The 56,704-nt window shown below is 67.0% G+C and carries 49 protein-coding genes, 1 tRNA gene and 1 pseudogene (1 of these 51 cut by a window edge); 25 read left to right on the forward strand and 26 right to left on the reverse strand.

Going from position 1 to position 56,704, the window contains the following annotated elements:
* Nucleotides 1-198 (reverse strand): hypothetical protein (locus ACFTSA_RS00005; RefSeq protein ID WP_377948428.1); only part of this gene is annotated, 198 nt, incomplete at its 3' end.
* Nucleotides 199-526: 328 nt separating this feature from the next.
* Here ACFTSA_RS00005 and ACFTSA_RS00010 point away from each other — a divergent pair.
* The 5 genes from ACFTSA_RS00010 to dctA all read left to right on the forward strand — a co-directional run bounded on the left by ACFTSA_RS00010 (nt 527) and on the right by dctA (nt 6,494).
* Nucleotides 527-2,092 (forward strand): NCS1 family nucleobase:cation symporter-1, encoded by a 1,566-nt coding sequence (locus ACFTSA_RS00010; RefSeq protein ID WP_377948429.1) that lies wholly within the window; start codon nt 527-529, stop codon nt 2,090-2,092.
* Between the two features lie 25 nt (nt 2,093-2,117).
* A complete protein-coding gene (locus ACFTSA_RS00015; RefSeq protein WP_377948432.1) occupies nt 2,118-2,861 on the forward strand; it encodes an aspartate/glutamate racemase family protein in 744 nt (247 codons plus the stop codon).
* 26 nt (nt 2,862-2,887) lie between these two features.
* Nucleotides 2,888-3,649, forward strand: a complete 762-nt coding sequence (locus tag ACFTSA_RS00020; protein ID WP_377948435.1) for an SDR family oxidoreductase — start codon at nt 2,888-2,890, stop codon at nt 3,647-3,649.
* Nucleotides 3,650-3,811: 162 nt separating this feature from the next.
* On the forward strand, nt 3,812-4,825 hold the full coding sequence (locus ACFTSA_RS00025; RefSeq protein ID WP_377948437.1) for a hypothetical protein: 1,014 nt from the start codon (nt 3,812-3,814) through the stop codon (nt 4,823-4,825).
* Between the two features lie 190 nt (nt 4,826-5,015).
* Entirely contained in the window at nt 5,016-6,494 is a 1,479-nt protein-coding gene (gene dctA / locus ACFTSA_RS00030) for a C4-dicarboxylate transporter DctA (RefSeq protein WP_377948439.1), read from the forward strand.
* A 139-nt stretch (nt 6,495-6,633) separates the two neighbouring features.
* On the opposite strand, the gene ACFTSA_RS00035 is transcribed toward dctA, so the two are convergent.
* From ACFTSA_RS00035 to ACFTSA_RS00045, 3 genes are read right to left on the reverse strand one after another with little or no spacing between them, the layout of a single operon-like run.
* On the reverse strand, nt 6,634-7,035 hold the full coding sequence (locus tag ACFTSA_RS00035) for a sterol carrier family protein (RefSeq protein WP_377948441.1): 402 nt from the start codon (nt 7,033-7,035) through the stop codon (nt 6,634-6,636).
* Between the two features lie 28 nt (nt 7,036-7,063).
* Nucleotides 7,064-8,080 carry an asparaginase gene (locus ACFTSA_RS00040; RefSeq protein ID WP_377948444.1) on the reverse strand — a complete coding sequence of 339 codons (1,017 nt, stop codon included), beginning with the start codon at nt 8,078-8,080 and terminating at the stop codon, nt 7,064-7,066.
* A 24-nt stretch (nt 8,081-8,104) separates the two neighbouring features.
* On the reverse strand, nt 8,105-9,682 hold the full coding sequence (locus ACFTSA_RS00045) for a molybdopterin-dependent oxidoreductase (RefSeq protein WP_377948447.1): 1,578 nt from the start codon (nt 9,680-9,682) through the stop codon (nt 8,105-8,107).
* A gap of 121 nt (nt 9,683-9,803) precedes the next feature.
* Between ACFTSA_RS00045 and purD the strand changes: the two genes are divergently transcribed.
* Both purD and ACFTSA_RS00055 read left to right on the forward strand, forming a co-directional pair.
* Nucleotides 9,804-11,135, forward strand: coding sequence for a phosphoribosylamine--glycine ligase (purD, locus tag ACFTSA_RS00050; protein ID WP_377949789.1), 1,332 nt, complete (start codon nt 9,804-9,806; stop codon nt 11,133-11,135).
* Nucleotides 11,136-11,137: 2 nt separating this feature from the next.
* Nucleotides 11,138-12,076, forward strand: coding sequence for a phosphoribosylaminoimidazolesuccinocarboxamide synthase (locus ACFTSA_RS00055; RefSeq protein ID WP_377948450.1), 939 nt, complete (start codon nt 11,138-11,140; stop codon nt 12,074-12,076).
* A gap of 130 nt (nt 12,077-12,206) precedes the next feature.
* On the opposite strand, the gene ACFTSA_RS00060 is transcribed toward ACFTSA_RS00055, so the two are convergent.
* Nucleotides 12,207-13,469 carry a helix-turn-helix domain-containing protein gene (locus tag ACFTSA_RS00060; RefSeq protein ID WP_377948453.1) on the reverse strand — a complete coding sequence of 421 codons (1,263 nt, stop codon included), beginning with the start codon at nt 13,467-13,469 and terminating at the stop codon, nt 12,207-12,209.
* Nucleotides 13,470-13,602: 133 nt separating this feature from the next.
* On the opposite strand from ACFTSA_RS00060, the gene ACFTSA_RS00065 reads away from it, so the two are divergent.
* A complete protein-coding gene (locus ACFTSA_RS00065; protein ID WP_331572037.1) occupies nt 13,603-13,836 on the forward strand; it encodes a hypothetical protein in 234 nt (77 codons plus the stop codon).
* Nucleotides 13,837-13,936: 100 nt separating this feature from the next.
* The gene (locus ACFTSA_RS00070) at nt 13,937-14,296 is read left to right on the forward strand and encodes a hypothetical protein (protein ID WP_377948456.1); all 360 of its coding nucleotides are present in this window, start codon (nt 13,937-13,939) and stop codon (nt 14,294-14,296) included.
* A gap of 125 nt (nt 14,297-14,421) precedes the next feature.
* Here ACFTSA_RS00070 and ACFTSA_RS00075 read toward each other — a convergent pair.
* From ACFTSA_RS00075 to ACFTSA_RS00095, 5 genes are all read right to left on the reverse strand, one after another.
* A tRNA-Pro gene (locus ACFTSA_RS00075) sits at nt 14,422-14,498 on the reverse strand.
* Nucleotides 14,499-14,579: 81 nt separating this feature from the next.
* Nucleotides 14,580-16,448: an ABC transporter ATP-binding protein gene (locus ACFTSA_RS00080; protein ID WP_377948457.1), complete on the reverse strand. Its 1,869-nt coding sequence runs from the start codon at nt 16,446-16,448 to the stop codon at nt 14,580-14,582.
* Nucleotides 16,445-18,262 carry an ABC transporter ATP-binding protein gene (locus ACFTSA_RS00085; protein ID WP_377948460.1) on the reverse strand — a complete coding sequence of 606 codons (1,818 nt, stop codon included), beginning with the start codon at nt 18,260-18,262 and terminating at the stop codon, nt 16,445-16,447. The genes ACFTSA_RS00080 and ACFTSA_RS00085 overlap by 4 nt, the downstream gene beginning before the upstream one ends.
* A 123-nt stretch (nt 18,263-18,385) precedes the next feature.
* Nucleotides 18,386-19,333, reverse strand: a complete 948-nt coding sequence (locus tag ACFTSA_RS00090; RefSeq protein WP_377948461.1) for a metallophosphoesterase — start codon at nt 19,331-19,333, stop codon at nt 18,386-18,388.
* Nucleotides 19,334-19,335: 2 nt separating this feature from the next.
* The gene (locus ACFTSA_RS00095) at nt 19,336-21,708 is read right to left on the reverse strand and encodes a transglycosylase domain-containing protein (RefSeq protein WP_377948462.1); all 2,373 of its coding nucleotides are present in this window, start codon (nt 21,706-21,708) and stop codon (nt 19,336-19,338) included.
* Between the two features lie 37 nt (nt 21,709-21,745).
* On the opposite strand from ACFTSA_RS00095, the gene ACFTSA_RS00100 reads away from it, so the two are divergent.
* The 3 genes from ACFTSA_RS00100 to ACFTSA_RS00110 are packed head-to-tail and all read left to right on the forward strand — an operon-like array spanning nt 21,746 to nt 23,364.
* Nucleotides 21,746-21,901 carry a DUF4177 domain-containing protein gene (locus ACFTSA_RS00100; RefSeq protein WP_003797879.1) on the forward strand — a complete coding sequence of 52 codons (156 nt, stop codon included), beginning with the start codon at nt 21,746-21,748 and terminating at the stop codon, nt 21,899-21,901.
* A gap of 1 nt (nt 21,902) precedes the next feature.
* The gene (locus ACFTSA_RS00105) at nt 21,903-22,436 is read left to right on the forward strand and encodes a RidA family protein (RefSeq protein ID WP_377948464.1); all 534 of its coding nucleotides are present in this window, start codon (nt 21,903-21,905) and stop codon (nt 22,434-22,436) included.
* Nucleotides 22,437-22,452: 16 nt separating this feature from the next.
* Nucleotides 22,453-23,364, forward strand: a complete 912-nt coding sequence (locus ACFTSA_RS00110) for an NUDIX hydrolase (protein ID WP_377948466.1) — start codon at nt 22,453-22,455, stop codon at nt 23,362-23,364.
* A 238-nt stretch (nt 23,365-23,602) separates the two neighbouring features.
* Here ACFTSA_RS00110 and ACFTSA_RS00115 read toward each other — a convergent pair whose 3' ends face one another.
* Complete coding sequence (locus tag ACFTSA_RS00115; RefSeq protein ID WP_003797871.1) at nt 23,603-24,280, reverse strand: Crp/Fnr family transcriptional regulator; 678 nt, start codon at nt 24,278-24,280, stop codon at nt 23,603-23,605.
* A 192-nt stretch (nt 24,281-24,472) separates the two neighbouring features.
* Here ACFTSA_RS00115 and ACFTSA_RS00120 point away from each other — a divergent pair, with 192 nt between their 5' ends.
* The gene (locus ACFTSA_RS00120) at nt 24,473-25,657 is read left to right on the forward strand and encodes a MarP family serine protease (protein ID WP_377948468.1); all 1,185 of its coding nucleotides are present in this window, start codon (nt 24,473-24,475) and stop codon (nt 25,655-25,657) included.
* Nucleotides 25,658-25,789: 132 nt separating this feature from the next.
* Here ACFTSA_RS00120 and ACFTSA_RS00125 read toward each other — a convergent pair whose 3' ends face one another.
* From ACFTSA_RS00125 to ACFTSA_RS00150, 6 genes are all read right to left on the reverse strand, one after another.
* Complete coding sequence (locus tag ACFTSA_RS00125; RefSeq protein WP_377948470.1) at nt 25,790-26,869, reverse strand: DUF2332 domain-containing protein; 1,080 nt, start codon at nt 26,867-26,869, stop codon at nt 25,790-25,792.
* A gap of 2 nt (nt 26,870-26,871) precedes the next feature.
* Entirely contained in the window at nt 26,872-27,348 is a 477-nt protein-coding gene (gene aroQ, locus ACFTSA_RS00130; RefSeq protein ID WP_377948473.1) for a type II 3-dehydroquinate dehydratase, read from the reverse strand.
* A gap of 134 nt (nt 27,349-27,482) precedes the next feature.
* A complete protein-coding gene (locus tag ACFTSA_RS00135) occupies nt 27,483-29,675 on the reverse strand; it encodes an alpha-galactosidase (RefSeq protein WP_377948475.1) in 2,193 nt (730 codons plus the stop codon).
* A gap of 134 nt (nt 29,676-29,809) precedes the next feature.
* The gene (locus ACFTSA_RS00140) at nt 29,810-31,156 is read right to left on the reverse strand and encodes an ABC transporter substrate-binding protein (RefSeq protein WP_377948477.1); all 1,347 of its coding nucleotides are present in this window, start codon (nt 31,154-31,156) and stop codon (nt 29,810-29,812) included.
* Nucleotides 31,157-31,230: 74 nt separating this feature from the next.
* On the reverse strand, nt 31,231-32,157 hold the full coding sequence (locus tag ACFTSA_RS00145) for a carbohydrate ABC transporter permease (protein WP_377948479.1): 927 nt from the start codon (nt 32,155-32,157) through the stop codon (nt 31,231-31,233).
* A 9-nt stretch (nt 32,158-32,166) separates the two neighbouring features.
* Nucleotides 32,167-33,123, reverse strand: a complete 957-nt coding sequence (locus tag ACFTSA_RS00150; RefSeq protein ID WP_377948481.1) for a carbohydrate ABC transporter permease — start codon at nt 33,121-33,123, stop codon at nt 32,167-32,169.
* Nucleotides 33,124-33,340: 217 nt separating this feature from the next.
* Between ACFTSA_RS00150 and ACFTSA_RS00155 the strand changes: the two genes are divergently transcribed.
* Both ACFTSA_RS00155 and ACFTSA_RS00160 read left to right on the forward strand, forming a co-directional pair.
* Entirely contained in the window at nt 33,341-34,543 is a 1,203-nt protein-coding gene (locus tag ACFTSA_RS00155) for a Gfo/Idh/MocA family protein (RefSeq protein WP_377948483.1), read from the forward strand.
* A gap of 14 nt (nt 34,544-34,557) precedes the next feature.
* Nucleotides 34,558-35,577, forward strand: coding sequence for a LacI family DNA-binding transcriptional regulator (locus ACFTSA_RS00160; RefSeq protein ID WP_377948485.1), 1,020 nt, complete (start codon nt 34,558-34,560; stop codon nt 35,575-35,577).
* Between the two features lie 12 nt (nt 35,578-35,589).
* Here the strand turns inward: ACFTSA_RS00160 and ACFTSA_RS00165 are convergent, their stop codons facing one another.
* The 5 genes from ACFTSA_RS00165 to acs all read right to left on the reverse strand — a co-directional run bounded on the left by ACFTSA_RS00165 (nt 35,590) and on the right by acs (nt 41,818).
* A complete protein-coding gene (locus ACFTSA_RS00165) occupies nt 35,590-36,372 on the reverse strand; it encodes a DeoR/GlpR family DNA-binding transcription regulator (protein WP_377948487.1) in 783 nt (260 codons plus the stop codon).
* A 44-nt stretch (nt 36,373-36,416) separates the two neighbouring features.
* Nucleotides 36,417-37,328 carry a carbohydrate ABC transporter permease gene (locus ACFTSA_RS00170; RefSeq protein WP_377948489.1) on the reverse strand — a complete coding sequence of 304 codons (912 nt, stop codon included), beginning with the start codon at nt 37,326-37,328 and terminating at the stop codon, nt 36,417-36,419.
* Complete coding sequence (locus ACFTSA_RS00175) at nt 37,325-38,296, reverse strand: carbohydrate ABC transporter permease (protein ID WP_377948491.1); 972 nt, start codon at nt 38,294-38,296, stop codon at nt 37,325-37,327. The genes ACFTSA_RS00170 and ACFTSA_RS00175 overlap by 4 nt, the downstream gene beginning before the upstream one ends.
* 16 nt (nt 38,297-38,312) lie before the next feature.
* Entirely contained in the window at nt 38,313-39,623 is a 1,311-nt protein-coding gene (locus ACFTSA_RS00180; protein WP_377948494.1) for an extracellular solute-binding protein, read from the reverse strand.
* A 182-nt stretch (nt 39,624-39,805) separates the two neighbouring features.
* Nucleotides 39,806-41,818: an acetate--CoA ligase gene (gene acs, locus ACFTSA_RS00185; protein WP_377949791.1), complete on the reverse strand. Its 2,013-nt coding sequence runs from the start codon at nt 41,816-41,818 to the stop codon at nt 39,806-39,808.
* Nucleotides 41,819-42,220: 402 nt separating this feature from the next.
* Between acs and ACFTSA_RS00190 the strand changes: the two genes are divergently transcribed.
* The 3 genes from ACFTSA_RS00190 (at nt 42,221) to ACFTSA_RS00200 (ending at nt 45,453) form a co-directional block, all read left to right on the forward strand.
* On the forward strand, nt 42,221-43,822 hold the full coding sequence (locus tag ACFTSA_RS00190) for a hypothetical protein (RefSeq protein ID WP_377948495.1): 1,602 nt from the start codon (nt 42,221-42,223) through the stop codon (nt 43,820-43,822).
* A 132-nt stretch (nt 43,823-43,954) separates the two neighbouring features.
* On the forward strand, nt 43,955-44,779 hold the full coding sequence (gene nth, locus ACFTSA_RS00195; RefSeq protein ID WP_377949792.1) for an endonuclease III: 825 nt from the start codon (nt 43,955-43,957) through the stop codon (nt 44,777-44,779).
* Nucleotides 44,776-45,453, forward strand: a complete 678-nt coding sequence (locus ACFTSA_RS00200; protein ID WP_377948498.1) for an NUDIX hydrolase — start codon at nt 44,776-44,778, stop codon at nt 45,451-45,453. Before nth ends, ACFTSA_RS00200 begins: the two co-directional genes overlap by 4 nt.
* 16 nt (nt 45,454-45,469) lie before the next feature.
* On the opposite strand, the gene ACFTSA_RS00205 is transcribed toward ACFTSA_RS00200, so the two are convergent.
* Nucleotides 45,470-45,661, reverse strand: a complete 192-nt coding sequence (locus tag ACFTSA_RS00205; protein ID WP_043417572.1) for a DUF1508 domain-containing protein — start codon at nt 45,659-45,661, stop codon at nt 45,470-45,472.
* A 334-nt stretch (nt 45,662-45,995) separates the two neighbouring features.
* Complete coding sequence (locus ACFTSA_RS00210; RefSeq protein WP_377948500.1) at nt 45,996-47,789, reverse strand: bifunctional 3'-5' exonuclease/DNA polymerase; 1,794 nt, start codon at nt 47,787-47,789, stop codon at nt 45,996-45,998.
* Between the two features lie 125 nt (nt 47,790-47,914).
* On the opposite strand from ACFTSA_RS00210, the gene ssd reads away from it, so the two are divergent.
* The 7 genes and pseudogenes from ssd to ACFTSA_RS00245 all read left to right on the forward strand — a co-directional run bounded on the left by ssd (nt 47,915) and on the right by ACFTSA_RS00245 (nt 53,959).
* A complete protein-coding gene (gene ssd, locus ACFTSA_RS00215; protein WP_377948501.1) occupies nt 47,915-49,111 on the forward strand; it encodes a septum site-determining protein Ssd in 1,197 nt (398 codons plus the stop codon).
* 128 nt (nt 49,112-49,239) lie between these two features.
* Nucleotides 49,240-50,379: pseudogene (locus tag ACFTSA_RS00220) on the forward strand (TadA family conjugal transfer-associated ATPase); the annotation flags it as partial.
* A 596-nt stretch (nt 50,380-50,975) separates the two neighbouring features.
* The gene (locus ACFTSA_RS00225) at nt 50,976-51,566 is read left to right on the forward strand and encodes a hypothetical protein (RefSeq protein ID WP_377948502.1); all 591 of its coding nucleotides are present in this window, start codon (nt 50,976-50,978) and stop codon (nt 51,564-51,566) included.
* A 42-nt stretch (nt 51,567-51,608) separates the two neighbouring features.
* A complete protein-coding gene (locus ACFTSA_RS00230) occupies nt 51,609-52,223 on the forward strand; it encodes a type II secretion system F family protein (protein ID WP_377948504.1) in 615 nt (204 codons plus the stop codon).
* A gap of 472 nt (nt 52,224-52,695) precedes the next feature.
* Nucleotides 52,696-52,983 (forward strand): DUF4244 domain-containing protein, encoded by a 288-nt coding sequence (locus ACFTSA_RS00235; RefSeq protein WP_377948507.1) that lies wholly within the window; start codon nt 52,696-52,698, stop codon nt 52,981-52,983.
* Nucleotides 52,984-53,123: 140 nt separating this feature from the next.
* On the forward strand, nt 53,124-53,567 hold the full coding sequence (locus ACFTSA_RS00240) for a TadE family type IV pilus minor pilin (protein WP_377948510.1): 444 nt from the start codon (nt 53,124-53,126) through the stop codon (nt 53,565-53,567).
* On the forward strand, nt 53,564-53,959 hold the full coding sequence (locus ACFTSA_RS00245; RefSeq protein ID WP_377948512.1) for an Rv3654c family TadE-like protein: 396 nt from the start codon (nt 53,564-53,566) through the stop codon (nt 53,957-53,959). Before ACFTSA_RS00240 ends, ACFTSA_RS00245 begins: the two co-directional genes overlap by 4 nt.
* Nucleotides 53,960-53,987: 28 nt before the next feature.
* Here the strand turns inward: ACFTSA_RS00245 and ACFTSA_RS00250 are convergent, their stop codons facing one another.
* Together ACFTSA_RS00250 and ACFTSA_RS00255 are read right to left on the reverse strand one after the other, a co-directional pair.
* Entirely contained in the window at nt 53,988-56,372 is a 2,385-nt protein-coding gene (locus ACFTSA_RS00250) for a DEAD/DEAH box helicase (RefSeq protein WP_377948515.1), read from the reverse strand.
* 69 nt (nt 56,373-56,441) lie between these two features.
* Nucleotides 56,442-56,704, reverse strand: the 3' portion of a protein-coding gene (locus ACFTSA_RS00255) for a GNAT family N-acetyltransferase (RefSeq protein WP_377948517.1). The gene runs 430 nt beyond the window's last position; the window shows 263 of its 693 coding nt (coding positions 431-693); the start codon falls outside the window, past its right edge — the gene reads right to left on this strand; it ends in the stop codon at nt 56,442-56,444.

Genomic DNA, 56,704 nt, shown 5'->3' on the forward strand with positions numbered 1-56,704 from the left:
CACCATCGGAACCCCGACGCTCTGCGCGCCGGCACGCTGCAGGAGACTGCGCATGATGTATTGGGCACGCTCCGTGCCCTGTTCCCTGATCAGCGTATCCAGGGACTCAACCCACTCGGCGGTCTCTTCCGGATCACGATCAGGCAGCTGGTTAGTCAACCCGCTGAGGATATGGGAGGTATCTTCTCCTGCAGCCACGGCAGCCTCGTTTCATCTTTGAATGTTGGGCTCATGTTTTCATATTGTGAGAAAACATTCTTGCTATTCGAGATTATCGGCAGCACTGGATCCCGGTCAAACGCTCCCGCCTATTCCGGGCGGCGCGGACCTCGCGCAGGCCGAAGGTGCGGTTTGTGACCACTGAAGGCCGGCGCCGCATCTTGACCTGGAGGTGACGCAGGTCATACGATGTTTTCACTATTCAACAAGTTTATTTCGCGATGTGGAATAACAGCGACAATTCGGCGACGTTAACCGTCCGATCGAGGGCTCACCACCGCGAAAATCCCAGAAACCGGAGAAGCAGATGCAGACGACCCCATCAGTCGGCGTCGAAACGGACGGGCCGACGCCGTTGTCGGGCCAGCCGGTCCAAGCCGCCATAACCACCGACGACCTGTGCGAAGCGGCCAGTGCCGCGGCCGGTCGGGACATCAGTCCCAGCCTCTACAACACCGACCTCGCACCCACCAAGCGGCAAGGGCGCCGCTGGACGGCGTACAGCATCTTCACCCTCTGGGCGAACGACGTGCACAGTCTCGGAAACTATGCGTTCGCCGTCGGACTTTTTTCCCTCGGCCTGGGTGGCTGGCAGATCCTGATGGCCCTGGGCATCGGGGCGGCACTCCTCTTTGTGCTGCTTAGCTTCTCCGGTTTCATGGGTCAGAAAACCGGAGTCCCGTTCCCTGTCATGAGCCGCATCAGCTTCGGCATCCGCGGCGCCCAGCTCGCCAGCCTGATCCGCGGCGCGGTAGCCGTGGCGTGGTTCGGGATCCAGACGTTCCTTGCCTCGGTGGTGCTCCGGGTCATGCTGGTGGCCATGGTTCCGTCCCTCCACGAACTGGACACCAACTCCATCCTCGGCCTGTCCACGCTGGGCTGGATCTCCTTCGTGGCGCTGTGGATCGTGCAGCTCGTCATCGTCAGCTTCGGCATGGAGATGATCCGCAAATACGAGGCCTTCGCCGGTCCGATCATCCTGCTGACCATGGTCCTGCTTGCCATTTGGGTATTCACGGAGGCGCACGGTTCCATCCAGTGGACCGGCATCCGGGGTCTTGAAGGCGGCGAGATGTGGCGGACAATTTTCGCCGGCGGTGCCCTCTGGGTGTCCATCTACGGAACGTTTGTCCTGAATTTCTGCGACTTCACCCGCTCCGCCGTCTCCAAGAAATCGATCGTGCGGGGCAACTTCTGGGGGATTCCGATCAACATGCTTCTGTTCGGCGCCATCGTGGTGGTCCTGGCCGGCGGGCAGTACAAGATCAACGGCACCATCATCGAAACGCCGTCGGACATCGTTCAGAGCATCCCCAACACGCTGTTCCTGGTGCTGGCCTGCCTCGCGATCCTCATCCTGACCATCGCCGTCAACCTCATGGCCAACTTCGTGGCCCCCGTCTATGCCCTCACCAACCTCTTTCCCAAGCGGCTCAACTTCCGCCGGGCGGCCTGGGTGAGCGGCACCATCGGTCTGGTCATCCTGCCGTGGAACCTCTACAACAACCCGCTCGTCATCGTGTACTTCCTGGGCGGCCTCGGCGCATTGCTCGGGCCCCTGTTCGGCGTGGTCATGGCCGACTACTGGCTGCTCCGCCGCGGCAAGGTCAATGTTCCCGAGCTGTACAGCGAGGACCCGGCCGGCGCCTACTTCTACAAGCGGGGCGTCAACCCGCGGGCCATCATCGCGCTGGTGCCGGCGGCCATCCTGGCCATCATCGTCGCCTTCGTCCCTGCCTTTGAGCCGGCCGCACCGTTTGCCTGGTTCTTCGGTGCCGGCGTCGGAGCGCTCAGCTACTACGTGATCGCCAACCGCAGGCAGCGCTTTGAGGACGCCGACGGCGAGGCCATCGCCGTCGCCAGCACGCACTAAGAGCCAGCCACTCCAGGAGGACACCATGCGCATACTCGTTGCGAACGTCAACACCACCCAGTCCATGACCGACTCCATCGCCGCCCAGGCGCGCAGCATCGCCGCGCCCGGCACCGAAATTGTCGGGGTCACGCCGCGCTTCGGCGCCGACTCCTGCGAAGGCAACTTCGAGAGCTACCTGGCCGCGATCGCCGTGATGGACCGCGTGGTCAATTACGCCGAACCGTTCGACGCCGTCATCCAGGCCGGCTACGGCGAGCACGGCAGGGAGGGGCTGCAGGAGCTGCTGGACGTGCCCGTCGTCGACATCACCGAGGCGGCGGCCAGCACGGCCATGTTCCTGGGCCACAAGTATTCCGTGGTCACCACCCTGGACCGGGCCGTGCCGCTGATCGAGGACCGGCTGAAGCTGGCCGGCCTCGACGCCCGCTGCGCTTCGGTGCGCGCCAGCGGGATGGCCGTGCTGGAACTCGAAGAGGAGCCGGAGCGAGCGGTCGAGGCCATCATCGGCCAGGCGCTGCTCGCCGTCCGGGAGGACAAGGCCGAGGTGATCGTCCTGGGCTGCGGCGGCATGGCGGGGCTGGACGAACAGATCCGGCAGCGTGCGGGGGTGCCCGTCGTCGACGGCGTTGCGTCCGCCGTGACCATCGCCGAGTCCCTCGTCCGGATGCAGCTCTCCACGTCCAAGGTGCGGACGTACGCCACACCGCGTCCCAAGACCGTCATAGGCTGGCCGCTGGCAGCAAAAAGCGTTCCGGCCTCCGTGTAGGTTTCAACGATTTCAGGAGAACCAGTATGACCGTTCCAGCCACTCCCGGCCGCGTCGCCGTCGTCACCGGCGCCGGATCCGGCATCGGGCGGGCGGTTGCCCGGCAAATGCTGGCGGACGGATACCGGGTGGCCCTGGCCGGGCGCCGTGAGCCGCAGCTCCTGGAAACGGCGGACGGCCACCCGGAGGCGCTTGCGGTGCCCTGCGATGTCACCGCGCCCGACGACGTCGAGCGGCTTTTCGCCGCCGTCCTCCGGCGCTGGGGCCGGGTGGACGTCCTGTTCAACAACGCAGGCATCTTTGGCCCGGCGGCGTCGGTGGACGAGATCAGCCTGGCGGACTGGGAGGCCACCGTCGCCGTGAACCTGACCGGCTCCGTGCTGTGCGCCGGGGCGGCCGTCCGGGCGATGAAGGCGCAGTCACCGCAGGGCGGGCGGATCATCAACAACGGCTCCATCTCGGCGCATTCACCCCGGCCGCGGACCGTGGCCTACGCCGTCACCAAGCACGCCATGACGGGCCTGACCAAGAGCATCGAGCTGGACGGCCGGGAGTTCGGCATCGCCTGCGGGCAGATCGACATCGGCAACACCGCCACGGAAATCATGGACACCATCGGGGTCGGCTCCGGTGCGCTCCAGGCCGACGGCAGCCGCAAGGTGGAACCCATGTTCCCGGTGGAGGACGCGGCCCGGGCGGTGCTGATGATGGCGGGCATGCCGCCGTCGGCCAGCGTGGGCTCGGTGGTGATCACGGCCGCGGGCATGCCCTTCATCGGCCGCGGCTAAGGCTGCTCACCTACCCTCCGGCCGCCTTTCCTTCCGAGTTTTTGTCCACATATCGCGACTTAAGCGCCCCTCAGCGGCGAATATATGGACAAAAACTCCCGGCCTCGAAGTGCCGCCTGTGGATAACGTCCCGCAGGCGTCCTTGAGGTGCCTCAATGGAGCATGACCAGATTGTCACCGCTGCCCGAGGAAATCAGTGGCCGGCCCTTCGTCGTGCCCGAAGCGGCCGGCGCCGGCGTCCCCGCGGGCAGGCTCTTTGCCCGCGACATGCACCGGCCAAGCAGGAGCATCCGCGTGCCAAGATCGTGCAGCCCGGACCTTCCCGCCCTGGTCCGCTCGCACACCGCACTTGATGCGGAGGTCTTCGCGAGCCTGGTCACGGCAGCGGAAGTCCACGGCGTTCCGCTGCCGCCGTGGGCGGAGTTCAGGCCCGACGACGGCGGCCCGGTGTCCGCGGTCGTCGAACCTGCGCCAGGGGGCAAGAAAAGCGGTCCGCACTTCCGGGAGCCGGGGCGGTTCCTTCACCTCTCCAGGGAGAGCGGCGGCACGCTTCCGCGCCGCCGCGGCATCGCCGGGCACCGGCTCAAGATCCGCGAGGGCGATCTCGTGGAGATTGACGGGCTCAGGCTGACGTCTCTGGCCCGGACCTGGGTGGACCTCGGCTCCGTTCTGCCCATCGATGACCTTGTAGTGGCCGGCGATGCCATCATCAGCGAGCACGCCAGGCATTTCGGGCCACCGAAGGTCGCCATGGTGCCGTTGGCGGAGCTGCGGAAGTTTGTGGACGGCGCCAACGGCATCCACGGGGTGCGTAAGGCCCGGCTTGCCCTCGACCTGCTGCGCGTCGGCGTCGATTCCCCGCCGGAAAGCAAGCTCCGGCTGCTGCTGGACGACGCCGGGTTGCCGGAGTTCACGCCCAACTGCCGCGTGGACGACGTGCTGAACAGGCCGGTCTGGACGGATCTGGGCTGCCCGCGGTTCCGGACGTGCATCGAGTACGAGGGGCTGCATCACCTGACTCCCGAGCAGCAGGCGCTGGACGCGTACCGTGACCAACGGGTATTGGACGCGGGGTGGCGCCAGGTCAAAGTCAACAGCGTCGATATGGGCCATGGACGGGAGTGGATCGTCTCGCGGGTGAAGCAGGCGCTGCGCAAGCAGGGCTGGCAGCGGTAGGAGTTTTTGTCCGGATATCGGCCGCTGGAGGGCTCCGAAGTCCCGACAAGTGGACAAAAACTCAATTGTGACCGGCCTGATCAATTCCGCATCGTGAAAACTAGATTTCCTCTTGCGGAATAGTGTGACCAGGGTTACGTTGGAAGCAGACCCCGATCCGGGGCTGTTCCCAATTGATAGGTACAGATCAATGAAGATCCCAGATTCCTCGGCGCTGAAGGCGAGTTCGGCGCCGTCGAAGAAGAAGCCCCTGTACAGGTCGCTCTTCTTCCAAATTCTGATCGCCGTCGTGGCAGGTGTTCTCATCGGGCATTTCTGGCCGGACCTAGGCGCTCAACTGAGGCCGCTCGGTGACGGCTTCATCCAGCTCATCAAAATGATCATTGCGCCGCTGATCTTCCTCGTGATCGTCACGGGAATCTCAGCCGTTGGCGACGTCAAGGCGGTCGGAAGGGTAGGAGTCAAGGCTCTTCTCTACTTCACAGCGGCCACACTCTTCGCCCTGGTCTTCGGCCTGATTGTCGGCAACATCGTTCAGCCCGGAGCCGGCCTGAACATAGATCCGAGCACCCTGTCGCAGGAGGCCGTGGATGCCAAGACCGGCCACGCCGTGCCGAAGGACGCAGCAGCCTTCATCCTGGACGTCATCCCCACCAGCGTCATCGGCGCCTTTGCCAACAACAGCCTGCTGCAGGTCCTCTTCTTCTCGGTGTTCTTCGGCGCCGCAATCGTCGTCATCGGCCGCGAGCGGTGCCAGCCGGTGGTCAGCCTCATGGAGACGGTCCTGGAACTGATTTTCAAGATCATGTCCTGGATCATGAAGGTGGCACCGATCGGCGCTTTCGGTGCCATGGCCTTCATCATCGGCCAGTACGGGCTGGACACCCTCGGCACCTACGCAATGCTGATCGTCGCCTGCTACGGCGCCGCCGTGGTGTTCATCGGACTCCTGTTCGTCGTTGCCTGGAGCTTCGCCCGGGTTCCGCTGTGGCAGTTCCTCAAGTACACCCGCGAGGAATTCCTGCTGGCCCTGGGCACCGCGTCCACGGAAGCCGTGATGCCGCGCATCATGACCAAGCTGACCAACGCAGGATGCTCCCGGGCCACTACCGGCCTGGTGGTTCCCACGGGCTACTCGTTCAACCTGGACGGCGCGGCCATCTACCTGTCCATCTCCCTGCTGTTCCTCGCCCAGGCCTTCGGCCACCACCTGGACCTCGGCCAGCAGCTTGCCGCCCTCGGCGTCCTGCTGCTGACCTCCAAGGGCATGGCCGGCGTCCCCGGCTCATCCTTCCTGGCACTGTCCGCCACGGCGGCCGCGCTCGGCATCTTCCCGGTGGCAGGCGTTGCCCTGCTCCTCGGGGCCGACAGGCTCATGGACTCCATGCGCGTGGTGGTCAACCTGCTGGGCAACTGCGTGGCAACCTTCGTGGTCTCCAAATGGGAGGGCCAGTTCGACCGCAGCGTCATGGTCCGGGCATTCCGCGGCGAGATCACCAACCACGACTCCGCCGTCATGCTCGGAGTGGAGGAAGACTTCCAGGAGCAGGAGCTGGAACGGATCAGCGGGGGCGGCCAGGCTTCGCCCAAGTTCCGCGGCGGCCCGACCCCCGGTGAGATGCCCGACTTCGAGATGAGCAGGCCGTCGGCAGCCATCAACCACGAATAACGAGGAGTTTTTGTCCAGATAATGGCCGTTGAAGGCCCTTGAAGTCGCGGTATCTGGACAAAAACTCCAAAGGATTGAGGCAGGATCCCGTCCTTGGCTGGAGCAGTTCAGCCTTCGGCGGGGTCCTGCCACTTGGTGTTCAGAGGGGGAGCAGCGCCGACAGGTCTGCCCGCAGGCCCGACGCCGCCACGCGTCCGGCACCCACTGCGTCCGCCCAGCTCAGCCGGCCGGTGACCATCGCCAGCCAGGTGGCGGCGTCGCACTCAATCACGTTCGGGGGAGTGCCGCGGGTGTGCCGCGGGCCCTCCACACACTGGGTCACGCCGAACGGCGGCACCCGCACCTCCACCGAATTCCCCGGCGCGCGGGCGGTGACCTCTTCCAGGGAGTAGCGGACCGCCGTCGCAATCACCGAACGGGGGACGGCCGGAACGGCCGGGACTGATGGAGCAGCGCCCGACGGCGGGACGGCACCTGCCGCCCACTGGTTCAGGGCCGCCAGGCCCTCAGCCGGGTCAATTCTGCGGCGCGCAACAGCCACCGGTTCCTCCTTGAAAGAGATAAGTACGTTAGTCCAGCAGGGCCGAGACGGCATGGCCAAGGCGGATCTTGCCGACAGGACGGCCGCCGCCAAGGACCGGCTCCACCACCTTCTCGAGCACGCTGGACACACCCGGGATGTCGACGGCCCCGCAGGCCGCCAGCAGTGTCAGTCCGACCAGCGAGGTGGCCCGCAGGTTGCCGTCGAGCATCTTGAGGGCCACGGAGACACCCTGCGACGTGGCCATGACCAGGATGCCCTCGGCCCCGATCTTGGCAATGACGTCCAGCTCCTCCATCACGATCGTGTTGGCCTCACCCCTGCCCTGGACCGCCCACGGGTAGTCCAGCATGGAGGTGGCGATGGTGGCGGCGCGGGCGTTGGCGGATTTATCGGAGGGGGCCTTCGCAAGCAGGGAGTAGGCGCGGGCCAGGCCTGTCAGCGAGATGGCCGCAACCGGTGCGCCGCAGCCGTCGATGCCCAGGTGCGCGATCTGCTCGCCGGAGTACTCCTCGATCACGGTGCGGATGCGCTGTTGCAGCGGGTGGTTGGGCTCGAGATAGCTGTGGGTGTCCCAGCCATTTTCGGTGCAGGCCCACAGGAATGCCGCGTGCTTGCCCGAGCAGTTGAATGCCAGCCGGGACCTGCCGCGCTCGGACCGGGTCAGCCAGGTCCGTGCCGTCTCATCCTGGGGCCACGCGGCGGGGCACTGCAGCTGGTCTTCCTTGACGCCTGCGGCCTTCAGCATGCCTTCGACGACGTCCATGTGGTCGAGCGACCCGGTGTGGCTGGCGCAGGCGAGGGCCACCTGGGCGCCGCGCAGAGGAACGCCGGACTGCATCGCCGCCAGCGCCTGCAGCGGCTTGAGCGTGGACCGGGCCAGAATGGGGGTGGAGATGTCGCCAAGCTGGGTGACCACGTGGCCGTCCGCGGCGAGGACCACTGCCGCCCCGATGTGGCGGGACTCCACGAATCCGCTCCGTTCAACCACGGCGAGTTCGACGGCGGAATCCACAGTGAACGTGGCGTGCGAATTTAGGGCCATGGCCCAAGTCTATGGTGCGGGCCCCTACTCAACCGTGACCATGACCGACTGCCAGCCGGACGCGCCGTCGGGCACCGGATCGGCGCGCTTCTCCGTCTGCACCTCGCCGTTCCCGTCCGTGGCGCGCACCCTGATGTAGTGCGGGCCGGGCTTGGCGTCCCAGGTGAAGGACCACTGCCGCCACGTGTCCACGGAAGCCTCGTCCGAGAGCACTGCGGCAGCCCAGCCGCCGTCGTCGATCTGCACCTCAACCTTGGTGATGCCCCGGGTCTGTGCCCACGCGGTGCCGCCGATAGCCACCTTCCCGGCGGGCACCGTGGCGAAGGATTTGGGCACCTCCACGCGGGCCATCGTCTTGATGGGGCCGCGCTCCGACCAGCCGCGCTGGGTCCAGTAGGCCTTGCTGTCGGCGAAGCGGGTCACCTCCAGGTCCACCACCCACTTGGTGGCGGACACGAAGCCGTACAGTCCCGGCACCACCATGCGGACCGGGTATCCGTGTTCCAGGGGCAGCGCTTCGCCGTTCATGCCGATGGCGAGCATGGCGTCTCGGTCATCCTGCAGGACCTCCAGCGGTGTGGAGGCGCTGAAGCCGTCAATGGAGGTGGAGAGGACCATGTCCGCGCCGGCGGTGGGCCTGGCCCGCTTGAGCACCTCGCGGATGGGAAGCCCCAGCCACTTGGCGTTGCCGGCAAGGTTGCCGCCCACCGGATTGGAGACGCAGGTGAGGGTCACATGGGACTCGATCAGGTCGGCATCGAGCAGGTCCTGGAAGGTGAGCCGGACCTCCTGCTCCACGAGCCCGTGCACCCGCAGTTCCCATTCCTCGGCCTTGATCTCCGGAATGCTGAGGGCGGTGTCGATCCGGTAGAAATCCTTGGCGGTCGTCAGCCACGGCGTCACGCCGGGTGTTGCCGACTGCACCCCGGCGGGCACGGCGGCTGCGGGCCGAGCCGGCACCGGCAGCCTGAGGGACTCCCGCGCCTGGGCCACATTGCTGCGCGCGGCGCTAAGCAGCCGGCCCCCGGTGGCGGCGATGCCCGCCGCGGCGGCCGTGAGGCCGGCCGCCGTGAAGAAGGCGCGCCGGGACGTGGCCGGGCGCTCGGGCTCCTTTGCCGCCACATCGGCCGGAGAAACAGGGAAAGCGCGGAGCCGCCACAGCCGCGAGACCAGCAGCCGGAGGACGACCAGCCCGGCCGCGGTTCCCACCAGCGTGGGCACAGCATCCAGCGGCCTGACCGCCGCGCGGGTCACCACGCTGGCCACGATCACCGCACCCATGAACAGCACCCCCGCTGCCCCGAGCGCCCAACGACGGTACGCCACCACGCCCAGCACACAGGCCAGCACGAGGATCGTCAGGCCCATCCCCACGAAGAGTGCGGCCTTGTCATTGGTGCCGAACGTCGCAACCGCGAAGTCCTTCAGCCACGGCGGCGTGAAATCAATGAACGTCGAGCCCAGGGCAATCAGGGGAGTGGCACGGGCGGTGAAGAACGCCCCCACCAGTTCCGCAGCGGAAAGGACGACGGCGGCAGCAGCCACCCCGGCGAGGGCCGCCAGTGCGGCCGGTCCCCTTAACCACCTCATGAGCTTCTTCATGCCATGGGTTCGTAGCGGCACGCCCCCCGGATGGTCCGCCTCACAACTGAGGGCCCATCACAACTGAGGGCCGGGCCTCAGCTTAGGAGCCAGCGCGGTGCACAAAGTACCCTTGGAGACTGTGAAGGTACTCGTCATTGGCCCCGGTGGCCGCGAACACGCCATTGTCCGCTCCCTCCTTGCCGACCCCAACGTTTCCGAAGTCCACGCGGCTCCGGGCAACGCCGGCATCAGCAAGCTCGTCCCCACACACGCCATCAACGGGAACGATCCGGACGCAGTGGCGGCGCTCGCCACCCGGCTCGACGTCGACCTGGTGGTCGTTGGTCCCGAAGCCCCCCTCGCCGCCGGAGTTTCCGACGCCGTGCGCGACGCCGGCATCCCGGTGTTCGGCCCCAGCAAGGCTGCCGCCCAGCTCGAGGCCTCCAAAGCCTTCGCCAAGCAGATCATGGCCGAGGCCGGCGTTCCCACCGCCATGGCACTCGTGGCCGCCAACGCGGACGAGGCAGCCGCGGCGCTGGACACCTTCGGCGCCCCCTACGTCGTCAAGGACGACGGCCTGGCCGCCGGCAAGGGCGTGGTGGTCACCAACGACCGCAACGATGCCCTGGCCCACGCCCAGAGCTGCTTCGACGCCGGCGGAACCGTCGTCATCGAGGAATTCCTGGACGGCCCCGAGGTCTCCGTGTTCGTCCTGTGCGACGGCCGCAACACCGTGGCCCTGTCCCCGGCACAGGACTTCAAGCGCATCTACGACAACGACGAAGGCCCCAACACCGGCGGCATGGGCGCGTACACCCCGCTCGACTGGGCTCCGGAGGGCCTGGTCCAGGAGGTCATCGACCGCATCGCGCAGCCCACCGTGGACGAGATGGCGCGCCGCGGCACCCCCTTCGTCGGCGTGCTGTTCGTCGGCCTCGCGCTGACCAGGCGCGGCACCCGCGTCATCGAGTTCAACGTCCGCTTCGGCGACCCCGAAACCCAGGCGGTCCTCGCCCGGCTCAAGACGCCGCTCGGTTCCCTCCTCCTGGCAGCCGCGAAGGGCGAACTGGACCAGGCAGAAGAGCTGCGCTGGTCCAAGGACACGGCAGTCGCCGTCGTCGTTGCCTCCGAAAACTACCCGGACACCCCGCGCACGGGTGACCGCATCCGCGGGCTCAAGAAGGTGGATGAACTGGACGGCGTCCACGTCATCCACGCCGGAACAAAGCTCGACGACGAGGGCAAGGTGGTCTCCGCCGGCGGCCGCGTGCTGGCTGTGGTGGCGCTGGGATCCGACCTCGTGGAAGCACGGGAACGGGCGTACGACGGCGTGGAGCTGGTTCAGCTCGAAGGCGCCCAGTTCCGCACGGATATTGCAGGCAAGGCCGCACGCGGTGAGATCAAGGTGTCGGCCGCCGTCGGGGCCCCGTCGGCGCCCCAGACCGGCTCCGCTTCGGACGAGAAGGCGTGACAGTGGCTGAACAGGAAGGCCCCCGCGGCCTGGACACCCCGCACACCGAGCTGCCCGGCTGGAAGCACGTCTACTCCGGCAAGGTCCGCGACCTGTACGTCCCGGCCAGCGACGCCATCAACGAGCAGTTCGGCCAGGAATGCGTGCTGGTGGTGGCGAGCGACCGCATCAGCGCCTACGACCACGTGCTCAGCAGCGAGATCCCGGACAAGGGACGCATCCTGACCCAGCTGAGCCTCTGGTGGTTCGACCAGCTGGACGTGGAACACCACGTGCTGGCATCCACAGTGGCGGACGGCGTGCCGGCCGAAGTCGAGGGCCGGGCCATGATCTGCAAGAAGCTGGACATGTTCCCGGTGGAATGCATCGCCCGCGGTTATCTCACCGGCTCCGGCCTCGTGGAGTACCGGCAGTCCGGCACCGTCTGCGGGATCCCGCTGCCGGAAGGACTGGTTGACGGCTCCCGCCTGGAGCACGCCATTTTCACCCCGTCCGCCAAGGCCGAGGTGGGCGAGCACGACGAAAACATCACGTACGACGCCGTCGTGTCCATGGTGGGTGACGACATCGCCGCGCGCCTGAGCGAGCTGACCCTGGGCATCTACACCAAGGCTGAGGAGATCGCCCGCGAACGCGGCATCATCCTGGCCGACACCAAGGTGGAGTTCGGCTACGACGTCGTCAACGGCACCATCACGCTCGGCGATGAGGTCCTCACCCCTGACTCGTCCCGCTTCTGGGACGCCGCCACCTACGAGCCCGGCAAGGCGCAGCCCTCCTACGACAAGCAGTTTGTCCGGGACTGGCTGACGTCCGCCGAATCGGGCTGGGACAAGGCATCTGAGACGCCGCCGCCGGCCCTGCCCGCCGACATCGTGGAGCGCACCCGCGCGCGTTACGTCGAGGCGTACGAGAAGCTGACCGGCCGCACGTTCAGCTAGGTTCTGGCGACATCCAAGGCAGAAGGCGCTCTCTTCGGAGGGCGCCTTTTTGCTTTGCTGTCTGCTGTCTGCTGTCTGCTGTCTGCTGTCTGCTGTCTGCTGTCTGCTGTCTGCTGTCGGCTTTCTGCTGTCAGCTGGCTTCGGCCGCGGCGGCGCGGCGCTGGGCGAGCCGGATCTCCAGCACGGCGTCGAGTGCCTGCTGGACGCGGTCCTGCGCGCCGGCCGCGCTGAACTCCTTCTGCGCCTCCTCCAGGTGGACCAGCGCCTCATCCGCTTCACCCGCGGCCTTCAGCGACTTGCCCAGGAGCAGCGAGACCTCGCCGGCCGTGTGCCTGGCCAGGTCGGCGCGTTCGGCGTGGATTTCGCGGAGCTTCTGCACCGCGGCTACGATGTCGCCGGTGAGGTAGAGCCAGCGGGCGCGGATGAACGCTACCTCCAGCTGGTCCGTCTTGTTCCCGCCGACAATGGACAGTGCAAGTTCGGCGCGTTCAATCGCGGACAGGGTCTCCGGCTCAACGATTCCGGAGGACAGGCGGACGGCGGCCGACGCCTTGTTGAAGCGGGCCCAGAGCTCGATGTCGTTGGCGGGGGAGAGCAGCTTGGCGGCGCGCTCGTGGTGCTTGATCCCCTCCGGATAGTCGTGCCGCATGAACGCGACGTTGCCGATCACCCAGGCCACCTCGCCGGCGAGCTGGGACATCGAGTGCTCGTCCATCTGCTCGTTCATGTCCTGGCAGTATTTCCAGGCCTCGTCCAGCCGGCCGCTCTCGGCCAGCGCGCCGATCAGCGCCCGGAGCGCGCCGATGATCAGCGTGGAGCCCTTGGGCAGCTGCGCGCACAGCTCCACCGCCTTCTCCGCATGTTCGACGGCGGTGCTCAGCTGGCCCTGTCCGTGGCACAAAGCGGCGAGCATCTGGCGCGCCCGGACCCCGAGGCCGGCGGATTCGGTAGCCATCGGATGCTCGGACAGGTGCTCCATGATCTTCTGGCATTCCTTGAGCTTGCCCTGCTTCATGAGGCATTCGGCCTGCATGTAGGTCATGTTCCACCAGGCGCTCGTGTTCTTGCCGTCGAGGGCGATCCGGGCCGCGTTGGCGGCGTGCTCGGCGGCGAGGGCGTAGTCGCGCAGGTCCCAGGCCTGCCGGGCGTACAGTCCGGCCAGTACGTATTCGGCGTCGCTGACCGAGATGGGCTGGCTCCACGCCTCGAGCGCCTTGGGTGCGAGCTCCAGCCTGCGGGCGAGTTCTTCGATGACGTCGGCTGTGGGTTCCCGCCGGCCGGTTTCCAGCAAGGAAATGTAGCTGGGGGAGTAAAGATCCTTGCCCAGTTCGGCCTGGGTCAGTCCGCGTTCCAACCGCTCAGCGCGGAGCTTCTCCCCGAATCCGTTACCCACTGGGGTTCCTCCTATTCCGGACAGCGTTTGTACAGAATGCTTGACACCCTCTGTGGAAAACATTTTACAATGTATGTCAACAAGGACTGTGCTGACTTGGTAACGAATCCGACTCGTATTGAGGAACTCTCACATGTTGAAGAAGATAGCAGCCGCCGCCGTTTTGGCGGGGGCCCTCGCATTTTCTGCTGCGGCTCCCGCCGTTCTGTCTGCAGGCTCGATCGCGGACAACGCGGGCACCTCGGTTGCCATTGGCAACTGGCCGGATCCGATGCGCGTCAAGGACGTGAACAAGACCACTATCGGCAATTGGCCTGATCCCATGGTGTCAGAGACCACCATTGGCAACTGGCCTGATCCCATGTAAACAGCTTCCATGAGGAGAACGGTCCCGGAACATGCGCACATCATGTTCCGGGGCCGTTTGTCTTTCCGTACACAGCAGCCGCAACCAAGGAGTGGGGACCATGACACGGACAGCGCGGAGAATAACCGACGGCCTACAGCGGGCCTTTTTTCTCTGGACCATCGCCGGGACGTCGCTGATCGTGGCGGCGGCTGCCGGTGCCGCCATAGTTGAGGTGTTCCAGGGAACGGCCGACGGCGGGACTTTTGTTTGGGGGATGATCGGCATTGCGGCGCTGCTGGAGTCGGTGGTGCTTTTCGCCGTCGGCCTGCGTTTGCGCCACCGCTACCTGAACCAGATCCAAAGCTACGACAGCCGGGGCGACTACCTGGCGGATGACGGATCCCGCCGGCCAAGGATCCCATTGCTGGGTGACGGGCAGGCCACCCAGAACATCCACAACCAGAGCCTGAGCGGGTAACTCCCCACCTGCCCCCTAGCCTAGCAAGCTCGGCCAGGGAACCCTGCAGGTGTGGGCCCCTAGTGGGGGAACCGTACTGAAGAAGCAGAAAGAGGGCCTCCCCTGGGGGAGACCCTCTTTCCTTGTGGTCGGGATGACAGGATTTGAACCTGCGACCTCTTCGTCCCGAACGAAGCGCGCTACCAAGCTGCGCTACATCCCGATCCGTTGCTGCGAAAGCAACTGAACAAGAATATCCGATACTGGGCAACAAGTGAAATCGAGGTCGGCAAGGCCACCGGGCTCAGACCAGCGAGTCCTTCCAGGCGCTGTGCAGCCGGGCGAAGCGGCCGTTGCCGCCGATCAGCTCGTCCGGTGTGCCGTCCTCCACCACCTGTCCGTCCTGGATCACGAGCACCCGGTCCGCGGTTTCCACCGTGGACAGCCGGTGGGCGATGATCAGCGCCGTCCGGGCAGTTTCCCGGGACTCTCCGCCGCCTCCATCGCCTGCCGGGTCCTTGCCGTCCCTGCCGCGCAGCAGCCCGGCGAGACCGCTCTGCACGAGCCGCTCTGACGGGATGTCCAGCGAGGACGTGGCCTCGTCCAGGATCAGCACCGCCGGCCGGGCGAGGAACGCGCGCGCGAAGCTGATGAGCTGGCGCTGGCCCGCGGAGACGCGGCCGCCGCGCTTGTTGACGTCGGTGTCGTATCCCTCGGGGAGCTCCATGATGAACTCGTGCGCGCCCACGGCCTTCGCGGCCGCCTCGATCTCCTCGCGCGGGGCCGCCGGCCGGCCCAGGGCGATGTTGTCCGCAACGGAGCCGCTGAACAGGAAGGCCTCCTGGGTGACCATCACGATGTTCCGCCGCAGGTCCGCGGTGGCCAGCTGGCGGACGTCGACGCCGTCGAGCATCACCGACCCGGCGGAGACGTCATAGAAGCGGGCAATCAGCTTCGCCAGCGTGGACTTGCCGGCCCCGGTCTGGCCCACCAGCGCCACGGTCTGGCCCGCGGGAATGCTGAGGTTCAGGGCAGGGATGATGAGCGGGCCGCTGCCGTAGCGGAATTCGACGTCCCGGAACTCGACGGCGCCGCGGGCATCGCGCAGTTCCACCGCGTTCCGCGGCGGACGCACCGTGGGCACCTCCTCAAGCAGGCCCGAGACCTTCTCCAGCGCGGCCTGCGCGCTTTGGAAGGAGTTGTAGAACATGGCCATCTGGTCGACGGGCTGGAAGAAGCGTTTGGTTGAGAGCATGAGGGCCAGCAGGACGCCCACGGCAAGGTCGCCGGTCAGTACCCGGAAGCCGCCGAAGAGCAGCACGGCGGCCACGCAGACATTGCCGATCAGCACCAGGCCGGGCTGGAAGATGCCGTTCAGATTGATGGAGCGGACCGTTGCCTGCCGGTAGTCCTCCGCGAGCTCGCCGTAGCGTGCGGCGTTTTCGCGCTCCTTGCGGAAGGCCTTGACCGCGCGGATGCCGGTCATGGTCTCGATGAAGTGCACGATCAGCCGGGCCGAGACCACCCGGGACTGGCGGAACGCGATCTGCGAGTGCTTCTGGTACCAGCGGGCCAGGAGGAACATGGGCACGGCCGCACCCAGCACCACCAGCCCGCTGCGCCAGTCGAGGGCGAAGACGGTGACGGCGGTGAACACCATGAACAGCGCACCCGAAGCGAGCGAGCTGACACCGGAGTCCAGGAGCTCGCGCAGCGCCTCGAGGTCCGAGGTCTGCCGGGCGATGATCCGGCCCGAGGTGTACTTTTCGTGGAACTCGAGGCTGAGCCGCTGGGTGTGGCGGAACACCCACAGGCGCAGGTCCAGCAGCATGGCCTGGCTGAGCCTCGCCGTCGAGGTCACGTACAGGGCCGTCAGCCCGGCCGCCGCGAGTGCCGTGGCAAGGTAGGCGGCGCCGGTCAGCACCAGTGGCAGATTGTTGCCTGTGCGGAGGGCGGGGAGCGCATGGTCAATGCCGAACGCGATCAGCGCCGGGCCCGCCACCCTGGCAGCTTGCGACAGGACCACCGTGGCGATGGTGAGCCAGAACCTAAGCCGCACGGGACGGATCAGCGACCCCAGCAAGGCGAGCGACCGGCGTCGTACTGCCTTGCTGTCGCTCTTGCTCAGGTGGGCGTTGTCCTCGTTGGCAGTACCGAAGGCTGTGGCACTCATCGGCTGACCTCCTCTGCGTCGTCGAGGGCGGAGAGCTCGGAGTCCAGGTCGCGCGGCTCCGTTTCCAGGCTCGCGATCACGTGACGGTAGTGGCTGTTCCCGGCCAGCAGCTCGGTGTGGGTTCCGACGGCGGCGATGCGGCCGTCCTCCAGCAGCGCCACCCTGTCGGCCAGCGCCACGGTGGACGGCCGGTGGGCGACGATGAGCGTGGTGGTGCCGGCCAGCAGATCCCGGAGCCGGTTTTCCACGAGCTCCTCGGTGTTTACGTCCAGGGCGGACAGCGGATCGTCGAGGACCAGCACGGAGGGCCGGGCGGCGATGGCCCGGGCCAGGGCGAGGCGCTGGCGCTGCCCGCCGGACAGGCTGAGGCCCTCCTCGCCGATGAGGGTGTCCAGCCCATCCGGCAGTGAGTACGCGAAGTGCGCCTGCGCCGTGTCCAGGGCCTCCGCGAGGATTTTCTCCCGGGCGTCGTTGTCCCCGGACTGGACGCCGAGCAGCACGTTGTCGCGAACCGAGCTGGAAAAGAGGGTGGTGTCCTCGAAGGCCACAGCCACGAGGGTGCGGAGCTCCTCAACGCTGTACGCCCGCAGGTCCACGCCGTCGAGCTCAATGGAACCCGCCGAGACGTCGTACAGCCGGGGTACGAGCTGCAGCATGGCACTCTTGCCGCTGCCCGTGATGCCCACCAGCGCCATGGTTTCGCCCGGACAGATGTCCAGCCGGATGTCCTTCAGGACCGCTTTGTCCGGGGCGTCGTCGAAGGCGAACGCCACGTTGATGAAGCTCAGGGCGCCCTTGACGTTGGCGGGGCGGCGGGGTTCCGCGGCGCTGGTGATGGTGTTTTGGGAATCCATGACCTCGAAGTGCCGGTCCAGCGCCGTCTTCGCCGTCAGCGCCATGGCCAGCAGCATGCCCGAGAACTCCACGGGCGCGGCGATGACGGCGGCGGTGGCGAAGAATGCCACGAGGGAGCCGATGCTGAGCTGGCCGGCGGCGGCGAGCAGGATGCCGGTGACGAGACCTGCGCCCAGTGCCAGCTCGGGCAGGAGCGTCACCACCATGCTGAAGACTGCCTGGTGCCGTGCCTTGGCAATCTCTGTCTGGCGCAGTTCCTCGGCCTGGCCGTTGAAGGTTTCCAGGGCTTCGCGGCTGCGGCCGAAGGCCTTGAGGACGCGGATGCCGTGAACAGACTCCTCAACGGTGGTGGCGAGGTCGCCTGCCTGGTCCTGGCTGCGCCGGGCAACCTTGCTGAAGCGGGTCCGGAACCGGAAGCCGTAAACCATTACGGGGCCGGCGGCGGCGAGGAAGATCAGGGCCAGCTGCCAGCTCATGGTGAACATGACCACGACGCCGATCACCACGGTAAGGGTGGTCACCACCAGCATGATGGCCCCGAACGCCATCCAGCGCCGGATGAAGTTGAGGTCGGTCATGGCGCGGGAGAGCAGCTGGCCCGAGCCCCAGCGGTCGTGGAAGGCGACGGGGAGGTCCTGCAGGTGGCCGTAGAGCGAGACCCGCATCCGGGTCTCCACGGTGGTGGCCGGGTTGATCACGAAGGTGCGGCGCAGTGCAACCAGCACGGCTTCGGCGACGCCCAGGGCGAGGATGAGGCCGGCCGAGCTCCAGACGGCGCCGGCGGTTGCCCCGGGGCGCAGGGAATCGTTGATGAGTCCGCGCAGCACCTGCGGAATGGCGAGGGCAACCACACTGGCCAGGAGTGCGGACAGCAGGCCCATGACCAGCCGCGGCAGGACCGGCCTTACATGGGGATACAGACGGCTGACGGATCGAAAAAATGAACTCTGCTTGGCCATGCCCGCTTCTCGAACTGATGTAGTTTCCCGTAGCAACTACCCTATGCCATGGCTGGCACCCTTCACAGGTGGCCTGTCACCGGAGGACCAGCAGCCCGCCCGGACGTCTGACGGCGTTGGCGGTCAGGCGCGCGGGGTAAGCGTCAGCAGGACCGCCTCGGGCTTGCAGGCGATGCGGACCGGAGCAAAGCGCGAGGTGCCGATCCCGCCCGAGACGTTGACCGGCGTCGTACTTCCGTTGCTGCTCCAGTCATGGAGGCCCTTGGCCCGCCACGTGGGGATGTCGCAGTTGGCGACGACGGCGCCGTATCCCGGGATGCACAGCTGGCCGCCATGCGTGTGGCCGGCCAGGAGCAGGTCCGCGCCCTCCTCGGTGAAGTGGTCCAGGACCCGCTGGTACGGCGCGTGGATGACGGCGATGCGCAGGTGGTCCTTGGCGTTCTGGCCCCTGGTGCCGCGCGGCCAGCCGGCATACCGTTCGCGGTTGAGGTGCGGATCATCCACGCCGGAGAAATCGAAACGCATGCCATTGAGAACCAGGGACTGGTGCCGGTTGGTCAGGTCGATCCACCCGGCCATGCCGAAGCCGGCCCGGAGGCGCGGCCAGTCGAGTTCCTCCCGGTCCCGCGCGGCCTTGGAGGGCCCCATCAGATAGGCGGCCGGATTCTTCAGTTTAGGTGCGTAATAGTCATTGGAGCCCGGAACAAACACGCCCGGGAACTCCATGAGCGGTGCCAACGCGTTGAGCAGCGGATCCACGGCCTTGGGGTGGCTGAGGTTGTCGCCCGTGTTCACCACCAGGTCCGGCCTGAGCGCCGCCAGCGACTGCAGCCACTCGGTCTTGGCCTTCTGGCCGGGAACGAAGTGGATGTCGCTCAAGTGCAGGATCCGGAAGGGTGCCCGGCCCGCCGGCAGGACCGGGACGGTCTCCTCGCGGAGGACGAACTGGTTCTTCTCCCACAGCCCGTAGGCTGTGGCGGCGAGGGCTGCCGCGGTCCCGGCGCCTGCGGTGACGGCAAAGCCGCGCCCGATGCTGCGGACGCGGCTTGCCACGCGTGTCAGGTCAGTCACGGTCAGCCGTTCCCCCTGGTGCTGTTGCCGTTGCCGTTGCCGTTGCCGTTGCCGTTACTGCTGTTGTTGTTGCCGGTACCTCCGGTGCTCCCGCCGGTGTTGCCGCCCGTGTTGCCGCCGTTGTTCGCACCGGTGTCTCCGCCGGTGGTGCCGCCCTGGACCGGGTTGTTCGGGACCGTGGGTTGGAATTGCGGCGTGCCGTACAGCAGGTTCGACGGCGGTTCCGGGAACGGATCCGTGCCGTAGGCCGGTGCGATCTGCGACATGAAGTTCGAGAACATCGGCCCGGCGATCATGTAGCCGTCGATGCCGGTGTAGAACTTGCCGTTGATGGTCACGTTCTGGCCGGCGCGCTGCTGGTTTCCGAGCGGATCACCGAACCATGCTGCCGTGGCGAGTCCGGTGGTGTGTCCGACGACCCAGGTGGAGCCGTTGTTGTTGGACGTACCCGTCTTGGCCGCGATCGGGAAGTTGGTCAGGGTGGAGATCCGCGGCTGAATCAGCGAGCCTGACCCCTCGTTCAGGACCTTCTGCAGCGCGTAGTTCACGCCGCGTGCCACCTCGGGCTTGAGCGCGTCCCGGCAAGCGGGGGACTGCGCCGGCAACTGTGCGCCGGTCTGGTCGGTCACTGAGGTGATGGCGATCGGGGCGCAGTACTTGCCGTCATTGGAGAACGTCGCAAAGGCGGCGGCCATGGTCAGCGGTGCTGTCTGCCTTGAGCCCAGCAGGTTACCGATGGTGGTCATGGTGATCTTCGGGTTCGGGTCCACCACAGCGTTGGTTTCCTTGTCGCGGGCGGGCAGGCCCTCGTGCAGTCCAACCGCGTCCACAACCTTCTGGATGCCGCACAGGTCCAGCTGGGCCGCAGAGGCAAAGGTGGCGGTATTGATGGAGTTCTTCAGGCCGTCCAGTACGCTCATGGGCCGGTAGTATCCATCTTCGGCGTTCTGCAGGTCCTCGGTGCCGTTGGTGCTGTCATACCAGCCCACCGTCGGGGTGGGGCAGGTGTTCTGCCACGGGAAATTCTGCGGGTACCTGCGCTGGGCGGCGTCGACGATGGTGTTCATCGACTTGCCCTCATTGAGCCACTCCGCGAACGTGAACGGCTTCATGGTGGAGCCCGGCTGCGCGCCGCCCAGGCCGTTCAGGTCGTTGCCCTGGTCGTCGTACTGGTCCACGCTGAAGTTGATCTGGGAGTCGAACTTGCCCTTGCCGGCAAACCATGAGGTGTTCTGGGCCATGTTGGTGATCTTGCCGGTGCCCGGTTCAACGGAGACCAGGGCGGCGCCCCACTTGTCCGGGTTCGAGCCGGCAGCGGCGTTCACCTGGTCCTGCGCGGCCTTCTGCGCCTTCGGGTCCAGGGTGGTCTTGATGGTCAGGCCGCCGCGGAACACCTTCTTCTCACGCTCGGTGGCGTCCGCTCCGTAGGCCGGGTTGTTCAGCAGCAGGTGCAGGACGTAGTCACAGAAGTACGGGGCCGTGGGCGAGTAGGCGCAGCCCTGCCGGGCCGGGGTCACCTTCGGCTTGACCGGGGTTGCCACGGCGGCGGTGTACTGGGCCTTGGTGATTTTTCCATGGGTGAGCATTGCACTCAGCACCAGGTCCCGGCGCTTCTTGGCGTTGTCCGGGTTGGTGATCGGATCGAAGGCCGACGGGCTGTTCACGAGGCCGGCGAGCAGCGCGGCCTGGGGGAGCGTCAGATCCTTCGCGGTGGTGCTGAAGAAGAACTTGGACGCGGCCTCAATACCGTACGCGTCACGGTTGAAGAAGACGATGTTCAGGTAGCCCTCAAGGATCTGCTCCTTGGTGAATTTCTTCTCCAGGGCGATCGCGAGCTTCATTTCGCGGAGCTTGTCGCCGACGCCCTTGTTAACGCCGTTGAGCTTGATCTCGTCCGATTTGTCCTGCGCTTCCAAGTTGGCGTTCAGGACGTTGTTCACATACTGCTGCGTGATGGTGGACGCACCCTGCTTGTTGCCGCGCGCCGTGGCGACCAGGGCGCGCAGGATGCCGGTGGTGTCCACGCCGCCGTGCTCGTAGAACCGGCTGTCCTCAATGGAGATCACCGCGTCCTTCATGAACGGGGAGATCTGGTCCAGTGGAACGCGGGTGCGGTTCTCCGCGTACAGGTTGGCAATCACACTCCCGTCCGCGGCCAGGACCTTGGTGGACTGGCTGGGCGGGTCCACCTGTAGTTCAGCGGGCAGGGTGTCAAAGAATTCGATCGAGCCGCTGGCTGTGCTGCCCGAAACGGCGGCTGCAGGAACCAGCAGGCCGGCCACGAGGACGCCACAAATAGCGCTCACGCCAAGGAAGCCAAGAATTTTTCCGAGGGTAGTGGCCGTGTCGAATATGGGGTTCTTACGAGTCGCCATGTTCTCCAGTTTACCGGCAACGATTAGGCTTTATTTCATGACCAAATGGGAGTACGCCACGATTCCGCTCATCATCCACGCCACGAAGCAGATTCTGGACCAGTGGGGAGACGACGGTTGGGAGCTTGTTCAGGTAGTCCCCGGACCCGACGGCAACGGCCTTGTCGCCTACCTAAAGAGGGAGAAGCAGTAGCATGACCACCCCCCAGGAAACCGCTTCCAGCGCTGATCTGGCGCCATCGTCCGCCGTCGAGCAGCGTCTCGCCGAGCTGGGACTGACCCTCCCGGAAGTCGCCGCCCCTGTCGCGGCTTACGTGCCGGCCGTCGTCTCCGGCAACCACGTTTACACCTCCGGCCAGCTGCCGTTTATTAACGGCAAACTCGAAGCTACGGGCAAGGTGTCCGCAGGCGCCGAGGGAACCTCCGACGAGCCGACTGTGTCTCCGGAAGACGCGAAGGCCTACGCCGCCGTTTGTGCCGTGAACGCACTGGCCGCCGTGAAGAGCGTCATCGGTGACCTCGACCGCGTCACGCGCATCGTCAAGGTGGTGGGCTTCGTCTCCTCCGATCCTTCCTTCACCGGCCAGCCCGGCGTCATCAACGGCGCGTCCGAGCTCCTGGGCCGCGTCTTCGGTGACGCGGGCCAGCACGCCCGTTCCGCCGTCGGCGTTTCAGTCCTGCCGCTCGACTCTCCGGTGGAAGTCGAACTGATCGCCGAATTCAGTTAGGGAGCAGTAGGTTCCTTTGCCCCACCTAGCACGCCGGCTCTTTGTTCTTCCTCCCGATCTTGAAGGGGCGGCAAGAAGCTGGCTCGAACACGGCGAGCGGACTCCCCGCAAGCCCCGTTTCGCGTCCTCCGTGGTGCTCCTCCGGGATTCGCCCACGGGGCTGGAAACCTGGCTCGGTTACCGTCCGGGAGAATCGCCGCTGGGCGTCGTCGCCTTTCCGGGCGGTTCCCTGGACGCATCCGACGACGACGCCGTCGGCTGGCTGGGCCCCTCACCCCAGCATTGGGCTGAGCAGATGGGAACGGACGACGTCGGACTGGCCCGCCGCCACGTGGTGGGCGCAGTCCGCGAACTGTTCGAGGAGACCGGCGTGCTGCTGGCGGGCCCGGACCTGTCCTCCACAGTGGAGGCGACGTCCACCGTCGAGTGGATGAAGGCCCGGGAAGCCGTGGCGTCACAGGAAAAGTCGTTCACCGAGGAGCTGTCCAAACGAGGCCTGTCCCTGCGCACCGACCTGCTCAAGCCGCTCGTGAACTGGCTCAGCCCGGACTTCGCGCACCGGCGCTTCAACACCCGGTACTTCGCCGCCACCGTCCCCATGAACCAGCAGCCCTCCATCCTGGAGAGCAAGGGGGTCTGGGGCCGGTGGGTGTGCGCCACGAAGGTGATCGCCGAACGCGACACCACTGTCCTGGGTGACGAGGTGGGCCAGGAGAACACCGTCGGGCTCACCCTCGGGCAGCTCATGGTACCCGGCTCGGAAATCATGCTCGAGAAGATGGCAAAAGCCAACGGCTGCATCGCCTACCTCAGCTACAAGCGCACCCCCCACGTCTACCAGCCCAAGCTGGTCGACGAAAACGGGACGCTCATGCTTGAAGTCGAGGCCGCGAAGACTGTAGCCGGAGAGCCGCAGCGCGAACGCTAGCTCCTACCCGAAGGCCCGCAGCCCCGCTGGCGGCCAACTCACCAACGCTCTCGCAGTTGTTACCGGTTTTCCTGCAACCCTCTCGCAGATCCCGCCGCCTTTTCCCCAACGCTTCCGCACGTACCGTCGCAAAGGAGCGCATCGCGACGCATCGGCGGCCCGCCGATGGTGAGTTAAACGCAAAAGGCCCCCCGTTCAACGGGGCGGCCTTTTGCGTGTGAGTTAGCTAGCGTATGAGTTAGCGGGAGCGCTGGCGGAGGCGCTGCATGTCCAGGATCACGACGGCGCGTGCCTCGAGGCGCAGCCATCCGCGCTGGACGAACTCGGCGAGGGCCTTGTTGACGGTTTCGCGGGAAGCGCCGACCAGCTGGGCCAGTTCCTCCTGGGTGAGCTCGTGTGCGACGAGCACGCCGTCGGTGGCGGGACGGCCGAAGCGGTCGGCGAGGTCCAGGAGGGCCTTTGCCACGCGGCCGGGCACGTCTGAGAAGACCAGGTCGGAGAGGGAGTCGTTGGTGCGGCGGAGGCGGCGGGCCAATGCCTGCAGGAGCTGGGCCGAGACCTCGGGGCGGGTCCGAAGCAGGGAGTTTAGGCTCTCGTTCTTGAGCCCGGCCAGGCGCGTCTCCGAAACGGCGGTGGCCGTGGCGGTGCGGGGGCTGGGGTCGAAAAGGGCCATCTCGCCGAAGAGCTCACCCGGGCCGAGGATGGCCAGCAGGGATTCGCGGCCGTCGGGGGAGGTGCGGCCGAGCTTGACCTTGCCGGAGACGATGAAGTAGAGCTGGTCACCCTGGTCGCCTTCGCGGAAGACGGATGCACCGCGGGACAGGTCGACCTCGGTCAGCTCGTCCGTCAGCAGGCGGAACGCGTCGTCGTCCAGCGTGGCGAAAAGGGGTGCGCGGCGCAATACCTCGATGTCCATGAATTCTCCTGAGTAAAAGTGTCGTCTGGGGCGCTTGTGCCATTGTTTCAGAATTTTCAACGTTCTGTGACGTACTTGGCAGCTGAAACGCCCTAAAAGACGCCGCGAGACCAGCGTAGCCTCCGCGCATCCACGGCAAATTGTCAGACTTCGCCAGTAGAATCGGGGCTTAGCTGCTTTTGAGGAGACCCGGTGTTTGGCCTGACCGTTCTGGACCTTGCGTTGATTCTCACGCTTTTGTCCTATCTGATCTACGGCCTGCGCAACGGCTTCCTGGTGACTGTGGGAGGCCTTGCCGGCTTCGCGGCCGGCGCCGTGGCCGCTTTCCTCTCGGTTCCGCTGGTCAGCGACTTCGTGGAGGACAGCGGGTGGCGCCTGACCGCCATCATCGGCACCGCCGTCCTGCTGGTGGTCCTGGGCAATGCGCTTGGCACCATGATCGGGCGCAGCATCCGCAGCGCTGTCCGCATGCAGCCGCTCCGCGCCATGGACAGAATCATCGGCGGTGCCGTGAACCTGACCGTCTCAGCGCTGGTTATGTCCATGCTGGCGTTCAGCATCAGCGCCCTTGGCGTGCCCTTCGTTTCGCAGCAGCTGGCCGAGTCAAAGGTGATCCGTTTCATAGACGGACTGACGCCCAACCCGGTCAAATCCGCCATGGCGCAGCTGCGTTCTGCGGTTATCGGCGACGGCATCCCCACCCTTATCGAGGGCATCGGGCAGGACCAGCAGGTCCCGGTTCCGAACGCCAGCACGGATACTCCGGCGCTGAACAGGGCAGCCGGTTCGGTCCTGAAAATTGCCGGGACCGCCTTCCAATGCGGCCAGAACCAGACCGGCACCGGCTTTGTTGTATCGCCCGGACGAGTGGTGACAAACGCTCACGTTGTGGCAGGTGTGTCGCAGCCTGTGGTGGAAGTCCCCGGCGGGGGAGCCATGCCCGGCAGGGTGGTGTACTTCGACAGCAAGCGCGACCTCGCCGTCCTGGCCGTGGACGGACTGCCCACCGCGGCACTGCCGCTGAGCTCCGACCTGCCCGCGGGAACCGCCGCCGCCTTTGCCGGCTACCCGCACGGCGGCCCCTACCAGTCCAAGCCGGCCACCGTGCAGGGCATTTCCACGGTACTGGTGCCGGACATCTACGGCAACAACCCCGTTCCCGATGAGGTGTACAAGCTTGCCGGCGACGTCCAGCCCGGCAACTCGGGCGGCCCGCTGCTCACCACCAACGGGCAGGTGGCGGGTGTCATCTTCGCGAAGACAACGTCCAGTGCGGCCCTGGGTTTCGCGATTCCGATGATCGACCTCCGGCCGGTGGCAGCAGAAGCGCCGAGCCTGTCCAGCCCCGTGTCGTCGGGTCAGTGCATCCAGCAGTAGGGCTTTCGGCTCCGGCACCATAACCCTTGACGCTCAAAATGCCGTTTCGCCGGATATTTCCTCGATCTCCGCGACGGTCGGCTCGGTGGTTACCAAAGAGAAGACGGTAGCCCGCAGTCAGCACACAGCAGGTTACAGCCAGTCCAGGCTTTGACCGTGCGGGCCAGTGATGGCCACCGGCTGGCCGTTGTGCAGCAGCAGGAAGTTGCCGCGGAGCCGGCCGGGGTCCATCTCAGGGACAACGGCGGAGCCGTCCTCCTGAATGATCACCGTCTCGCCCTCGTTGGACAGCCAGTGGCAACCCCGGTCCTTTGTCAGGGCCTGCATGGCCGCCCGGAACCTGGACCGCCCGTCGGCGCTGAGGTAACCCATGACGGCGCTGTGGAACACCACCAGCGCGGCCTCGGCCGGCGCCTGGCCGGCCAGTGGCAGCAACTGCTCATTCAGGTCGCCGGCCACCAGCAGAGGCGGAGCTTCGCGCGCAACCGCGATAGCCCGGCGCAGCCGCTCGCGGCGGAATTCCTGCTCCGGCCAGACCAGCGCCTCAAGCCAGGCGACGTCGTCGGGATCCTGTACATCCAGCGGATTCAGGTCGATCCCGGCCCGCCACACCACCTCAGGCAAGCTGTCGGGCAGCGGAACCGGGCCGGCGGTCCGGCAGCGCAGGACGGGAGGCTCCGGCAGTCCGCTGGCCGCGTTCGGAATTTTCCCGGGCCCGCCCGGCAGTTCGCCGAACGGGACGGGACCCAAACGGGTAACTGACGAGCCGTCGTCGAACTCATAGCTGTAGCGGTCCGGGAACAGGGCGAGTCCGGCGGAGGCGCCCACCTCGATCAGTGCCAGCGGCCGGCTCTCGCCGGCCGCGATGGCCGCGAGCGAGGGAAGCAGGGTGGCGCAGCGGCCCACCTCGTTGGTCTGCGTGGCGCGGGACATGACGGTGCGCGAGACCTCGTCCCAGTGCCCGTCCAGGAACCTGCGGAACTCGGGGTACGGGGAGACCTTGGCACCCAGGAAACGGGCTGCGGCGAGCATCAGCAGCGGCTGGCGCTTGTTGTACGGCCATTCGTCGATCCTGGCAATCAGTCCGGGATCGTCGGCGATGTGCAGCGACCAGTCGGCGTAGCAGGGCGAGGAGCCGGGGGCATCAACCGTGCCGAAATGCCGGTACCACTCTGCGGTGCCGGAGCCGGTTGCGGACCCCGCCGCCGGCATGATCAGGCCTTGCCGGCATTCAGGTCGGCGAGGTACTCCACGGCGAACCGGTAGCCCAGGATCCCGGCTCCGGCGATCACGGCCTTGCTGATGTCCGAGAGGTAGGAGTGGTGGCGGAATTCCTCGCGGGCGTGCACGTTGGTGATGTGGACTTCCACCGCGGGCAGCTGCACCGCTGAGATGGCGTCGCGGATGGCCACCGAGGTGTGGGTGTACGCGCCGGCGTTCAGCACGATGCCGATGGCCTTGCCGCGGGCAGCATGGATGGCGTCCACCAGTGCGCCCTCATGGTTGGACTGGAAGCACTCGACGTCGAGGCCGCGGGCGGCGGCGGCGTCCTTGGCGAGCTGTTCGACGTCGGCCAGCGTGGCCGTGCCGTACTTTTCCGGCTCGCGGGTGCCGAGGAGGTTCAGGTTGGGGCCGTTGAGGACGAGGATGGTGCCGCGGCCGGCTTCGGTGGCGGAGGGGGCTTCAGTCATGACTGCCAATCTATCGCGTCGGCGTGCGGGTCTTTCGAGGGCAGGGCTTTCGTTACGGAAACGCGCCGTTGCGGAAACACGGCGCCCCGCACCGCCGGCTGGAGGGCCGGCGGTGCGGGGCTTAAGTTGCGCGTCTAGAGGGCCGTGACCTTCAGAACCAGCGCATGCTCCGGGTTGATGTTGGGCATCGGGAGGCCCACCTCGGCCAGGAAGCAGCCGCTGGCTTCCGCCCCCGACGCCAGCCAGGCAGGCGGCTGGATCTGGGTGAAGGTGTGGCCGTAGTCGGCGTCCACCGGGGCCGGGAAGATGGCCTCAACCCGGTAGCGGCGTGCCGCGTCCAGCCCTGGCAGGGCCACCCGCCCCAGCAGCTCGGCGAACGAGGTGCGCGTGCTCACCAGGGCGAACAGCGCCGCCGTCGAGCCTGTAGCAGCGGAACCGGAACCGGCAGCACCAGCCACCACGCCGTGGAGCATCAGCGAGTCGTCGGGGACGTCGGCCCGCACCATCCGGCCGCTGTGGATCAGCCCGCGGTGTTCCTTGTACAGCTCGATGAAGCGCTTGAGCTCTTCGCGCTGCCCGCCCTGCACCTCCCGCACGTCCCATTCCATGCCGAAGTGGCCGAACAGCGCGGTGATGGCGCGGAAGGACAGCTCGTGGGTGCGGGCAGTAGTGTGCGAGGTGGTGGGGCCGATGTGGCCGCCCACCAGTTCGGGCGGAACCACGACGCCGGTCCACCGCTGGATGGTCTGCCGCTCCAGGGCGTCGTTGCAGTCCGAAGCCCAGAGCCGGTCCGTTCGGTCCAGGATGCCGAGGTCCACGCGCGCCCCGCCGGAGGAGCAGCTCTCAATCTCGACGCCGGGATGGGCCTTCCGGAGCTCCTCGAACAGGCGGTAGGCGGCGAGGGTCTGCTCGTGGACGGAGGAGCGTCCGGCGTGCCCGTGCTCGGTGAGGTCCCGGTTCTGGTCCCACTTAAGGTAGCTGATGTTGTTTTCGCGCAGGAGGGCGTCGATCCGGCCGAAGATGTACTGCCACGCCTCAGGGTTCACCAGGTCGATGACGTGCTGGTTGCGCCAGGCCAGCGGGAGCCGTCCGCCGTCCTTGTGCGAGACAGCGGCCGGCCCTACGATCCAGTCCGGGTGAGCCCGGGCGACGTCCGAGTTGAGGTTGATCATCTCGGGTTCCACCCACAGGCCGAACTCCATGCCCCGGGACGTGACGGCCTCGATGAGCGGCGTCAGCCCGTCCGGCCACAGCGTCTCGTCGACGAACCAGTCGCCCAGGCCGGCGGTGTCGTCGCGGCGGCCGCGGAACCAGCCGTCGTCGAGGACGAAGCGCTCCACGCCGAGGTCGGCGGCCGAGTCCGCGAGTTCGAGCAGGGTGTCCAGGTTGTGGTCGAAGTAGACGGCCTCCCAGGTGTTGAGCACCACGGGGCGCGGCTTTCCGCCGCCCGTGGCCGGGAGAACGTGGTGCGGCCGCGCACGGAACCAGCTGTAAAACGCCTCGCTGATGCCGTCCAGGCCGCGGTCCGAATATGCGGCGAAGAGCTTGGGCGTGGCGTAGCCGGCGCCGGGCTCAAGGATGACCTCGGCGGGGCCCAGCAGCTCGGAGCCGCCGATCATGGTGCGCCCGTCGGCGAGGGTGTCCGCAAACTGCTCGTGGTTGCCGCTCCAGGCAAGGTGCGTGGCCCAGACCCGGCCGTGGCGGTTGCCGAACCCTGCGGTGCCGGCCGCGAAGAGCAGCGAGGAGTCGTGCCCGGTGCGGCCGTGCCGGCCGCTGCGGACCCAGGTGCCCTGCTGGATGGGGCGGCGCTGCGGGTGCCGTTCCCGGCACCAGCGCCCGGTCAGGTCCAGAAGTTCGACGGCGTCGGGAGACACCGGGAGGACGGCGGCCAGTTCGTCGAGCTGGAAGGGCGTGGTTCCAGTGTTCGTGACGGTGTGCTGCAGTTCCAGCAGGCCGCCGTCGTGAATGGTGAGCGTGGATTCGACGGTGATGCCGGCGTCGGCATCCTGCTGGACGACGACGGCGGAGCTGCCGTTAACGGTGGCGTGCACGGCGCGCAGGCGAACGGAGAAGTCGAGTCCGGAGACGCCGTCGGAAATCCGGTGGCCGCGCAGGGCCGGCCGGCCGCGCCAACTGGAGGACGCCTGCGGGAGCAACCCGGCCGGGACAGTGACGTCCACCGCGGAGTTGGGGATGGCCGGCGTGAGGATGGACAGGTCCGGAAGTTCACCGCCAAGGTCGGCACCCCAGTGGATGACCTCGGCCTCCCCGCTGTTGAAGCTGATCACCAGGCTGGTGCCGGTGGAACGGAGGTGCAGGGGATCCATAGGTGAGTCTCTTTCGTGAAAAAGCAGATAGGTATTGTGGGGTGTTGCGGGGCCGGGCGCCGTTGCGCTGTTCCGGCCCCGCAGGGATGGTGCTGTGTGGATGCCTGGACTTTGATTCTCGTCCTGTCGGGCCCCTACTTGAAGAGGGAGTTGACCTGCTCGTTCGCTGAGGTCAGGGTGCTGGCAGGGGTCTTGCCGGCAACCACGCCGTCCATGGCGGGCTTGAGGATGCCCGCTATCTTGGCTGCGTTGTCCGTGATGGGAAGCATGAACGTGGTCTTGTTCTTCACGTGCTGGGTGAACGCGCTGACGTCAACGCCTTTGGCCTTGAACGCAGCCGCGGCCTTGTCCGAGGAAGTCTTGATGGCGGGGAAGACTACCGCCTTGGAAGCCACGACATCCTGGCAGGCTGCGGAGCCGAGGTACTCAACCCACTTGATGGCTGCGTCCTTTTTCTTGGTGCCGGCCCAGACGGAGTCGGCCAGGCCGTTGAACATGGAAGCGTTCTTTCCGTCGGGGCCCTTGGGGGTGGGGGCGATGCCGAGGTCGATGCCCTTGTAGCCGGAGTACTGGCCGATCATCCAGGAACCGGAGGAATTGATGGCTGCTTTGCCTGCGCCGAAATTGTCCGCCACATTGGCGCCAACGGTGGTCTCCAGCTTGGGCATATAGCCCTTTTCGGCCAGGGAGGACCACCAGGCGATGGTGTCCTGGACGCGCTTGTCGTCGTAGTTGTAGTGAGTGCCCCAAGGGTTCTTGTCCGTGGTGGTCCAGCCGGTGGTGGCGGACAGGAAGCTCCACTGGGTCTGGCCGGCGTTCTCACCGCCGGAGGATTCCAGGCCCAGGCCGTAGACGGCCACGTTGTTCTTGTCGAAACCGGGCTCGTCGCCGCGCTTGCCGCTCTTGTCGACGCTCAGGCGGGCAATAGCCTTCTCATACGTTCCGCCGTCCTCCGGGTTCCACGTCAGGGAGCCCATCTGCTCGGGGGAGAGCCCGGCGGCGGCTGCCATCTTCTTGTTGTAGAACAGGGACACAGTGTCCCAGTCCTTCGGCAGGCCGTAGCGCTTGCCGTCCTGACCCACCCAGAGGTCAGCGAGGCCCTCGTTGTACTGGGAAAGATCAACTTTGTCGTTGGTCACCGCGTCGTCCAGCGCCACCAGCTGCTTGGTCTTGAGGAACTCCGGGTACTTGGCCAGGTGGTTCGTGAAGACGTCCGGAGCGGTGCCGGAGGCCATGCCGTTGGTGATCTTGCCCCAGTAGTCATCCCACCCGGTCTGGGTGATCTTGACGGTAATATCCGGGTTGGCCTTGTGGAAGTCCGTGGCGCACTGCTGGTAGGCGGGAAGCTGGTTGGCGTCCCAGAGCCAGTAATTGATTTCACCCTTGGCGGCTTCCCCGCCGCTGCCGCTTCCGCAGGCGGACATTGCCAGGGCAGCGGCGGCGGCTACGGCGACCGCGCCGAATGCCTTCTTTTTCATCATCGTGTGGGTCCTTTCGGGACAGGGTTGGGGATGGCCGGCTAGGTGCCGGACCGGTGGGCGAGCGGGGTGGATTGCTATTTGGTGCCGTTGAAGCCGATGGAGTTGACGATCCTCTTGCCGAAGATCGCGAAGAGGATCAGCACTGGTGTGGCCGAGACGAGCGTGGCCGCCATCAGGCCGGACCAATCGGGAGCGCCTTGCGGGGACTGGGACTTGAAGACACCCAGGCCCACGGTGAGGACGCGGGATTCTTCGCTGGTGCCCACGAGCAGTGGCCAGAAGTACTCGTTCCACTGGCCCATGAAAGTCAAGAGGGCGAGGGTTGCGATCGGCGCGGCGGCGTTGGGCATGACGATCTGGAAGAAGATCCGCCAATGCTTCGCGCCGTCAAGCATTGCGGCTTCTTCGACCTCGCGGGACATATTCAGGAAGAACTGGCGCATAAAGAAGATCGCGAACGGGGTCATGAACAAATAGGGCAGCACCATGCCGAGCATTGTGTTGAGCAGCCCCAAGTTCTTCACGAGCAGGAAGTTGGGCAGGGCGGTGAAGATCGGCGGGACCAGCATGGTGCCGAGGAAGAGCGAGAACACGCCGTCGCGGCCCTTCCAGCGGAGCCGGGCGAAGGCATAGGCGGCCATCGAACTGAAGAAGACGGCACCGGCGGTGGTGATGCCGGAGAACAGCAGCGAGTTCCAGAGGTACTGCCAGAAGTTGATCGAGGCACCCGAACCGCCCTCCGCAATGGCTTCGGCGGCGGTCTGGAGGCCGAAGACGCGCTTGAAGGCGCCGAGGTTGAAGTCAGCCGGAAGCAGGCTTGCGGAGTTCGCGGCGAGGGAGCCGTTGGTGGACAATGCCGTGCGCAATACCCAGTAGAAGGGCAGGACGCTGACGGCGATGGCCAGGGAGATGAGGACCCAGGCGAGGGTGCGGCGCCAGTTGAACGGTCGGTTGGACGGCCGACGGCGAACGCCGGCTTTGGAGGAGGTGAGGGTGGTCATAGCGTGTCCTTAGTCCAGGTCCGACTGGTTGCCGCGCAGGAACTTCATCTGGATGAAGGCCACGAGGGCAAGGATGAGGAAGAGAATGACGGCCAGGGCCGAGCCGTAGCCGAAGTCCTGTTCGTTGAAGGCGCGCTGGTAGATGTAGAACTGCAGCACGCGGGTGGCGTTGACGGGACCACCGGCGGTGGTGACGGCGACGGTGTCGAAGACCTGGAAGGAGCCGATTACCGTGACCACCAGGACAAGGACGAGCACGGGGCGCAGCAGCGGGAGCGTAATCCGCCAGAACGTGCTAACACCCTTGGAGCCATCGATGCTGGCGGCTTCATAGACGTTGTTGGGGATCGACTGCAGGCCCGCGAAGATCAGCAAAGCGGTGTAGCCCATGTGCCGCCAAGTGTTGATGAGTGCCTGGGTGGGGATGGCCCATTGTTCGCTGCCGAAGAAGGCCACCCGGGGGAGCCCGAGCCATTCGATGAGTTGGTTGATGATGCCTATCTGGTAGTCGAGCATCCAGAACCAGAGGAGCGCCGCGATGACGTTCGCCATGAGGTACGGCATCAAGAGGGCGCCACGGATGAGAGTGGACTTCGCTACCCGGTGCATCAGGAGCGCGATGCCCAGGGCCAAAGCGGTCTGCAGGACGATGTTGATGACGACGTACTGACCGGTGACTCCCAGGGCATTCCAGAACAGCGGGTCCTTGGCGATGCGCTCGTAGTTCTTGGTCCCGATCCACTCCGGGTCGCCGAGGATGCTGTATTCCGTGAAGCTCAGGTAGATGCCCCGGATCGTTGGCACCAGATAGAAGAGCGCAAAGCCGATCAGCGCGGGGGCAATGAAGAGAAGCGCGGTCTTGAGATCACCAGTGCCACGGAAGCCTGCAGAGGCCTTTCCTTGCCGCTGCGGTTTGTGCTTCCCGCCGGCGGGCGCCGGATCAAGTTGTTTAGTAAGGGTGGTCATCGTCGACCCTTCCTAGTTTGTGATGGACCTAACAATTGACCACGAATCTACACGAGTAGATAAAACTGTGCAAGCAATATTTTCCCTGCAGCTGCCGGGCCACGCTTCTCCAACGTTGCATGCGTTGACTCGAGTAGATTTCGGTGTAAGACTGTGGCGCAAACATGTACGAGCGCCGGAAACACGGTGCCGCCCGGGATCCTGAAAGGCAGGAACAATGGCGTTTTCAATCGGAGTAGTCGGCGTAGGGCAGTTCGGTGGCCAGTTCGCCCATCTCTTCAACCTCCACCCCGGGGTCAGTGAGGTCTTCGTCGTGGACGAGCGGGCGGACCGTGCGGCCGAGGCAGTGGCACAGTATGACCTCGCGGGCTCTATCGGCACCTTCGATGAGCTGCTGGCGTCCGACGTCGACGCCGTCGCCATCTTCACGCAGCGGTGGACGCACGGACCGCTGGTGGAACGGGCGCTCCGGGCCGGCAAGCACGTCTACTCGGCCGTGCCCATGGCCGTCACCGAGGACGAAATCGCGAAGATCATCGACGCCGTCCGGGAGACCCGGAACGTCTACATGATGGGTGAAACCAGCTATTACAACCCGGCCACGGTCTATGCGCGCGAGCAGCACGCGGCCGGCCGGTTCGGGCGGGTGTTCTACGCGGAAGGCGACTACGTCCACGACATGGACCTGGGCTTCTACGACGCCTACCAGTACAGCGGCGGGGAGCGCTGGAAGGAAACCGCCAGCTACCCGCCCATGCTGTACCCGACCCACGCGATCGGCGGCGTCCTCGGCGCCCTGCCGGCGCACGCCGTCAGCGTCAGCTGCGTCGGTGTGAAAGATGACCGCCAGGACGGGGTGTTCGACAAGGACATCAGCATGTTCGGGAACGACTTCTCTAACGCCACGGCCCTCTTTGAACTGAACGACGGCGGTGCCATGCGCACCAACGAGATGCGCCGGGTGGGCTACCCCTCGCACATCCGGGAGTCCCGCTTCCGCTTCTTCGGCACCGAAGCCAGTTTCGAGCAGCTGGCCAAGGTGACGGTGTGGCAGGACAAGACGAACGTCCACGACATCTCAGAGCAGATGGAGTCCCGGCCCAGCGTGCCCCTGGATGATCCGTCGCTCGCCAATGTGGCGCCGGAACTCCGGGATGCTTTCGTGTCCGGGCTGGCGCCGGTGCATGACAGCGGGAGGCTGCCGGACGAGTTCCGCGGTGCACCCAACGGCCATGAAGGCAGCCACCAGTTCCTCGTGGATGACTTTGTCACAGCCGTGAATACGGGCTCGCTGCCCCCGGTCAATGCGTGGACGGCCGCGCGCTACACCCTGCCCGGCATTGTGGCCCATGAATCCGCCCGGCGCAACGGCGAACGCCTTCCCATCCGCGACTTCGGCGATGCTCCGGCCGCGCTGTAGCTAGCATGGACACTATGACGATTCCGGCAGTGCCCGCCCCGCGGACCCAGGTGACCCGCAAGGATGTTGCCCGGTACGCCGGGGTGAGCACCGCCGTCGTCAGCTACGTCGTGAATGGCGGGCCGAAGAAGGTGGCGCCCGCCACCCAGGCGAAGGTCCAGGAGGCCATCCGGCAGCTCGGCTACCGCCCCAACGCGGCTGCGCGGGCCCTGAAACTGGGGTCCAGCGAAACGATCGGTTTGGTCATCCCGGACAACAGCAACCCGTTCTTCTCCATGCTGGCCCACGCGGTGGAGGACGCTGCAGGGGCGCTGGGATACGCCCTGGTACTGACCAACTCGGACGGCGACCTGGCCAAGGAGCGCCGGAACATCCGGAACCTGGCCGCCCGGCAGGTGGACGGCGTGGTGCTGGCCAGCGTCCTGTTCGAACCGGATTTGGCCGACCTGGAGACCGCCGAGATCCCGTCCGTGCTCCTGAGCCACAGCGGGAGTTCGGCCGGGGTCACGACGGTGGGCGTGGACCTGGCCAAGGGGGCGCGCACCGCCGTCGAGCATTTGATTGGCCATGGCCACACGAACATCGGCCTGGCCATGGGCACCACCACCGGCAACGAAGCGGATGCCCGCGAAGAGGGCTGGGTGCAGGCGCTCAGGGGCGCCGGTCTGCCGGAAGGCCCCATTGCCCGCAGCGCCTTCACCCGGGTGGGCGGCTACGCCGCAGGGAAGCGGTTCCTGGCGTCGGGACACCGGCCCACCGCCGTCTTCGCCAGCTCCGACATGCAGGCCATCGGCATCCTCCGCGCGTTCCACGAGGCCGGCCTGTCCGTCCCGGAGGACATTGCGCTGGTCTCCTTCGACGGGTCGGAGGACGCCGAGTACTCCTGGCCGATGCTGACCACCGTGGAGCAGCCCGTGCGGGACATGGCGGAGGCCGCCGTCCGGGCGCTCGTCGGAGCGGACCGCGGCGAGCCTGCCCAGCACCGCGTCTTCCCGACGAAGCTACTGGTCAGGCAGTCCTGCGGCTGCCCGTAGGCACGCCAAGAGCTAAACGAGCCGAAGCCGGCCCACCCGGTCGCGGAGGATCCGCTGGGCGTCGGGGGACAGCCCGGAATCACAGATCACCTCGTCGGCTTCCTCCAGTTTGGCGATGGTGCTGATGCCCTGGGTGCCCCACTTGGTGTGGTCCGCCAGGACCACCACCTTCCGCGAAGCTGCGATGAAGGCGCGGTTGGTTTCGGCCTCCAGCAGGTTCGGCGTCGTGTAGCCGGCGTCCGCATCCATGCCGTGCACGCCGAGGAAGAGCAGGTCCAGGTGCAGCTGGCTGAGCGCCGCCGTCGCGATCGGACCCACCAGGGCGTCCGACGGCGTGCGCTCGCCGCCGATGAGAATCACCGTTGAGGCGTGGCGCCCGGAGCCCGACGCGGAGGCATGGTGGAAGAGGTCGGCGATCTTCACCGAGTTGGTCACCGCGGTGATCCGGGGGCCGTTGGCGAGTTCCTTGGCCAGCGCCCAGGTGGTGGTGCCCGCGCTGAGGGCCACCGCCATGCCCTCGTGGACCAGGGCGGCGGCCTCGAGTGCGATGGCGCGTTTCTGGGAGGTGAGCTGGGTCGACTTCAGTTCGAACCCGGGCTCATGCGTGCTGGCATCGCCGGGCAGCTTGGCGCCGCCGTGGATCCGCTCCACCTGGCCGCTTTCCTCCAGCATCTCGATGTCGCGGCGGACCGTCATCAGGGACACGCCCAGCTGCTGCGCGAGGTCCGACACGCGGACCACCCGCTCGCGCCGGACGGCGTCCACTATGGACTGGTGGCGGGCCGCGGGAAGCATCGGGATCCTTTCTCTGGATGAAACCTCGTACTGCCCATCATCGCCTAGCCCTTGCTGGAACCAAGAGTCAGGCCTGCAACAAACTGCCGTTGCAGGAGCAGATAGACAATGAGGGTGGGGATGACCGTGATGACCGCGCCGGCCGCCAGCAGGTTGTAGTTGTTCAGGAACTCGCCTTGGAGGTTGTTGATCGCGGTGGTGACGGGCAGCCGGTCGCCGCTCTGGATGAACAGCAGTGGCCAGAAGAAGTCGTTGTAGATGAAGATGACCTCAAGCGTTGCCAGGGCCGCGAAGGCCGGCCGGCACAGCGGCATGATGATTTCCCGGTACTGGCGCCAGATGCCGGCACCGTCTACGAGCGCGGCCTCGGTCAGGTCCGCGGAGAGCGCCTTCATGTAGTTGGAGAGCACGAAGGTGCAGAACCCCATCTGGAACGCCATGTTCACCGCGATGACGATGATGTACGTGTTCAGCATGTTGCCCGAATCGCTGAAGGAGTAGGGCACCTGGAAATGCTTGGCCATCTCAAACAGCGGTGCGGCCAGCACCTGCGGCGGCAGCAGGTTCCCCGCCGTGAACATGATGAGCAGCGTGATATTGAATTTCCAGCTCACCCGGCTGACGGCGAACGCCATCATGGACGCGAAAAAGAGCACCAGCAGGACCGCCGGAACGCAGATGATCACCGAATTCCAGAGGTATTTGGCGAAGCCGCCCTGCGACCAGGCCTGGATGAAGTTGTCGAAGTTGAAGTCGCCGGCCACGCTGAAGTAGCCATGCTCGTTGGTCGAGGCGATCGGCCGCAGCGCGGTGAACACGGCCCAGAGCAGGGGGATCAGCCACATGACCGCCATGGCCGTCAGGAAAATATGCGTGCCGTAATGACGCTTCGGTTTGCTGCCGGAGCGTCCGTCGTGCCCGGTCATGGCTGTGCCGGGGGAGGCGGCGGTGCTCATGCCCTGTTCTCCCTTCCGAACGTGCGGCTGAGGTAGAACACGATGGGCACTAGGGAGATGACCAGCAGGACCACCGCCAGGGCGGAGCCGACGCCGATCACCTGGCCTTCGCCCACGAGGTTCTGGATCACCAGGGCACTGAGGAGTTCCAGGCCGTTGGTGCCGCGGTTGATGACATAGACGACGTCGAATGCCCGCAGCGACTCGATGATGGTGATGACGACGATGACGATGTTGATGGGCCGCATGGCCGGGAACACCACGCGGAAGAACGTCTGCGCCGCGCTGGCGCCGTCGATCGCGGCGGCCTCCTTCAGGCTGGGGTCCACGCCCTTGAGGCCCGCCAGGTACAGCAGCATGACGTAGCCGGCGTGCCGCCACGTGGCGGCAATCATGGCTGCCCAGATGTTCACCGAGGAGTCCCCGAACCAGTCGACGGCCTGCGGCGTCCCTGACGTTCCGAGCAGGAAGTTCAGCAGGCCGTTGTCCCGCTGGTAGAACAGTTGCCAGATGATGCCGATCAGCGCCAGCGACAACATCACGGGTGTGAAGAAAATGCTCTGGTAGATCCTGCTGCCGCGGATCTGCTGGTCCAGGAGCACCGCCAGCAGCAGTCCCAGCGGGGTGGCCACCAGGGCCAGGAAGGCAAGCCACAGCAGGTTGTGCTGGATGGCCGGCCAGAACGGCGGGTAGTCCTGTGAGATGTACTGGTAGTTGTCCGCACCCGCCGGCCGGATGTCGGTCAGGGACAGGCCGTTCCAGCGGGTGAAGCTCAGCCCAATGGACATGACCGTGGGCAGCCACACGAACACCAGCTGGATGAGCGTGGGAATGCCCACCATGAGGGACAGGACGGCCTTGTCCCGGGTGGAGAGCCGGCGGACCTTTCCGCTGCGGACCCGCTTCGCCGGTGCCCCGGAGGGTTCCCGGGACTCCGGCGGCACGAGGTCTCGTGCTGTTGTGCTCATGGGAGGTCCCCGGCCGCTATTGGGCCGCGTAGAGTGACTTCGCCTGCGCCTCAAGGTTCTTGACGTCCATCTTGCCGTCCTTGAGGAAGGTCTGCAGGGCCGGAATCATGACGTTGTTGGCCATGGCGGGCAGGGCATCGCGGTCAAAGAACTGGCTGATGGACTTCGCCTGCGCGATGGTGTCCGCGCATTTCTTGTTCAGCGGCGTGAACTTGGACGTGTCCGCACCCTTTGCCGTGGCGATGTTGGAGGCGTCCACCGAGGCGTAGACGTCCTGTCCCTCGGGGGTGCCGATGAATTCCATGAACTGGTGCGCGGCCGCGTTCCCCCCGCCCTTGGTGGACAGCAGCAGCCCGTCGATGGGTGCCTCCACCGCATCGCGCCCCTCCGCGGCGATCTCCGGGAAGGCGAAGAAATCGATGTCCTTCAGAACGGCGGGATCGGTGAACTGCTGCGTGACGAACGAGCCGAGCAGGTACATGCCTGTCTTCTTGGCCGCCAGCGCCCGAGCCGCATCCTGCCAGGTCTGGCCGAGGGCCGCAGGGTCCTGGAAGGGCAGCAGGGCGGACCAGGTGTCGAAGACGTCTGTCACCTTTTTCTGGTCCCAGGACTCCTTGTGGGCACACAGGTCCACGTGGAACTGGTAACCGTTGAGGCGCATGTTGATGTAGTCGAAGGTGCCCATGGCGGGCCAGCCGTCCTTGTCCGCGAACCCGATCGGGATGATGCCGTCGGCCTTCATCTTCGCCGCCAGGGTCTTGAGGGCATCGAAGGTTTCCGGCACCTGGTAGCCCTTGTCGGCCCACACGCTCTTCCGGTAGAAGAAGCCCCACGGATAGTTGTAGTTGGGGACGAAGTACATCTTCCCGTCCGGACCGGTGGAGGCCTTCTTCAGGGCATCGGAGAAGTTGCCGCCGATCTTGCCCCAGACGTCATCAACCGGGGCCAGGAGCCCCTTGCCCGCATAGAACTGCATCCTGTAGCCGGCGAACCAGGTGAAGGCGTCGTCCGGTGAGCCCTGCAGGTAGGAGTTGATTTTGTTCTGGAAGTCGTTGTGCGGCACCACGTTGGTGCGGACCGTCTTGCCCGTCTTCTGGGTGAACGCGTCGGCGACTGCCTGGTACGCCTTCTTGGGAACTTCGTCTGAGGAGCCGGAGCCGAAGGTCAGGCCGGAGGATTCCGAGCCCCCTGCGGAAGGTCCGCTGCCTCCGGTGCACGCCGCCAACAGCGGCACACCGGCCAGGCCGGCAGCACTGATGCCCATTGTTTTGAGGAATGTCCGCCGGGCTGGCCGAGCGCTGGTGAACGCTTCCGGATGTGGTGCCATGATCTCTCCCGGGGAATGGAGCTTTGTGACATCTGTCACATATCACTGACTATAACCTCGCAAAAGGGAACAGGAAAGATCGCAAAACAACACGCGGGTCCTCCGACGGCGGACCTCCGCGGGAGCCAAAAAGGCAGGGCCCGACCGGGGTTCCGGACGGGCCCTGCCTGGGGGTGAGTCGCCTATTTCTTCAGTGATGCGGCGATCTGCTGCATGACGGTGTTGTCGGCGAGGGTGGTGGCGTCTCCGACGTCGCGGCCTTCGGCGACGTCCTTGAGGAGGCGGCGCATGATCTTCCCCGAGCGGGTCTTGGGCAGTTCGGGGACCACGAGGATGGTCTTGGGCTTGGCGATCGGGCCGATTTCCTTGCCGACGTGGTTGCGCAGGTCCTGGACGATTTGGTCGCCGGAGTCCACTGCATCGCCGCGGAGAATGACGAACGCGACGACGGCCTGGCCGGTGGTTTCGTCTGTGGCACCGACGACGGCGGCTTCGGCCACCGCAGGGTGGGAGACCAGGGCGGACTCGATTTCGGTGGTGGAGAGGCGGTGTCCGGAGACGTTCATGACGTCATCCACCCGACCCAGGAGCCAGATGTCGCCGTCCTCGTCCTTCTTGGCGCCGTCCCCGGCGAAGTACATGGTTTCGAAGCGGGACCAGTAGGTGTCCTTGAACCGTTCGGGGTCACCCCAGATGCCGCGCAGCATGGCCGGCCAGGGTTCGCGGATCACCAGGAAGCCGCCGTGCCCGTCCGGGACGGAGGCGCCGTTCTCGTCCACGACGTCCACGGCGATGCCGGGCAGCGGCACCTGCGCGGAGCCCGGCTTGGTGGCGGTGACGCCGGGCAGCGGGGCGATCATCTGGGCGCCGGTTTCGGTCTGCCACCAGGTGTCCACGATGGGTGCGGGGTTTTGCTTACCGCCGTTTCCGCCGATGACGTCCCGGTACCACATCCAGGCTTCGGGGTTGATGGGTTCGCCCACGGAGCCGAGGACCCGGATGGAGGAGAGGTCGTACTTGTCCGGGATGTCCCGGCCCCACTTCATGAAGGTGCGGATCGCGGTGGGGGCGGTGTAGAGGATGGAGACCTTGTACTTTTCCACGATCTCCCACCAGCGGCCCTGGTGCGGGGAGTCCGGGGTGCCTTCGTACATGACCTGGGTGGCGCCGTTGATGAGCGGGGCGTAGGCGACGTAGGAGTGTCCGGTGACCCATCCGACGTCGGCCGTGCACCAGTACACGTCCGTTTCCGGGTGCAGGTCGAAGACGGCCTTGTGGGTGTAGGCGGTCTGGGTGAGGTAGCCGCCGGTGGTGTGCAGGATGCCCTTGGGCTTTCCGGTGGTGCCGGAGGTGTAAAGGATGAAGAGCGGGTGTTCGGAGTCGTGCCCGACGGCGGTGTGCCCGGCCGAGGCTGCCCCGACGGTGTCCGCCCACCAGTGGTCCCGGCCCTCGTGCCAGTCCACGTCCTGGCCGTTGCGCTTGACCACCACCACGTTCTGCACGGTGTGCCCGTCCTGTGCCAAAGCGGCGTCGACGGCGGTTTTCAGGGCGCTGGGCTTGCCGCGCCGGTAGGTGCCGTCCGCGGTGACCACGAGCTTGGCTTCGGCGTCCTCGATGCGGGACCGCAGCGCGTCGGCGGAGAAGCCGCCGAACACCACCGAGTGCACCGCGCCGATCCGGGCGCAGGCCAGCAGCGTGATCACGGCCTCGGGAATCATCGGCAGGTACACGGCCACCCGGTCGCCCTTGGCCACGCCGAGGGACTCGAACGCGTTTGCAGCCTTTTGCACCTCCTCGGTGAGTTCGGCGTAGGTGTAGGAGCGGGAATCGCCCGGCTCCCCCTCGAAGTAGATGGCCACCCGGTCACCCAGGCCGTTCTCCACGTGCCGGTCCAAAGCGTTGTACGCGGCGTTGACCTCCCCGCCGACGAACCACTTCGCGAACGGCGGATTGGACCAGTCCAACGCCTCGGTGAAGTCCTTGCTCCAGGTCAGCAGCTCGCGGGCCTGCTTCGCCCAGAAAGCGGGCCGGTCAGCAGCCGCCTCCTCATAGACCTCGGCACCCACCACAGCGTTGGCGGCGAAATCCTCGGAGGGGGCAAACTTGCGGTTCTCATGCAGCAGGTTTTCAAGAGCATCGCCCTGCTGGCTGGGGGTGGCAGCGGTGGCCGTCGAGCCGGGTGTGTCCTGGGACATGGTGAACCTCATCATTCATCGATCTTTGCTGCGCGGTGCGCCGGTCCCGGCCATTGCCCGGCCGAGGCACGGCGGCGGACAACGGCCCGTCGCGGACAAACCGCAAAGAGCTGTTCCGAAACCAGACTAGCGCCTCCGGCACTGGCGCGTGGGCCGCGTCACATGACGGGCCGTGAACGGTGCCCATTTAGCGGTGAACGGTTCTTTGGGGAGCTGTGCGGCTTCTGTGAGCGCGCCGCACCGCGGCCCGTCAGCTAGTGAAGCACCCTCCACTTGGCTAGGCTGAGATGGACTCGTGACAGTGGCCGGAGGCAGCCAGACCGCTTGTGGTCAGGCTCCGGCCGTAGGGCGGAATTACGCAACGGACGCCAGTCCGGGCGCCGCCACGCTAAGGAGAACAGAATGAATCAGCAAAGCCAGGGCCAGCCGGGCCAGCAGGGCACGGCCCAGCAGGGCGCCGGCCAGGCACCGCACGGGGCGGGACCTTCCGGGCGGCCGGAGACGCACAGTGCTGCGCCGACCTTCATGAAGCAGCAGGGTGTGCGGAATGAGGCCGTGGCTGGACCTTTCACCGTCCGCGACCTGACAGTTTTCGCGGCAGCCCTGGTTCTCTTCATTGCATCGCTGATCCCGATGTTCGCCGTGCGCTACAACCTGTGGAACCTCGGAAGCCTCTTCTTCCTGGGGCTTGGCGTAGTGCTGCCGCTCATCGTCGCCGCACTGTTCGCCGCCCGGCGGCTGGCCCCCGACACGAGGGTCCGCATCGGATCCCTCTCCGTGGACCAATTCGGTTCCGTGGTGGCCTCGTTTGCAGTCGGCTTCTTCTTCCTGTCCGTCGCCGGCGCCTACACGCCCAGCCTGCTCGTGGCGCTGATCGGTTCCCTCGTGCTGCTGGCCGCCACCGTGCTGGCCCGCTACATCCCGTTCTTCGCCGGCGACTTCCTGGACCGCGCCGAGGTGCCGGCCCACATCATGGCGCGTGACTCGGCCGTTCCGGTCCGCAAGCCCAAAGCACCCAAGGAGCCGAAGCCTGCCGCCGCCAAGCCCGGGATTTCTTCCTCCGGCGCGGCCCCTGCTGGTTCTGGAGCCCGCGGCCCTGTTGCCCCCGGCCATGTGTCCCACGGTGCGACGGCGGTCGGCCAGACGGGGCGCGAAGCAGCCCAAACCGGGGCCTCCGGCGCCGTCATTCCCGGTGCCACAGCTCCCATTGCCGGTGCTGCCGGCGCAGCACCGGCGACCGGTGTTTGGCCCGCGGCCAACGCGGCCAGCAGCGCCGCGGCGCCGCCGGAAACGGGACCCGCCGCCGTCGTGCCCGGGGCCGCAGAGCCTTCCGCGGCCGCAGACTCCACCACCCAGGCGCAGACAGCGCGGTCCGCCAAGGCGGCCGCCGCTGCCACACAGCCGGCGGTCACCGAAGCCGAGCAGACCCAGCCGGACGCAGCCACCGTCGCCGCCGCGGCCAGCGCGGGAGCAGCCGGCGCCGACACCGCCGCAACCCCGGCCGGCACAGGAACGGCCGGCGCCAACGCCCCGGCAGCCGAAGCCCCCGCCGCCGAAAGTCTCGCAGCAGTCCCGGCAGGCGCGGAGGCGCCCGCGGCGGAAGCCCCCGTCGCCCAGAGCCAGTCCGACGCGGCTGCCCGTGAAGCTGAGGAGGCTGCCCGTGAAGCTGAGGCGGCGCGCGCGGCCTCGGCCACGCCTGCCACTGCCGTCCACCCGCGGGTGGACCTGCCGGAGCAGGCGCGGTCGCAGGAACCGATCGGCGCCACCGTCGACCCCGCGAGCCGGCCGGAGGAGTCCGAGCAGGAGCAGGTCCACGAGGCCTTCTGGTTCGCCGTGGCGCAGCACCGGACCGCGGTCGACGAGCGCACCGGCGCACCGCTGTTCGGCATCGAGCCCGGTGGCTGGGTCCTGGCCCTCGAGGACCGCGGGGACGAGTTCCTGGTTCAGCACACGGACGGCAGGGTGGGCGTCCTGCGCGACCTCAGCAACATCGAGCGCGGCTAGCCGGCCGCCGTGGCCGATTCAGCTTCGCGCCGGCGCGGCACGCCGGGAACCCCGGTGACCCCCGCTCCGGCGGAGGTTCCCGGGGACGGGATTCCTGTGGAGACCCTCGCCGGCGATGCCGTCCCCGCCGAAATCCCCGCCGAAAACGGGCTGCCGGCCAGTCCGCGGGCCCGCTCCGGCGAGTCGCCCCTGGCCCTGAAACGGCGGGCGCGCAGAATCAACCGTGCCCTGGCCGAGCAGTACCCGTACGCCCACGCGGAGCTCGACTTCCGGAACCCTTTCGAGCTCCTCGTGGCCACGGTGCTCTCCGCGCAGACCACCGACGTGACGGTCAACCTGATCACGCCTTTGCTCTTCTCCCGCTACCCGGACGCCCGCGCCATGGCGGAAGCGGACACCGAGGAGCTGGAAGCCATCATCAAGCCGACAGGGTTCTTCCGCGCCAAGACGCGGAACCTCCTCGCACTGGCGAACCGCGTGGTGGACGAGTTCGACGGCGTGGTTCCCGGGCGGCTGGAAGATCTGGTGACGCTTCCCGGCGTCGGACGCAAAACCGCGAACGTGGTACTCGGCAACGCGTTCGGCATTCCCGGCATCACGGTGGACACCCACTTCGGCCGCCTGGCGCGGCGCTTCGGCTGGACGGAGTCGGACGATCCCGTCCGGATTGAGTCCGACGTGGCGGAACTGTTTGAGCCCCGGGACTGGACCATGCTGTCCCATCGGGTGGTTTTTCACGGCAGGCGGGTGTGCCATTCACGCAAGCCCGCCTGCGGGGCGTGCGCCGTGGCCAACTGGTGCCCCAGCTTCGGTTCGGGCGAGACGAACCCCGCCAAGGCCGCGAAGCTGCTGAAGTACGAACTGGCGCCCGGCAACGAGGAGCTCCTGTCGAAGCTGCTGGCCGAAACGCACCGCGCCGCAGAGATCCGGATGGAATCGCAGCGGAGGCCGCAATGACGGCGCGCCAGGACCTGGTGGACCTGGTCGACTCGATCCGGGCGGGGACCGGTCCTGCCCGCAATCCTTACTGGCGCAAGCTCACAGTGGACGAGTCCGTCGCCCGGAAAGCCGCCGTCCTGATCCTCTTCGGAGCCCTGGACGGTGTGCCCGCAGAATCCGACAAACCGCTCGTGGCCGCCGACCTGGACGTGCTGCTCCTGGAACGCGCCCACACCCTCGACGACCATCCCGGACAGGTGGCCTTTCCCGGCGGCGGCATCCACGCGGGGGAGAGCCCGGTGGAGGCTGCGCTCCGGGAAGCGGAGGAGGAAACCGGCCTGGACCCGTCCGGCGTCGAAGTGCTGGGTGCCCTGCCGGAATTGGCCCTGCCGCGCGGAAACTTCCTGGTGACCCCTGTCCTGGCCTGGTGGGCTTCGCCGTCGCCGGTCCGGGTGGTGGACTACGGCGAGTCCGCCCAGGTCTTCCGGGTGCCGGTCCGGGACCTGCTGGACCCGGAGAACCGCACCATGGCGGCCGTGACCCGCCTGGACCAGACGTTCCAAAGCCCGGCATTCACCGTGAACAGCCTGGTGGTCTGGGGCTTTACGGGCATGATCCTGAACGAGCTGTTCGACCAGCTGGCCTGGGCTGTTCCGTGGGACCGGACCAGGCTTCACCCGCTGGAGCTCTAGGCTGTCAGCCGCCTTTTTAGTGCTGTGACTTCCGCAGATCCACCACCAGGCCGGTGGCGGCGTTTTCGCGCAATGCGTTGATGCCTGCAACTACTCCCGAAACGCTCTTGAACCGCGGCGACTCTGCCACGATGTTTCCGTCCCCATCCATGAGACGGAATTTGTAAGACTGATCGCTATCCTGGTGAACTTCAAACTTGCCCGCCATTGGCGTGGGAACCCCCTGCTGATGCTTCGTCACACGTGCCGGGCCAACTTATTGCCACTGCCCGGCCACCAATGACCTTAGTGGCCCACACCACACGAAGCCAACTACTCGCCGGTACATTACTCGGTACAACCGTGTATTCCATGTGACTTTTGTTTCCACTCGGCAGGCACTATTCTCCTGGGGCGACGCCCGGCAGGCTGGCCGGAAGGCGCGCCAGACGGGTGCCGTCGTGGGGCACATTGGCGGTTCCGCCGTCGTGAATTCCGGCGGCGGGCGGCGTGTCGCGCCTCAAAGTGCCCCGTTTCGGTCCGGCCGGCCTGAGGGACAGCGGCTACTTGGCGTTGTCGTAGGAATCGACGACGGCGACGCTCACCGGAAACTCGACCGGAATTCGCCCGAAGAGCAGTTCCTTGGCGGCGTTGGCGGCTTCCTCGATGGCCCGGATACAGGCGTCCACGGCCGAATCAGGGGCGTGGACCATGACCTCGTCATGCAGGAAGAACACGAGTTCCCCGGTGGCCGAACCGTCGGCACGCATGGTGCGCAGCCGCCGTCGTAATTCCGCCAGCCAGCAGGCAGCCCAGTCCGCAGCCGAACCCTGCACGACGAAGTTCCGCGTGAAACGTCCGCGGGAACGGGCGATGGCGTCCGCCCGGCGCTGCTCCTCAGCGGACGTGGACCGCTGGCTGAGGAACCAACGTTCCGACGGCGGCGGGCTGCTGCGTCCCAGGCGCGAGGTGACGGTCTTGCCGGCTTCGCCGTCGCGGGCGGCGCGCTCGACGAAACCCACGGCCCGCGGGAAGGTCCTGGCGAGCTGCGGCATCAGGCGGCCCGCTTCACCGGAGGTGGCGCCGTACATGGCGCCGAGCAGGGCCATTTTTGCCTTGCTCCGGTCGCCGCCGAACCCCTTGGCCGCGATCCCCGCATAGAGATCCTGGTCCCGGGCGGCCTCGGCCATGGTCGAATCCTGCGCGAGGGCGGCGAGCACACGCGGTTCCAGCTGGGACGCGTCGGCGACGATGAGTTTGTGCCCCGGGTCTGCATGCACGGCGCCGCGGACCTGGCGGGGGATCTGCAGTGCCCCGCCGCCGCGCGATGCCCAGCGGCCCGAGACCACTCCGCCCACCACGTATTCCGGCCGGAACCTCCCGTTCCGCACCCACGCGTCCAGCCACGCCCAGCCGTTGGCGGTATGCAGCCGCGACAGTTTCTTGTATGCCAGAAGAGGCTCGATGGCCGGATGGCTGGACCCCTTCAGCTCCCATTGCCGGGTCGATTTCACCTCGATGCCGTTGCGGTGCAGGGCCCGCATCAGCTCCTGCGGCGAGTCCGGATTCAGTGCCGGCGCGTTCAGCAGGCCCCTGAGTTCGGTGCTGAGCGCCTCGAGCTTGGCGGGGCGGTGTCCCAGCGGCGGACGGGGGCCCAGGTGCTCGGCCAGGATGTGTTCGTGCAGTTCCTCGCGCCACGGCACGCCGGCATGCTGCATCTCCGCCGCCACCAGGGCGCTGGCTGATTCGGCGGCGAGGAGGAGTTGGAGCCGCTGCCGCCGGTTGTCACCTGCGGCGGGCGCTCCCGCCGTTCCCGCGGCGGCTGTACCGGCGGCTGCGTTCAGGGCCTCCTGTTGGGCGGCGTATTCGGCGCGCAGTTCGGCCAGGGTCTGCCGCGGTTCGGTGGCGGCGCCCGGGTCGTCGAAGAGCGCGCCCTGGTCCGCAGGCGGAGGGGGCGGCTGGAGCAGCCTCGGCGGCTGCAGATCGTCGTCCTGCGTGAGCTTCTCGGCGTTCCGGGCGTACGGGGTGTGCGCCGTGAACTCGGAATGCGCGAGGATGGCGCCACACAGGGTGAGGTCGTAGCAGCGTTCCACGTCGACGCCCGCCGCCATCAGGGACGGGTACCAGTCCTGGGTGCGGTGCCAGATCCAGCGCGGGCGCCGCTTCTCGAGTTCGCGGACGACGGCGGCCAGTCCGGTTCCGTTGTTGGGCGCGGCTGGGTGGGCGGCTGGTCCTTCCGCTCCGTGCGGGGCAGGGCCGACGATCCGGGGTTCGGGATTATCCGGGTGGGGGAGGCCCTCCGCCGTGAGTTGCTGTATGGCTGCGCCGTCGGCGTGGGCGGCGAGCAACAGATACATATGTCCAATTCTGCCCTGCCGCCGTGCTCGTCGTCGTCGCAGCCCGGTGCCTTGTGCCATTGGCTTTTCCACATACGCCCACTCGCCCCTGACGCGCGGCAGGTCTTGTTGGGCACAGTTGCTGCATGAGCAGGCACCACGCCCGGAACCGGCGACTCCCATCAGACCCCGACAGTGCGCTGCCTGACGGTGAGGGGCCCGGTGCACCGCGCAGGCCAGCTCCGGGCGGGCCGTTGGCCGGTTCGGAACCGGGAACCTGGCTTCCCGCCGACGGCGGCGACATCCTGCTGGTCACGGGCTTCGAATACCTGCGGGGCGAGGTTGAACGGATTGTCGCGGCAGCCGGTGGACGGCTCCGGGTGGTGGACGACGTGGCGGAGGCCGCGCCATTCTGGGATTCCGCAACCGATGTCCTGGTCGGCAGCGATGTCCGTGAACTTCCGCCGCGGCGCCGTGCGCCAGCCGTACTGGTGGGACTGAGCGGGGAAGGGGATACGCTCTGGCACCTGGGCGCTGCCCTGGGTGCCCAACGCGTCGCGGTTCTTCCCGACGCCGCCGCATGGCTTGCCGAGTACCTCAGCCGGTCACGTTCACCGGAGGCCGGAGGCCTGGTGCTCGTCACCGGCGGCTGCGGAGGGGCAGGTGCCACCACCGCGGCGGCGTGGCTAGCGCAGGCAGCAGCTGAACTCGGTGCACGGGTTCTGCTCGTGGACGCCGATCCCTGGGGCGGCGGGCTGGAGCTGGCCTTGGCGGCGGAGGAATCCCCAGGCCTTCGCTGGCCGGACCTCGCCGATGCCAGTGGCAGCATCGACCCGCAGCAGCTCGCGGACGCCTTGCCCGTCGCCGGAGGTTTCTCGTTTCTGTCCTGGCCCGGGAGCAGGGAACGGCCGCCCCTCGTGGACCCGGTCACGGTGGGAGGCGTCCTCGACGCCGCCCGACGGGGGTACGAAGTGGTGATCGTCGATATCGGACGCAGCGCCGAACCGCTGCGCACGTTCGCATGGGACTGCGACCGCCTCCTGGTTGTTGTCCCCGCCCAACTGAAGGCTGCAGTTGCCGCCGCCCGGCTGCTGCAGGAGCTTCCGCCCGTCGAGTCCGCCCTGGTCATCAGGGGAAAGGCCGGCGTGGCGCTGGACGCCGCGCTCGTCGCAGAATCCGTGGGACTCCCGCTGCACGGCGTGATGCCCGAGGTGCGCGGCACAGCCTCGGCCACCGAGCTGGGGCGCCTGCTCGACCAAGGTAGGCGGAAGAGCGTCCGGCGCTTCGCTTCCTCAGTGCTTGGCCTCCTCGCCGGCGACCTGCAGGTGGGAGACTTCCGGTGAGTGCTCATCTGGGAGTGCCCGGGGCCGGTGCCGAGACTGGCGTCCGCGCCTCAGCAGGGTTCCCCGGGGCACCCGCTTCCCGTGCCGCGCTCGCGGAGACTGCGGGCCGCAGACGCGCGGCCCGTGTCCTGGACGCGGGGCTTCTTGAGACCGTGCGCGAGTCGGTCATGGCGGATGCGGGGCCGGTGACCCCGTCGCGGGTGGCAGCCGCCGTGCAGGCCACCGGTAAGCTGCTGGGCACAGCGGGTTCGCTCGCCGCCGCTGAACGCATCAGTGCCGAGCTCAACGGACTTGGACCGCTGCAGCACCTGGTCAGGGATCCGTCGGTTACGGACATCTTCGTGAACGCCCCGGACTCCGTTTGGCTGGACAGGGGCCGCGGCATCGAACGGACATCCGTCGCCTTCGCGGGGGAGGCCCAGCTCAGGGCCCTTGCCGCCAGGCTGGTCGCCTCCGGCGGCAGGCGTCTGGACGACGGATCGCCATGCGTCGATGTGCGGCTCGAGGGCGGCTACCGGGTCCATGCCGTCCTGCCGCCCATCTCGGCGTCGGGCACGCTGCTCAGTATCAGGATCCGGCGGGAACAGGTCTTCACCATGAACGAGCTCCGGGACGGGGGCATGTTCGGGCCACTGGTTCAGTGCGTTCTGGAGCGCATGGTGGAACGGCGGCTGAGTTTCCTGGTCAGCGGAGCCACCGGCTCCGGAAAGACGACGCTGCTGTCCACCCTGTTGGGGCTGTGCCATCCGGGGGAGCGGCTGGTCCTGATCGAGGACGCCTCGGAGCTTAACCCGGTACACCCGCATGTGGTGTCGTTGGAATCGCGGCACGGGAACCTCGAGGGAGGCGGAGCCGTGGATCTCGGGGAACTCGTCCGCCAGGCCCTGCGGATGCGGCCGGACCGGCTGATTGTGGGGGAGTGCCGCGGCTCCGAAGTGCGCGAACTCCTGACGGCCATGAACACCGGCCACACCGGAGGCGGCGGGACCATCCACGCCAACGCCGCAGGCGCTGTCCCGGCCAGGCTCACCGCCCTCGGAGCCCTGGCAGGGCTGGGACAGGATGCGGTCCGCCTGCAGGTGGCCAGCGCCCTTGATGTGGTGGTGCACGTGGCCCGGTCGAGGCACGGGCGCTACGTCGCGTGCATCGGCATCCTGACCGAGCGGCACGGTGGCCTCGACGTCGCCGTGGCGCTGGACATTTCAGGCGGCAGGCCGGTCCCCGGGCCGGCGTGGGAGGTCCTTGCCCAACGGCTGGCCCTCGACCCGGGCCTGGCACTGGAGACAGGAACGCTCCCCGGTGGCGGGCAGGCCGGCGACTTTATCCATGCCGGCGATGCCCGTCCCCGTTCCGGCCATGCCGGCGATGCAGGATCCGTCCGTGACTCGCGCCTGACCGCGTCTGCCCGCGCTTCCGGAACCGTCCGCGACTCCGGGCTGGACGGGCCAGCGGCAGGTGGAGCGCGGCAGTCGCACCCGGGCGCGGTCGCCGGGCCAGCGGCTGGAGGGCCGGAACAGTTGCACTCCGGCGCGGTTGCCGGGCCAGCGGCTGGAGGACCGCAGCAGTCGCACCCGGGCACGGTCACAGTGTCAACAGGCAAGGAAGGTCCGGGGATCATGAGCGAAAAACGCGGAGCCCGCAGGGCAGCAGCATGACCGCAATCTTTGTTGGTGCACTGGCGCTTGCCGCGTGGCTGATGCTGAGTCCTGCTTATGGGCCCCTTCGGCGAGCACGCAGTGCCTTCGGACTCAGCGGTTTAGCGGGTGGCCGTGTTCGCCGTAACGGCAGGCCGGCCGTTCCGGGCGGAGACCGGTTTGGCCTCGACCGGCGTCGCCGTAAGGCAGCCTTCGTATCCCTGACGGTTGTGGTTCAGCAACTGGCCGCCCTGCTGAAGGGCGGCCGGTCGCCTTCACGGCTGTGGGACGAACTGTGGCAGCTCTACGTGGAGCAGGGCTCCGCAGATGACGACCCCCGCCGGCCACGGCTCAGCCCCGGGTCGGCGGCTGTTCTGTCAGCGGCCAGGGGAGCCGCCTTGCGGGGTGCGCCGGTAGCGGAGGCGATCCGGTCGGCATGTTCGACTTCGCGCCAACGCGCCGGCGGCCGGGAGCCACGGATCTGGGCAGAACTGGCGGCCTGCTTCGAGATAGCGGCAGCCAGCGGCTGTCCTCTGGCTGACGTCCTGACGCGCTTCGCGGCCCAGCTGGAGGTTGAAGATGATGCCGAAGCGGCCCGGCAAACGGCGCTCGCCGGACCGAAGGCAACGGTCGCATTGCTGACCTGGCTCCCCCTGCTGGGACTCGGACTGGGTGCCTGCCTCGGCGTGGACCCGCTGGCAATGTTGCTGGGCACACCGTTCGGGGTGGTTGCGCTGGTCGCGGGCATCGGACTGACGCTCGCTGGCCGCATCTGGTCCGCAAAGCTTGTGCAGGCAGCGGCCGGGGCGGCTGCACCATGAAAACCGGCCGGTTGGGTGGCCCGGCATGACGGGATCAGGCCAATGAGCGGATCGGTTCTGGCTGCCTTCCTCATCGTCCTGGCGCTCGCGGCCGCCGCAGGCCTAGCGTTTAGCGGAACGGCTCACGCAAGATCCGGGCTCCTCCGCCGGAGCGGCCTGCCGGCGGGCAATGGCGTTGCGGATGGGGGCGAAGGCTCTCAGACCTGTGCAGGGCAGCCGCAGGGGTTGCGGGATACTGCCATGATGCTTGAGCTGATAGCCGCCATGCTGCACGCAGGTGCGGGTATCGGACGGGCCCTGGAACTGGTGGCTGCTGCGGCCTCACCCGAGTACGGCCGTGCCCTGCGGCCCGTCGTCGGAGCCATGGCTATTGGTGCCGACTGGGAGACGGCCTGGCGGAGTTCAGACGTGCGCTCGCCGGAAATACTCGCCCTCCGGGATGCCTTGGGCTTCGCCGCGCTCACTGGCGCGCCGTCGTCGTCCATCCTTTATGCCCAGGCTGCCAGAATGAGGCGGGAACGTTTCCGGGCCGCGGAGAAGCGCGCGGCGTCCCTCGGGGTCAAGCTGGTGGTTCCGCTGGGGCTTTGCTCATTGCCCGCGTTCATCTGCCTGGGAGTCGTTCCAGTGCTGCTTGCCTTGGTTCCTTCGGGCAGCTGAGTCCTTCAGGCAGCTGAGACCCGCCCCCACATCACCCCCTGGTGCGGAAGACTGCGCCGCGATCTCCCACACCGATGTCCGCGGGGGCTGGTCCGTTGTTTCCTGACGCCTCCGTTTCCTGGCGCCCGACCGGCCGGCCCCGCTCGTTTCTTCTGCGTGCTCCAGCCCTTTTCTCGCGCTGCCAAAAATTGGCCCAGCGCCGGCTTCTTCGCGCTGCCATGTCCCCGCCGCCGGGACTTTGCCCTCGCCAGGCATCTGCCCGGCCAAAGTCTCTCCACGCTGCCGTAATGGCACACTGCCGACGGCCGCACTGTCCGCAGGGGCCGTCGGTGGGTACACCGGCACCTTCCCTCCACATGCGGCCGAACGGGGTGCTTTTCCACTTAGCGAAGTTCAGGCCTTACCGGTCCTGGCGGACGACGGGAGAGTCGAAAGCACCGGTACTCCGCCGGAACTCCAGAAAGGAAAATCTATGTCCCTCAACTACCAAACCCCGGGTGAAGCTGCCCGGCCCTTACGCCAGGACTCCGAAAAAGCCGATGTCCTGGAGATCTATCCGGGTGCCAGTACCGCGCCGCGGGTGAAGCCACGGCCACGCAGGCGCCTCATAGGCTCGGAATCGGGCATGGCGACGGCCGAGTATGCCATCGCGACCCTGGCGGCGGTGGGCTTCGCCGGGCTCCTGGTGTTCATCCTGCGAAGCGACGAAGTCCGTGGCTTCCTGCTCAACCTGATCCGTACGGCGCTGGCCCTGCCGTGAAACCCGCTCCGCAGACCCTAACGGCGGCCGGACTTGAGTCCTGCCGGCAGCACAGGAGCCCGTCCGGAGAAGAGGCCGGCAGCCGCGGTCAGGGGAAGGCCCGCGGCACCGAGAGCGAACACGGGAAGAACCGTGGCGCAGTGACCGCTGAATTTGCGGTCGCTCTTCCGGCGGTCCTGCTGCTTCTGGCGATGCTGCTGGCAGGGTCTGCGGCGGGGATCACCCAGTTGCGGCTGCAGGACGCTGCGCGGGCAGGCGCCAGGGCGCTCGCCAGGGGTGAAGACCCTGCCGCGGTCGCCGGTATTGTCCGGAGGTTGGCGGGCCCATCGGCCTCGTCGGCAGTGGTGCCCGGCGGCGACTGGATGAGCGTCACGGTGTCGGACCGGGCGGCCGGGCCCCTGGGACGCATGGTTCCGTGGACGCTGACTGCCAGGGCCGAGGCACGAAGCGAAACGCCGTCATCGGCGCCGCCTCCTGAAACGGCACCGAGTTCCGCAACGGCACCGACCTCGGGAACGGACCTCCCTGGGCAGCCGGCACTGGCGGGGCGTGCACATGGCACTGCTGCCGGGCGGTCTCTATGAGCCGGCGGTGCCAACAGCCCCGCGGCCGCCGCAGTAACCCCGTGTCCGGAGTCGAATCCGAACGCGGGTCGGGCACCGTGCTGGCCGCAGCGCTGGGCATGGTGGTGGTCATGGTCATGTCCCTGCTCCTCCTGCTGGCGCAGGCGTCGGCGGCGGCGTCCAGGGCCGCCGCCGCAGCCGACCTCGCCGCCTTGGCCGCGGCTGACGCGCTCCGCGGTGTCTCAGCGGGTGAGCCGTGCGCTGTGGCCGCGGCCGTGGCTGCCCGCCACCAAGCAACACTCATCAGTTGCACCGCTGGAGGCGACCAGTCCGTCGAAGTCAGTACCGAGCTGGCTGCCGGTCCCTTCCTGGGCGTCGCCACCGGCCGTGCCAGGGCGGGACCGCCGCCCTAAAGCGCCCTGTTCCCACCTCGACCGCGTCCTACGCCTGCGCGCCCGCCTTGGAATCTTCCCGGGCTGCAGCGTCCCGCGCGTCCTTCAGCAGGACATCGATCAGGGTGACAGCCGCGTCCTTGTCCAGCGGGTTGTTCTTGTTGCCGCATTTCGGTGACTGGACGCAGGAGGGGCAACCGGATTCACACTCGCAGGCCTCAATCGCGTCCCTCGTGGCCTTCAGCCAAACCTTGGCTTTCTCGAAGCCCCGCTCCGCAAAACCGGCGCCGCCAGGATGTCCGTCATACACGAAAATCGTCGGCACCCCGGTGTCGGCATGGATTGCGGTTGAAACCCCACCGATGTCCCAGCGGTCACTCGAGGCAACCAGCGGCAGCAGGCCGATGGCGGCGTGCTCGGCCGCGTGGAGGGCACCGGGGAACTGCGCTTCGATGAGTCCGGCGCCCGTGAGTGACCGGTTTTCCACCACAAACCACACGGCCTTGGTGAACAGGTCGCGGGCTCCCAGATCGAGGGGTTCCTCACCCAGGACTTCGTTGGAAATCAGGGCCTTCCGCTGAAAGGAGATCACTTGCGTTGTGACCTTGACGTCGCCGAAGTGCACGGCCACGTCGCCCCACTGCGCCGTCCGCTGGGTCTCGAGGACCTCGATCTGCGTCACGTCCCGCGCTGTCGTGTAATAGTCGGGGTTGGCCCGGCGTACCACCACGCAATGATCGTCCTCATTCAGGTCCTCCACCACGTAGCTGTCACCCTGATGGACGTACACGGCCCCGGTATGGGCCTGGTAGTGCGTCTGCGGCGAATCCATGGTCCCCAGCAGCGAACCGGTGTCCGCGTCCACAATGCTCACCGGGCCGCCGCCGTCGGCCCGCAGGTTCACCATGGCGGCCGCGCTCTGCGGGTGGGTCCAGAACCAGCCGGCCGGGCGCCGCCGCAGGTAACCCTGCGCCACCAGCTGCCCGAGGAGTTTTTCCGCAGTGGCGCCGAACAGGGGCAGCTCGGTCACGCCGATCGGGAGCTCGGCCGCAGCAGCGCAGAGGTGCGGGCCCAGGACGTAGGGGTTGGACGGATCAAAGACTGTGGCCTCGACGGACACGTCGAAGATGGCTTCGGGATGGTTGACCAGATAGGTGTCCAAAGGGTCGTCGCTGGCCACGAAGGCGGCGATGGCGTCCTGCCCGGCGCGGCCCGCCCGGCCGATCTGCTGGAAGAGGGAGGCCCTGGTGCCGGGCCAGCCGGCCACCAGCACCGCGTCGAGCCCGGAGATGTCGATGCCCAGCTCCAGCGCCGACGTGCTGGAAATGCCCAGCAGCTGGCCGGTCCGCAATGCCCTTTCCAGGGCACGGCGTTCCTCCGGGAGGTAGCCGGAGCGGTAGGCCGCCACCCGTTGCGGCAGGCTCGGGTCGACCTCGTCCAGGAGCCGTTTGGTGATGGAGGAGATGGTTTCTGCGCCGCGCCTGGACTTGATGAACGCGATGGTCCGGACCCGTGATGAGACAAGGTTCGCCAGGAGGTCGGCGGTCTCGGCGACGGCTGTCCTGCGCTCCTTGGCCCCGTTCTCGCCTCGGACCTCGGTGAGCGCAGGCTCCCAGAACGCCACTGTCGTGGACCCGTGGGGCGAGGAGTCTTCCGAGACTCCACGGACCGCGGCGCCAATGAGCCGGCCGAAGGACTTCTCTGGCTCGGAAGCGGTGGCGGACGCCGCAATGAACACCGGTCCGGCGGAGCTGCCGTCGGTCGCGTAGTAGGCACAGATGCGCCGCAGACGGCGCATCAGGTTGGCCACGTGGGAGCCGAAAACGCCTCGGTAGCTGTGGGCCTCATCCACGATCACGTACCGCAGGCGCCGGAAGAACCCCGCCCACCAGGCATGGTTCGGCAGGATGCCGAAGTGGAGCATGTCCGGGTTGGCCAAAATGAAGTTCGCGTGGTCGCGGATCCAGCGGCGGGAGGCCTGATCGGTGTCGCCGTCGTAGGTTTCGGCCCGGACAGTTGGGAGGTTCAGGGACCGGATCGCCGCAAGTTGGTCTGCCGCCAGCGCCTTGGTGGGGGAGAGGTAGAGCGTCACGGCGCCGTCGTCGTGGATTTTTCCCGGGTCGGACAGGACGCGGAGCTCGGACCGGTGAATTGCGTCCAGTGCCGGCAGCTGGTAAGCCAGGGATTTCCCGGAAGCAGTCCCGGTGGCGATCACCACGTGATCACCGCCGTGGGCGATGTCCGCCGCTTGGATCTGATGCCGGTATGGCTGGTGGATGCCGAGTTTGCCGTAGGCCGTGACCAGGTCGGGGTGCGCCCAGTCCGGCCACGGCTCGTGCACGGCGGCGCGCGCCGGAATGGTCCGCACATGCCGGAGCTGCTCCGGGTCCGGGCCACGGCCCAGCAACGGAATCAGCGAGTCATGGGGGTTCACCCCAACATTCTTTCATTCGGGCAAAAATCGCCAGGACAAAGCCCCGGAGGGCGCGAGCCCCGGGGCGGGTCAGACCACTGAGAGGTCTGACCCCTCATCGGAGGCGGAAAGCATCAGCACGTGGCACACCGACGACCAGCCCAGATGCGAATACAGCTTCTGTCCGTCCAGGGACGCCAGCAGGAGTCCGTCCTCCACGTCGTGGGAGAACGCCTGGGCCGCCAGCGCCTTCATGATGAAGCTGCCCAGTCCGCGGCGCTGGAAGGAGGGTTCCGTGACGATTTTGTCGAACACCGCGGTGCCGTTGATGACCACCACGCGGCCGCTCACCG

The organism is Arthrobacter sp. NPDC057013 (assembly GCF_042674585.1).
In the GTDB taxonomy this organism is placed as follows: domain Bacteria; phylum Actinomycetota; class Actinomycetes; order Actinomycetales; family Micrococcaceae; genus Arthrobacter.

Excerpts from the sequence above, each read along its gene's own strand:
- ACFTSA_RS00010 (WP_377948429.1), top strand. The coding sequence starts at position 527 with ATGCAGACGACCCCATCAGTCGGCGTCGAAACGGACGGGCCGACGCCG.
- ACFTSA_RS00015 (WP_377948432.1), top strand. The coding sequence starts at position 2,118 with ATGCGCATACTCGTTGCGAACGTCAACACCACCCAGTCCATGACCGAC.
- ACFTSA_RS00020 (WP_377948435.1), top strand. The coding sequence starts at position 2,888 with ATGACCGTTCCAGCCACTCCCGGCCGCGTCGCCGTCGTCACCGGCGCC.
- ACFTSA_RS00025 (WP_377948437.1), top strand. The coding sequence starts at position 3,812 with ATGACCAGATTGTCACCGCTGCCCGAGGAAATCAGTGGCCGGCCCTTC.
- dctA (WP_377948439.1), top strand. The coding sequence starts at position 5,016 with ATGAAGATCCCAGATTCCTCGGCGCTGAAGGCGAGTTCGGCGCCGTCG.
- ACFTSA_RS00040 (WP_377948444.1), bottom strand. The coding sequence starts at position 8,080 with ATGGCCCTAAATTCGCACGCCACGTTCACTGTGGATTCCGCCGTCGAA.
- ACFTSA_RS00045 (WP_377948447.1), bottom strand. The coding sequence starts at position 9,682 with ATGAAGAAGCTCATGAGGTGGTTAAGGGGACCGGCCGCACTGGCGGCC.
- ACFTSA_RS00065 (WP_331572037.1), top strand. The coding sequence starts at position 13,603 with ATGTTGAAGAAGATAGCAGCCGCCGCCGTTTTGGCGGGGGCCCTCGCA.
- ACFTSA_RS00070 (WP_377948456.1), top strand. The coding sequence starts at position 13,937 with ATGACACGGACAGCGCGGAGAATAACCGACGGCCTACAGCGGGCCTTT.
- ACFTSA_RS00080 (WP_377948457.1), bottom strand. The coding sequence starts at position 16,448 with ATGAGTGCCACAGCCTTCGGTACTGCCAACGAGGACAACGCCCACCTG.
- ACFTSA_RS00085 (WP_377948460.1), bottom strand. The coding sequence starts at position 18,262 with ATGGCCAAGCAGAGTTCATTTTTTCGATCCGTCAGCCGTCTGTATCCC.
- ACFTSA_RS00095 (WP_377948462.1), bottom strand. The coding sequence starts at position 21,708 with ATGGCGACTCGTAAGAACCCCATATTCGACACGGCCACTACCCTCGGA.
- ACFTSA_RS00100 (WP_003797879.1), top strand. The coding sequence starts at position 21,746 with ATGACCAAATGGGAGTACGCCACGATTCCGCTCATCATCCACGCCACG.
- ACFTSA_RS00105 (WP_377948464.1), top strand. The coding sequence starts at position 21,903 with ATGACCACCCCCCAGGAAACCGCTTCCAGCGCTGATCTGGCGCCATCG.
- ACFTSA_RS00115 (WP_003797871.1), bottom strand. The coding sequence starts at position 24,280 with ATGGACATCGAGGTATTGCGCCGCGCACCCCTTTTCGCCACGCTGGAC.
- ACFTSA_RS00125 (WP_377948470.1), bottom strand. The coding sequence starts at position 26,869 with ATGCCGGCGGCGGGGTCCGCAACCGGCTCCGGCACCGCAGAGTGGTAC.
- aroQ (WP_377948473.1), bottom strand. The coding sequence starts at position 27,348 with ATGACTGAAGCCCCCTCCGCCACCGAAGCCGGCCGCGGCACCATCCTC.
- ACFTSA_RS00135 (WP_377948475.1), bottom strand. The coding sequence starts at position 29,675 with ATGGATCCCCTGCACCTCCGTTCCACCGGCACCAGCCTGGTGATCAGC.
- ACFTSA_RS00140 (WP_377948477.1), bottom strand. The coding sequence starts at position 31,156 with ATGATGAAAAAGAAGGCATTCGGCGCGGTCGCCGTAGCCGCCGCCGCT.
- ACFTSA_RS00145 (WP_377948479.1), bottom strand. The coding sequence starts at position 32,157 with ATGACCACCCTCACCTCCTCCAAAGCCGGCGTTCGCCGTCGGCCGTCC.
- ACFTSA_RS00150 (WP_377948481.1), bottom strand. The coding sequence starts at position 33,123 with ATGACCACCCTTACTAAACAACTTGATCCGGCGCCCGCCGGCGGGAAG.
- ACFTSA_RS00155 (WP_377948483.1), top strand. The coding sequence starts at position 33,341 with ATGGCGTTTTCAATCGGAGTAGTCGGCGTAGGGCAGTTCGGTGGCCAG.
- ACFTSA_RS00160 (WP_377948485.1), top strand. The coding sequence starts at position 34,558 with ATGACGATTCCGGCAGTGCCCGCCCCGCGGACCCAGGTGACCCGCAAG.
- ACFTSA_RS00165 (WP_377948487.1), bottom strand. The coding sequence starts at position 36,372 with ATGCTTCCCGCGGCCCGCCACCAGTCCATAGTGGACGCCGTCCGGCGC.
- ACFTSA_RS00170 (WP_377948489.1), bottom strand. The coding sequence starts at position 37,328 with ATGAGCACCGCCGCCTCCCCCGGCACAGCCATGACCGGGCACGACGGA.
- ACFTSA_RS00175 (WP_377948491.1), bottom strand. The coding sequence starts at position 38,296 with ATGAGCACAACAGCACGAGACCTCGTGCCGCCGGAGTCCCGGGAACCC.
- ACFTSA_RS00180 (WP_377948494.1), bottom strand. The coding sequence starts at position 39,623 with ATGGCACCACATCCGGAAGCGTTCACCAGCGCTCGGCCAGCCCGGCGG.
- acs (WP_377949791.1), bottom strand. The coding sequence starts at position 41,818 with ATGTCCCAGGACACACCCGGCTCGACGGCCACCGCTGCCACCCCCAGC.
- ACFTSA_RS00190 (WP_377948495.1), top strand. The coding sequence starts at position 42,221 with ATGAATCAGCAAAGCCAGGGCCAGCCGGGCCAGCAGGGCACGGCCCAG.
- ACFTSA_RS00200 (WP_377948498.1), top strand. The coding sequence starts at position 44,776 with ATGACGGCGCGCCAGGACCTGGTGGACCTGGTCGACTCGATCCGGGCG.
- ACFTSA_RS00205 (WP_043417572.1), bottom strand. The coding sequence starts at position 45,661 with ATGGCGGGCAAGTTTGAAGTTCACCAGGATAGCGATCAGTCTTACAAA.
- ACFTSA_RS00210 (WP_377948500.1), bottom strand. The coding sequence starts at position 47,789 with ATGTATCTGTTGCTCGCCGCCCACGCCGACGGCGCAGCCATACAGCAA.
- ssd (WP_377948501.1), top strand. The coding sequence starts at position 47,915 with ATGAGCAGGCACCACGCCCGGAACCGGCGACTCCCATCAGACCCCGAC.
- ACFTSA_RS00230 (WP_377948504.1), top strand. The coding sequence starts at position 51,609 with ATGAGCGGATCGGTTCTGGCTGCCTTCCTCATCGTCCTGGCGCTCGCG.
- ACFTSA_RS00235 (WP_377948507.1), top strand. The coding sequence starts at position 52,696 with ATGTCCCTCAACTACCAAACCCCGGGTGAAGCTGCCCGGCCCTTACGC.
- ACFTSA_RS00245 (WP_377948512.1), top strand. The coding sequence starts at position 53,564 with ATGAGCCGGCGGTGCCAACAGCCCCGCGGCCGCCGCAGTAACCCCGTG.